The organism is Asanoa siamensis, from assembly GCF_016862555.1.
Taxonomy (GTDB): Bacteria; Actinomycetota; Actinomycetes; order Mycobacteriales; family Micromonosporaceae; genus Asanoa; species Asanoa siamensis.
This window is the reverse complement of record NZ_BONE01000017.1, coordinates 57,672-113,188: the sequence shown is the minus strand read 5'-3', so window position 1 is coordinate 113,188 and position 55,517 is coordinate 57,672. Positions and strand designations below refer to the sequence as shown.

Sequence of the window (55,517 nt, the reverse complement as noted above, 5' to 3'; positions counted from 1 at the left end):
CCGGGAACGGTCTACCTCGACAACCGGGGGTACCTGCCCTCCGACGGCGGCTACGGATGCTGCGGCGCCTACGGCCACACGTCCACCTCACTGGAGTACAACGTCGCTGACTTCGCGCTGGCTTCCTACGCCCGCGCGCTCGGTGACACGGCCGTGCACTCCCGCTTCGCCGAGCGCGCCCAGGCCTGGCAGCATCTCCTGCACCCCGACAGCGGCTTCGTCCAACCGCGGACGGCCGACGGCACCTGGAAGCCCGGCTTCGACCCGGTCGACAACGACTTCGTCGACTGGGCCGAGGGCAACTCCTGGCGATACACGCTGATGGTGCCGTTCAACGCACGCGGGCTCATTCGCGCCAAGGGCGGCAACGCGGCGATGACCGCGTACCTGGACGCCCACTTCACCCGCCTCAACGATGTCGACGGTCCGCACGCCTGGATGGGCAACGAACCGTCATTCGGGACGCCGTGGCTCTACAACTGGGCAGGCGCGCCACACAAAACACAGGCCCTGGTGCATCGAATCCGCACCGAGCTGTTCCGCGACGCGCCCGACGGGTTGCCCGGCAACGACGACCTCGGATCCCTGTCCGCCTGGTACGTGTTCGCCGCGCTGGGCATCTATCCGGCCGTCCCCGGCACCGCAGACCTCACCGTCGCGGCGCCCATCTTCACCCGCGCCGACATCCGGCTGCCCAGCGGCCGAACGCTGACCCTGGACGCCCCGAACGCGGCCGGCCGGCCCTACATCCAGTCGATGACCGTCGACCAGGCGAACTGGAACCGAACTTCGCTGCCGCCGTCGCTGCTCACCGACGGCGGCACCATCCGCTTCAGTCTTGCCGCCTCCCCATCCCTCGAATGGGCGTCGTCGCCGGATGCCGCGCCCCCGTCCTACGGAACGAATGCCGTCGCCGCGGCCGACAACCACGGCATCTCCGCCGATCGAACCGAGGGACAGTCCGACTACGACGGCTGGGGTTCCGGGTACTCCCGGTCCGCCCTCGCCGGCGCCGGAGTCGTGCCGGGCAACCGGTTCGCCGCCGGGGGAGTGAGCTATGTCTGGCCCAACACCCGTCCCGGCCAACCCGACAACGTCGTCGCCGCCGGACAACGGCTGACTGTGGCCAGCCCCGCTGGCGCTACCCGCCTCGGCCTGCTCGGCAGCGCCGAAGGACAGCCCGCCGGTGCCGCCGGAACGCTGACCGTCCACTACGCCGACGGTTCCACGACCCCGGCCGAGGTCGGGTTCTCGGACTGGACACTGGCGGGCGGGACTGCGACGGCGCGCTCCGACAATGTCGTCGCCGCACGGATGCCCTATCGCAACGACTTCTGGGGACAACCGCACGACGGGCCGACGTACCTGTTCTCGACCGCGGTGCCGGTCGATCCAGCCCGGGCCGTGGTCGCGGTGACGCTTCCCCGCCCAGCCGTCGGGCGACTGCACGTGTTCGCGGTCGGCTTCGGGGGGCACCGTGACAACGCCGGCATCAGCGACGACGGCTACGTCGGCGGTGGCGACTTCGACGGCACCGGCACCAGCTACTCCCGTCAGGCCCTGGCCACGGCCGGCCTGCACCCCGGCGCCCCCGTTGTCCACGGCGGCGTCACCTACCGATGGCCCGCCACCGTGCCGGGGCAAGGTGACAACCTGGTGGCCGCTGGACAGACGATCCCCGTCGCGCCAGGCTCTGGCGCCACGAAGCTCGGCTTGCTCGGAGCGGCCGATCGCGGTGGGACGACCGGCGTGGCGACGCTGGACTACACCGACGGCACGCGGCAATCGGTCCCGCTCGGCTTCACCGACTGGACCCGCGCGCACGGCCAGCAGCCGATCGGGTACGGCAACACCGTGGCGGCGCAGTTGCCATATCGGAACTTCACTCTGTGGGGTGGGGGCCGTGATCCGCTCGCGACCTATGTGTTCGCCGCAACGATTCCCACAACGCCGGGCAAGACACTCCGATCTGTCACCCTGCCGGCAGCATCGTCCGGTGGTCGCATGCACATCTTCGCGGTCGGCACGGGGTGAAACGCCCGTAGCTCGGTCGGTGACGCGCTGGGGGAGTGGTCCTGCGGGACCAACGCGCGGCCGTTGACGGGACTGGCCGCCGAGCCGACTGGCTCGGCGGCCAGAAAAATGCCACCGTCGAGTTGGGGCTCGTCGAGTCAGTAGGCGCAGGTCCTGATCGACCAGATCGGGTCCCATCTCACCGGATCGCGCCGGCCACCCGCGTACTGGCCGATGACGTTGCCCGCACTGTCGTAGAAGTAAACTCCCCGAGTGCTGTGATTGTGAGCTTCCCAGTACCCGCTGAAACCCCGCAAATCAAAAACATCGCAGCCACCGAACCAGTAGATGTAGTACGCGCCGCCATGGCGTTGTACGGTGCAGAAGCTGTTGCCGCTGCAGTTGTTGTGTACGTAGTTGTTGGCTTCCGTCGCACCATCAGTTGCTCGGTAGACGGAGCACTGACCACCAGCTCGTGGCTTTACTTGTGGTCCCGCCCAGTTGGGCGTCCACCCACCTGGACTCCGCCAACATTCGCCGGTAACGATGATGTCGGCCGTCGCAGGCGGATCTGCGCGCTCAGCTGCCTCCGCGCGGACCGAGACCAACGCGGACAGCAGCACCGTAATGGCTGCCACAAAAACCAGTCTGCGCCCAACAGTGCGAGCGTTCCAGACTCCTATGCGAGACACTGGTCCTCCGTTTCGCTATCTACGTTGAAGTCTTCCAAGGCTATCTTTGATAGCCTTCTATTCAGTTTCATCGCGAAATCGCAGGGCGGGCATTGGCGCTCGTGAGCTCATCTCTTGCGCGCAAAGTCATGACGCGTCTGCCTGCTGTCGATCTGGTGGCGCGGGCGCCCGTCGAGGTCGATCCGGTCCGGGCGGGGTGAGAATGGCGATCGTCCCGACCCGGGCGCGGAGGACTTACTCCCGCCCGGTCGCGCGGGACGGTTCGCGGTAGATGGCGTAGCCGCCCGTGCCGCGGTGTTTGGCCTCGTACATGGCGAGGTCTGCACGAGCCACGAGCTCGGCGGGTTCGTCTCCGGCCGTGCCGCGCAGCGCGACGCCGACGCTGACGCCGACACGTAGCCAATGGTCGGACACGCGCATCGGCTCGGCCAAGGCGTGCACGATGCGCCGTGCGACGGCGGCCGCGTCCGTTGGTCCGTCGACCCGGGACAGCATTACCGCGAACTCGTCGCCGCCGAAGCGGGACGCCGTGTCGCCCGCGCGGAGTTGCGCCGTGATGCGGTCGGCGGTAAGCGTGAGCAGCTCGTCGCCCGCGGCATGCCCCAGGGAGTCGTTGATGTCCTTGAACCGATCCAGGTCCAGGAACAGCACCGCCAGCGACCGGCCGTCCGCGTCCGCGATCGCGAGCTGCTTCGACAACTGCTCCAGAAACAGGCCCCGACTCGCCAGTCCCGTCAGCGGGTCGTGGTGCGCCTGGCGCATGCGTACCAGCGTGTTCGCGTCCGTCAGCGCCAGGCTCACGTTCTCCGCGAACGCGCTCAGCGTCTGTTCGTCGGCGGTGGTGTACCTGCGGTCCCTGTCGCAGGACGCGACGACCAAGGCACCCGTCAGAACACCGCTGTCGTGTACGGGGGCCGCCATCGACGCGTGCACCGTGGTCGGGCCGAGCAGCCTGAGCATCCGGGACTGGAGCTCCTCGCCGTGCCGGACCGCCACCCCGTCGGTGACCATCGCCTCGCCCGCCGGCGACGCGGCCGTGAGGTCGATGACGGGGCGGTCGGCCGGGTCGACGGGCCGGGTGCCCGCGGCGGCCGCCAGCCGGGCCCGGCCCGAGTCGGGCTCGTCGAGCACCCACAGCAGACCGATCTCGTCGCCGACCAGGTCGCGGGCGCCGTGGGTGATGGTGTCGAGGATGTGTTGGAGGTCCTCGCGGTGGGAGATCGCGCGCTGGATCGCGGACAGGTGCTCCAGCAGCCGCTGTCGCTCCTGCAGCGACTCACGGATGGCGTGCTCGGCGACCAGCGTCCGCAGCATCGTCAGGGTCAGCTCCAGCACCCGGGCCATCCCGCGGACCAGATTCTGCTCCTCGACCTGGAACGGCGCGCCCCAACGGGCCAGCACCAGGTGTCCCGGGTGGCTGCCGGCCCAGGACGCGGTGACGACGGGACAGTCGCCCAGCCCTGGAACGTACAATATGGATCGTCTCTCGAGGGTCATCGCGACGATCTCGTCGTGCGGCACGGCGCCGGGCGGGAAACCGATCGACGCCACCACCTTCCCGTCGATGACCGCGGCGGCGACCTCCGCCTCCAGCGCCTGGGCCGAGCGCTCGACCGCGTTCTGGACGGCGGTCGCCTCGTCGGGGGAGGAGGACACCACGGCCAGCAGCTCCACGAGCTGCTGGATGTAGAGCGACTCGGCGGACTCGGGCACGTCAGCTCAATGCCAGCACGGCGAGCGTCTGGTTGTGGAAACCGTCGATCCCGTGGTTGCGGGCGATCTCGCCGTACGTGTAGAAGCCGGCGAACGGCATCGTGCCGGCCCAGCGCTGCAGGCGGTCGCACTCGCGGCGGATGCCGTCGTCGCCGAGCACGGCGCGCAGGGCGGCACAGCTGAACGTGAGCATGCCGATCGGCTCGTTGCCCTCCAGCCGACCGAGCGTGTCCCGGCAGACCCGGTCCACCGAGTCCAGAATGGACTCCTCGTCGCCGGTCATCACCCACGTCAGGCCGCCAGGGTCGATCGCACCGCCCCCGCCGATGGTCCGGCTCTCGAGGTCGACCTCCGTCGAGAGGTTGCGGGCCTCGACCCCGCTGCGCCGCTGCACCCCGATGGGACGCGGCAACGCGAAGGCGGTGAACTCCGACGGGTCCGTGTACGCCTCCGGCGGTGCGTCCAGCCGTTCCAGGTAGACGTCGAGCGCCGGCCGGTCGTCGAGGGTCAGCACCCGCCCGTCGGCGGCGCGGGTCACGATCATCGGCTGGCCGACGGTGCGCCACCCGTGGCCGACCCCCACCGCGATCGGCGCCTCGGATGCGATGGCCACGCCGATCACCGCGTCGGTGAGCACCCGCCCGTCCTTGAAGAGGTACGCCCGGCTCATCCGCCAGCCGTCGGCCGCGGCGCCGCCGAACAGCGGCGTGCCCGCGCCCAGCGCGCGGTAGCAGCCGCGGACGATGCTCTCCTGGTCGCGGACCAGACCGTCGGTGAGCAGCATGAGCACCCGGTGCGGCTGCGTGACCTCGCGCATGCAGGCCGCGACCTCGTACCCCGCTTCGGCCTGTCGACCGGAGACGTGCTCGGCGGCGTGGATGACGATCTCCAGCCCGGCGCCCCCGAGCGCGGCCACGGTGACCGTGCCGTCGGCGGGGCCGCCGACGCCGATCTCCCCGTGCGTGGTGCACCCGATGACGGGCACCCCCGGGGCGGCCTGCGCGACGCCGGCCAGGACGGCCTCCGTGTCATGGGTGATGGCCGCGAACACGATCAACAGCTTCGGGTCGGGTCCCGTCCGCGCCGCGCTCACGGCATCGGCCGCCGCCACGCGGGAGTCGGTCACCGCGCTGCGCCCGACACCCAGCCAGCGCCGGTTATGAACCTCTTCGCCCAAGATTCGCACCTCACCGCCCGTTTGAAGGCTTTCGGGTAGGCATCGGTTCCTGGTTAACACCGTACTACCAGGCATTTCACCACTAGTCCGGCGCGGATCCGCCCGGCCCCGCTTCCCGCCGTAGGACTGACCTCGTTGTCCCACGTCTGGTACAACCGTGTCTGATCTGCCAGTCGCCGTTCGTGGAGTCTCCGACCGCGGCCCACGGGGGCCGACCGACGCCGAAGGAGCAGTCGTGACCGAGTACCTCATCTACTTCAATCAGCAATGGGTCGGCGACCACCCCGAGGAGTGGTTCCGCGGGCGCGGGCCGCTCGCCAAGGCGGTCGTCGAGGAGATGAAGACCGCCGGCGTGTACGTCTTCGCGGGGGGTCTCGAGGAGGAGGACGGTCCGGTCTACAGCGCCGACGCCACCAGCGGCACCGTGCTGATCAGCGACGGACCCTACGTCGAAACCAAGGAGTTCCTGGGCGGGTTCGCCGTGGTCGACGTGGCGGACGACGAGGCCGCCAAGAAGTGGGCGGGCAAGGTCGCGGAGGCCTGCGGGTGGCCGCAGGAGGTGCGCCGCTTCAAGCCGGCATTCTCGGCGTAACGACCCGACGGAGCGTCGCGCAGGCAGAGCCGGGGGTCTGCCTGCGCGCTCGCCACCCCGTGAACCCGTCTAGGGACGACTGGTGATCTCGCGGCGCTCCTCGCGCGGCTCGACCGGCGGGTGGCCGGGGGAGACCGGGGCCTCGGCAGGCCGTTCGAGGGGCACGAAGAAGCCCTTCAGGGCCGGCCCCAACGCCCCCAGGCGGTTCATCTTCTTCGGGACCACCCAGCCCGCGTAGTCGAGGCCGCCGTCTACCAAGGGCTGGTGGACCTCGACGAAGCCGCCGTCCGGGAGGCGGCGGATGATGCCTGTTTCGACGCCGTGGGCCAGCACCTCGCGGTCGTGTTGCTGCAGGCCCAGGCAGATGCGATAGGTCGCCCACCAGGCCAGCGGCGGCGCGATCAGCAGGCCGATCCGGCCCGCCCAGGTCAGCGCGTTCAGGCTGATCTGGAACTTGTCGGCGATGACGTCGTTGCCGCCGGAGAGGGTCAGCACCAGGAAGAACGTCACCGCCATCGCGCCCAGGGCCGTGCGGGCCGGGACGTCGCGCGGGCGCTGCAGCAGGTTGTGCGGCGCCGTGTCCCTGTGCAGTCTCGCCTCCAGGAACGGGTACGCCATCGGCAACGTCGTCAGCAGGCCCGGCAGGACGACCGCGGGCCAGAACATCGGTGGGATGACGTAACCGTCGCCGAACGGGAGGGTGATCTCCCACGCCGGCATCAGGCGGATCGCGCCGTCGAGCATCATCACGTACCAGTCCGGTTGGGACGCCGCCGAGACGACCGCTGACTCGTACGGGCCGAACAGCCAGATGGGGTTGATCTGCAGCGCGCCGGCCAGCAGCGTGATCACGCCGGCGACCGCCACGAAGAAACCCGCCTGCTTGATCGCGTAGCGCGGGAACATCCGCTCACCGACCACATTGGAGTTCGTACGCCCGGGTCCTGGCCATTGGGTGTGCTTCTGCTTGAAGACCAGTCCTACGTGGACCGATATCAGCGCCACCAGCGCGGCGGGGATCAGCAGCACGTGCAGGATGAAGAAGCGGCCGATGATGAGGTCGCCGGGGAACTCGCCGCCGAACAGCGACGACGTCACCCACGTGCCGATCACCGGGATCGACAGCAGGATGCCCGAGGCGATGCGCAGACCGGTGCCGGACAGGGCGTCGTCGGGGAGCGAGTAGCCGGTGAAGCCCGCCAGGAAACCGATCCAGAACAGCAGCGAGCCGATGACCCAGTTGAGCTCCCGCGGCTTGCGGAACGCGCCCGTGAAGAAGATGCGCAGCATGTGCACGACGATCGCGGCCAGGAACAGCAGCGCCGCCCAGTGGTGCATCTGGCGCATGACGAGGCCGCCGCGCACGTCGAAGGACAGGTCCAGCGACGAGGCGTACGCCGCGGACATGTGCACGCCACGCAGCGAGGTGTAGCTGCCGTCGTAGACGACCTCGCGCATCGACGGGTCGAAGAACAACGTCAGGAACGTGCCCGTCAGCAGCAGCACGATGAACGAGAACAGCGCGATCTCGCCCAGCAGGAACGACCAGTGGTCCGGGAAGACCTTGTTGAGCAGCCCGCGCAGCGGCGTCGCGACACCGAGCCGGTCCTCGACCTCCCGGCCCGCCCGAGCCGGCAGGGACGCTAGAGACTTCGTGCGACGCCGCGCCAAAGGACTCACCTCGGACCGTCTACTACGCGCTGTCGTTGGCGAGTCGACTCTACTACAAGCTGTCGTTTTGGTGGAGGTCCAGCGCCACGAAAGAATGGGTCGATGCGCGTCGTGACGGACGAGGAGCGTCGGGCCCGGTTGGGTGTGCGGCACGCTCTCGCGGGGTCGGCCCGGGTGGGCTCTGCGGAGGAGGCCGCCCGCGCGGTGGTGTGTCTACACGCGACCGAGCCGCCGAGCGTGCACCTGTCGTGCTGGGCGCGCGTCGACGGCGTCACCGTCGACGACGTCGAGCGGGCGCTCTACGACACGCGCGCGCTCGTCCGGCAGCAGTCGATGCGCGAGACCCTGTTCGTCTTTCCGCGCGACCTGGTGCCGGCGGTCTGGGGCAGCGCGGCGGCGCGGGTGGCCGCGGTGCACCGCAAACGACTCCTCAAGGACCTCGAACGATGGGGAGGGTACGGCGCCGGCTGGCTCGCGACGGCGGAGGAGGCGGTGCTGGCCCGGCTGGCCGACGGCGTGCCGCGGTCGTCGAAGCAGGTGCGCGAGGAGGTCCCCGAGGCCGGCGGCGTCATCGTCCAGGCTCCGGACAAGGCGTGGGGCGGACCGGTCGCCATCGCCCCGAAGATCCTCACCCAACTGAGCCTGGACGGCGCGGTGGCGCGGGCCGGCAACGCCGGTGCCTGGCACACGAGCCGTCCGACCTGGACGACGACGGACGCGTGGTGGAGACAGGCCGTGCCCGCGGCGTACGCGTCGCGCGAAGGCTACGCCGAGGTGGTGGTCCGGTGGCTCTGGTCGTACGGACCGGGCACCGTCGAGGACATCGCCTGGTGGCTCGGCGCCACCAAGGCCGTGGTGCGGACGGCACTCGACGACCTCGGCGCGCGGCAGGTGTCCTTCGAGGACGGATCGGCCGGCTGGCTGCGCGCGGACGACCTCGAACCCGTCGCCGCGCCAGAGCCCTGGGTCGCGCTCCTGCCGTTGCTCGACCCGACCGTCATGGGCTGGAGGGGACGCGCCTTCTACCTCGGCCCGCACACACCCCACCTGTTCGACAGCGCGGGCAACGCGGGCACCACCGTCTGGGTCGACGGGCGGGTGGTCGGTGTGTGGGTGCAGGATCCCGGCGGTGTGGTGCGCTTGCGTCTGCTCGAGGACGTCCCCCGCAGGGCCCACGAGGCGTTGGCGGCCGAAGCGCGGCGGCTCACCGAGTGGTTGGACGGCCAGCGGGTCTTCACCGTCTACCCGTCGCCGGCGATGCAGCCCGCCTTCGAGGGCCGCGGCGGGGTCAGCCGGGGACGATGACCAGGCGGCGGCCCCGTAGGTCGGTGCGGGTCCAAGCCTCGGCGATGGCACTCAACGGCATCGTGACGACGGGGATGGTGAGCGCACCTGCCCGGACCCACTCGACGACCTGCTGGTAGGCGGCGGCCATCCCGGAGGCGGCGTTGCGCCCGGCGCCGTAGATCTCGAGGCCGGAGGTGCGCAGGGCGTCGGCGCTGAGCCGGATGTCGGGCCCGGCGGACTCGCCGACCTGCACGAGCCGGGTCGGCTTGGCCAGGGTGAAGCTGTCCGGGACGAGGGCACGGGCGAGCAGCGCGGTCGGGCGGCCCCAGAGGTAGTCGACGACGACGTCGTATCCCTCACCCGCGTGTGCGCGGAAGGCCTGGATCAACCGCTCGTCGTCGACGTCGGTGTTGACGACCGCGTCGGCGCCGACCTCCTCGAGCGCGACCGGGTCGCGTCCGGTGGCCACGACGCGACCGGCGCCGAGCAGCCGCGCGACCTGGACGGCGAGCCGGCCGGCGACGCCGGTGGCGCCCTGGACCAGCACCGTCTCGCCGGCGGTGAGGCCACCGGCGGTGCGCATCGTCATGGCGGTGATCGCCGACGACAGCGCCGCGGCGGTCGGCGCCGCGATCTCCTCGGGGATCGGGACGGTGTATGCCGCCGGGACGACCACGTGCTCGGCCAGCGCGCCGTGCGGTGGTCGCAGGCCGCCGAAGCCCACCGTGCTGCCGTCGGCGAGGTGGCCGATGCCGTCGAAGCAGGGGATCGCCGGGAGCGCGGCCTGGAACTCGGCCGCGGTGTAGTGCGTGCCGGCCACGATCGCGCGGTCGACGTTCTCCACGGCGACCGCGGCCACCGTCACCCGCACCTCGCCGTCGCCCGGCCGCGGATCGGGGACCTCGCGGAGCGCGGGGATGCCGCCGGGCCGGTCGACCACCGCTGCCTTCATGTCCGACTCCGTCTCTAACACTGTAAGAGAGATACGGTGTGTGTCTAACACCGTTCGAGTCGTGGCGCAAGGAGTTGTGTGGTGCCGCTCAACCGCGATCAGGTGCTGCGCGAGGCGATGCGACTGGTCGACGACGAGGGGCTGGACGCGCTGAGCCTGCGTACCCTCGCCGCCCGCCTGGGCGTGCAGGCGCCGACGCTGTACTGGCACGTCAAGAACAAGGCCGCGCTGGTGGACGCGCTCGCCGACGCGATCATGGACGAGGCGATCGGGGCGGCGCCCGCATCCGACGGCGGCGACGCCCGGGAGTGGCTGCTCGCCGCGCTCGGGCAGTTGCGGGTCGCGCTGCTGCGGCATCGGGACGGCGCGCGGGTCGTCGCCGGCGCCCGCTACTCGATGCGCCGGGGCGACTTCTCGGAACTGGCCATGGCCACGCTCGTCGCGCACGGCGTCGACCTGCACCACGCCCGCCTGCTCGTGCTGGCCGGCGAGCGCTACACGGTGGGCTGGGTGCTCGAGGAGCAGTCACCCGCCCCAGACCCGCCCGACATCGACGTCGACGCGCTGCGGGCCCGGTTTCCGGTGGTCACGCGCGGGATCACCGAGTACTTCAGCGCCGGCCGTACCGCCGACGATCTTTTCCGGGACGCGGCCCGGCTGGTCCTGCACCTGCCGGACGAGACGCGGTAGTTTTCGGCCGGCGCTAAGCTAGTCCACCGCGAGTTCGCCGAGGGGCGACCAGTCGTCCTGGGGCACCGTGCAGTTGATGATCTTCGGGGTGGCCGCGAGGTAGGCCGGCAGGGTCTTGCGCGCCTGCGCGAAGTGGTCCGAACCGACGTGGGCGGCGCCGGCGGCGTCGTCGCGGAACGCCTCGACCAGCACGTACTCGGTCGGGTCGTCGAGGCTGCGGGACCAGTCGAACCAGAGGCAGCCGGGCTCGGCGCGGGTCGCCTCCGTGAAGTCGCGGGAGATCGCCGGCCACTGCTCGGCGTGCTCGGGCTTGACCCGGAACTTGGCGGTAATGAAGATCATCGGAACCCTCCTGTCGACCGGTCCGCCCATTCTCTCCGCGGCGGGCCGAAGCGAGTGTCGCAGAATGATCCGCCGGCGTCGCGCGGGCTCACTGCTCCGGTGTCTTGGGCAACCAGAGCCGGACCGCCGCCAGCACGCACACCACCCCGGCGACCGTGATCGCCGACTTCGCCGCATCGGAGAGGTCGTCCAGGAAGGGGAAGGCGCGCGAGGAGGCGATCGCCGCGAGGGCGAACAGCAGCAGGAGGACGGCAAGCGCGCGCCGCAGCATCATGGCCGCCATTGAACCACGGCATTCCAGGTCACGGCGTACGCGAGCGGCTTGCGGCGGCGCCGTCCGGGGTAATGGTTCGGACGTCCGACCCGTGCCGCCCACCTCGAGAGGGACCGCTATGACACGCCGTACCGTTGCCGTCCTGGCGGTCCTCGCCCTCTCCGCCCTGGCGGGATGCACGAATACGCCGGCGACACCGGCCTCGTCGAGCCCCGCGACGTCCGGCAGCCCCACCCAATCGCCGGCGGCCGAGGTGCCGCGCACGATCCCCGCGTCGGCGTTCTTCGAGATGCCCCGCGACCGCGCGCGGGGCGGGCGGGAACCGGCCTCGGGATCCCAGCTTCCGCTGAAGGTGTGCGACGACGTGCTCGCACCCGGTCCGGGCGTGCTCGCGAGCGCGGTGATGATGCAGGCCTACAAGGGCCCGCAGGACCCACCGGAGTCCATCCCGTCCGGGGTGCTCTACCAGACCATCAGGACGTACGAGGGAGAAAACGCGGCCGCCTTCCTGGACCGGGTACGCGGGGGCCTGGCGGACTGCACGTCCTACCAGGACGGTGGGGTCACCCTGAAGGTGAAGACGGCGCCCCTGTCCGGCGCCGGCGACGAGGCGTTGACCATCGACCGTTCGCAGCCGCAACTCGACCTGCCGGGCAACCCGGTCGGCGGCGAGCAGACCAACCGCGTCGTGGTCGTCCGCATGGGCGCGGTGGTGACGATCCTGGACGACACCGAGTACGAACGCAGCAGCAGCGACCCGGCCGTCGTCCAGGTGTTCGTCGACGAGGCCACGAAGGCCATCCGGTCCTGGCTGGGCTAGCCGCGACGGTTCAGCAGAACCAGCCGTCCTGGACCCAGCCGCGGCGGTTGATGTGACCGTAGGCGAAGCCGTAGACGTAACCGCCGCTGCGAGGGCCTTCGACGAGGAACGTCTGTCCTTGGTAGAGGGTGCCCATCCACGCGCCGTTCGGTGTCGTCCGGACGAACAGGTCCTGGGCGCACACGGTCTCCCGCACGCCGACCGTGCCGTTGTCGGCGGCCGCCGGCGTGCCGGTCAGGGCGACCGTCGCCACCACCGTGACCAGCGCCGCCGCGCAGCCGTGCCACGTCACCACGAGTCGTACCCACCGATGCACTCGACCCGCAGGTAGCCCCAGTCGTTGGGCCCGAAGTCGAAGCTCGCCGCCCAGCCGTTGTAGACCGGATGCGCCCCGGGCGTGTGGCCGATCTTGTTGCCGGCAGCCAGCACCCGTTTGAGACCCACCGGCCCGCCGGCCGAGTCGTAGTTGGCGTAGAAGCTCGCGGACTGGCAGACGGTGACGGCATGGCGCGGCACGACAGGATCGGCCTGGGCCGGCGTCGTGGCCGTGAGCACGAGCGCGCCACCGGCGGCCAGCGCGAAAGCGGTGCGGGCGAGGCTTCGCAACGGGTCACTCCTTCGCGGGTCGGATCTCCCGAACAAGAGATTATTCGGCTTCGATCTCTTCCGCATCCGGAGCGGGCGCGGCGTCTAGGGGGTCGGGCCGAAGATGGCCGCCTGGACGTCGGCGTAGAACGTCGCCGGGTCGCCGGCCAGGGCCGCCTTGACGTTGGCGGTGACGGCGTCGCCGATGATCTCCAGCTTGCCGGCTTCGAGGCCGTCGAGGGCCAGGGCCACGACCTCGGCCGGGGGGAGCTTCGGGATGTCGTACGCGGCCATCATGTCGGTGTCGGCGACCGCCAGGGCCAGCGCGGTGACCTGGGTCTTCTGGGCGGCGAGCTCCATGCGTACGCCGTTGGTGAGCGACCATTCCGCCGCCTTCGCCGCCGCGTAGCCGTTGCTGTCGGGCGCGTAGACGTACCAGGAGAGTGCCGAGATGACGTTGAGGATGGCGCCGCCGGCGAGGCGCGGGGCAAAGGCCCGGGTGACGTGGAGCGTGCCCCAGAAATGCGTGTCGAACTCGCGGCGGACGTTGTCCAGGCTGTCGCCGAGGAGGGGAGCGGGCGTCGAGATGCCCGCGTTGTTGATCAGGATGTCCAGGTCGCCGACCCGGGCCGCCGCCGCCTCGATCGAGGCCGCGTCGGTGACGTCCAGGTGGAGCGGGGTGACGCCGGGGGTGTCGATGAGCTCGGGACGACGGCCGGTGGCGTAGACGGTGCTCGCGCCGCGGGCGACGAGCGCCTCGACGAAGGCCTTGCCCAGACCGCGGTTGGCGCCGGTGACGAGGGCTTTTGCTCCGGTGATCTGCATGGGGGCTACGCTAAAACCTGACGTTGACGTCAGCGGCAAGGGGCGAGACGGGGGTCACACATGCGGATCGGAGACGTGGCGGCGCTGGCCGCGGTGAGCGTCCGGGCGCTCCGCTACTACGAGGAGCAGGGCCTGCTGGCCTCCAGTCGCAGCCCGAGCGGGCAGCGGCACTACGCGCAGGGCGCGGTCGAGCGGGTCAAGCTGATCCAGTCGCTGTACGGCGCGGGGCTCTCCAGCAGGACGATCGCCGACCTGCTGCCCTGCGTCGACGCCCAGGTCAGCACGCCGGAGTCGCGGGCGCTGCTGGCCGCCGAGCGCGACCGCATCGACCGGCAGATCGCGGAGTTGACCCGCACGCGGGCCAAGCTCGACGCCATCATCGAGCAGACCTCGCGGCCGAACCCGCACTGCGACTACACGACCGAACCGGGCCGCGTGGAGGCGAGCACCTGAGATGAACCTGGGGCGCGTAGGAATCTGGAGTCCCGAGCTGCGGTTCGGGCCGGCGGAGGCGTCCGCCGAGGCCGCGGCCGAACTCGACGAGGCCGGCTTCCGGGCGATCTGGCTGCCCGGCTTCGGGCGTAACAGCGACCTGTTCCAGGTGTCGGAGAACCATTTGCGCAGCACCACGCGGGCCGTCGTGATCACGGCGGTGCTGGGCATCTTCGGGGCCAGCCCCGCGGAGTCGGCCGCGAACCACGTGCGCCTGCGCGGGGCGTACGACGGACGCTTCGTGCTCGGTCTGGGCTGGAGTTCCGCCGAGACGGCGCGGAAGGTCGGCGGCCGCACCGTGCTCAGACCGGTCCAGGACGTCGCCGAGTACCTCGACGCCCTCGACGGGCAGGTGCCGCCGGGGGAGCGGCTGCTCGCCGCGCTCGGCCCGCGGATGGCCCGCCTCGGAGCCGAGCGCACCCTGGGCATCCACCCGTTCCTGGTCACCCCCGAGTACGCGGCGTCGATCCGCCCGATCATCGGCGACCGGGCGCTGCTCGCACCGCACGTCCCGGTGGTCTTCTCCCGCGACCCGCGCGAGGTCCGGGCGCGCGCCCGCGACCTCATGGCCCCGTTCTTCGGCATGCCGACCTACGGCGGCAACCTGCTGCGGCAGGGGTTCACCGAGGACGACCTCACCCACGGGGGAACCGACCGCCTCGTCGACGCGCTGACCGCCTGGGGCGACGCGGACAGCATCGCCGCACGGCTGCGAGCACACCTGGACGCCGGCGCGGACCACGTCGCGGTGCAGATCCTCGGCGGCGGGCCCGGCTATCCCCGCGCGGAATGGCGCGAGCTCGCCGCCCTCACCGAACGACTGGCCTAGGTTCTGGCTGGGAGCGGGTGGCCGACTACGCGCTGGACCGGGCGCTGCGCCACGCGCGGTCGGTCTGACCCGCGCTCAGGCGGTGCTCGACGCGCCGGACGGCGGCGTACAGCTGCGGTTGACGATCGCGGTGTGCGGCGGCGTTCGGCGAGTCCGGCCCGTGTCGGTTCAGCATGTCCGCGAGGCGCTCGTCGAAGGTCATCATCCGACCGTTGGGGCCGATCGTCTGGTCGGCGTAGAGAAGCGCGTCCGAGACCGGCGACTCCTCGCGCGGAAACTCGGTCAGGGCCTCGTCGAGCCCGCGGACCCGCGCGACGGACAGCGCCGCGGAATGGTGCGCGACGAGTGCGGCGATCCGCAGCGGCCACCCGATCCGGCGCAGGTGGCGGGCACCGTCGAGGGGATGGAAGCCGGAGTCGCGCAGCCGGGCGGCGTACCCGATGTCGTGCAACCAGGGCGCCGCGAGCAGGACGTCACCCTCACCATCCGGGCCCACGGTGTCCAGCAGCTCCTCGGCCCGGCTGTGCGATCGCGCTCGACCTCAGCCGGCGCCGCCCCGAGCTGGTCGGCGCGCTCGCGATGATGGAGGGCCATCTGCGGCCCCTGCCGGACTGGGCGACGGTCGAGGTGTTCCGGCCCATCCGCGAGCCCGGCGTCGGGGAACGCCTGGTGCTCGAGGAGAACTTCCTCCTCGACGCGCTGCTGCCGGCGGCGATCCCGGGCGTGGATCTGTCCGAGTACCGCCGGCCGTACCCCGATCCGGCGTCGCGCCGGCCGCTGCTGCAGTGGGCGCGCCAGATCCCGGTCGCCGGTCATCCGTCCGATGTGGTCGAACTGCTGGTCGCGGGCCCCTTTCCCGCTGGTTGGCGGAGCCAGGAGTCGTCTAGCTCCAGGCGCACGCGTCCTCGGAGGCCGGCGTTCGTCGCGTCATCACCAAACGTTCACCGCCGATAAAGGCCCGCAGCGCTTGTCGATGGGCAAGCATGGAGTCATGGGTGACGAGCGCGTCATGGTGTTCGGGCCGGCGCCGCAACTGACGATCACCGTCGAGCAGCCCGCCGACCACGTCGAGATCCATGTCCACCCGGGTGGGCAGGGCGTCTGGCAGGCCCGCATGCTCGTCAACCTCGGGGTCGACGTGGTGTTCTGCACCGCGCTCGGCGGCGAGCTCGGCCGGGTCCTGCGGCCGCTGCTCGAGGCCGAGGGCGTCGAGCTGCTGGTCGTGGAGCGGGAGACCGGCAGCGGGGGCTACGTCCACGACCGGCGCGACGGGCACCGCGACGAGATCGCCGACGTGCCCGGGCACCCGCTGAGCCGGCACGAGATGGACGAGATCTACGACGCCGCGCTGGCCGCCGGGCTGCGTACGCCGGTCAGCCTCCTCTCCGGGCCGCCGGACGCCTCGATAGTCTCCGCCGACCTGTACCGGCGACTCGCGACCGACCTCGGCACGCACGGCGGCCAGGTGGTGGCCGACCTGTCGGGTGACTATCTGACCGCCGTCCTGGCCGGCGGGCCGGCGTTCGTCAAGGTCAGCCATCAGGAGCTGCTCGACGACGGGCGGGCCGCCGACGAGTCGGACGAGGCACTGCTCGCGGCGATGCGGTCGCTGTGCGCCGACGGTGCGCGGTCCGTCCTGGTCAGCCGGGCGGACGAGGGCGCGCTGGCGTTGCTCGACGGCAAACCGTACGAGGTGGACACGCCGCGGATGGAAGCCGTGGACCCGCGCGGTGCCGGGGACTCGATGACCGCGGGGGTCGCGGCCGTGCTGACCCGCGGCGGGGACCTGGAGACGGCGGTACGCACGGGTGCGGCCGCCGGCGCCCTCAACGTGACGCGCCATGGTCTCGGCACCGGTCGCGCCGACGCGGTCACGACGCTCGCCGAGCGCATCACGCTTCGCGCGTTGTAGCGGGACGGCGCAGCCAGCTCATAAATCGTCCATATCATCATTTGGTGGACCAAGACGGACGCGTCTCCGGGCGGCGCATCGTCGCGCGGGAGATCACCGATGCCTTCCGCCCACGGCGGGAGATGCCCGCCGTGGTGCCGCTGCGGCAAGCGATCATGACGGGGATCGGTCCGCTCCTCCTCGCGCTGATCGTCGGGGTCGGCTTCATCGCCGCCTTCGTCATCGCTCTCCACGATCCGAAGCCCGACGACGTCCCGGTCGCCGTGGTACGCGGGGACCAGCCCGCGGAGGCGCTCCTCGCCGCCGTCCGGGGTCAGGGCCGGCAGCTCGAGGCCATCGCCTTCGACGACGCGGCCGCCGCCGATCGGGCCCTGCGCCGGCAGGACGTCTACGCCGTGCTCGCCACCTCGACGACCGGGGCGGGGCTGACGTTGACCACGGCCAGTGCCGCCGGCCCGGCCGCCACCGCCGTCATCACGGGGTTCGTCACCGTGGCCGCGCGACGCGCCGGCACGCCACTCGCGGTGGTCGACGCCGTACCCGTCGATCCCGACGACCCGCGCGGAGTCGTGCCGTTCTATCTGGCCCTGGGTCTGGTCATCGGCGGCTACTTCGGCGGGATCTCGCTCAGCCTGGCGCTGGGCACGGTGCCGCGCAACCTGCCCCGGGCCGCCCTGCGCATCGGCGGGCTCGCGCTGCACGCTGTGTTGCTCTCGCTCGGCGGAACCCTCATCGTCGGGCCGGGCGCCGACATCTGGCACCAGAACCTCGCGGGGCTCTTCGGTGCGGGGGCGCTGCTGGCCTTCACCGCGGCACTGTTCGCCTCCGCCGTCCAGGCGTGGCTCGCCCGGGTCGGCACCACGCTGATCATTCTGGTGGTGGTGGTGCTGGGCAATCCCGGCTCCGGCGGCATCTACCCGGCCGAGTTCCTGCCCGGCTTCTTCCGGGGCATCCACGACTGGGACCTGCCCGGCCTCGGCTCGGATCTCGTCCGGTCGGTCGTGTACTTCCCGGCCGGCACGGCCGGCTGGCCCGCGGGCAAGCTGGCGATCTGGTGCGTCGGGAGCGTCGTCCTGCTGCTGGGCGCCATGCTCGTGCTAGGCCGCCCGGTGCGGAGTCCGGGCGGGTGGCGGCGAGCGCACTGAGCTGAACGCGGCGCGGGGCCGCCCGGGTGCGGTCAGCAGGAATCCGTTGTCCGCGCGCCCGGGAACCTGAACACCAGGCGGAGGTCGTCCGTCTTCGGCACCACGATCGCCTGGCCGTGGTCCGGCCAACGCGTGGGCAGGAAGAGATACTGCCCGCCGGCCTGGACGATCAGGTGCATCTCGTCGTAGCGGAAGACGGTGTCCTCTCCCTCGCCCTGGCAGCGGGTCTCCCGCGCTCCCGCCGAGGCGAGGTTCAGCCGTGTGCTCGAGTAGAGCGCGGCTTCCGGCCAGTCCGGCAGGCTCTGGACGACCTGGTTCCCGCGGCGTGTCCCCACGGCGGCGGACCAGTCGCCGGCCGCCCAGAAGAGGCCGACACTGACGAGGAGGAAGACAGCCGCCCACTCCGCGGCCAGCAGGGCCGGTGGCTCGGGTGACCGGCGGCCGCCGGCGCGCCGGTCGCGCTGGTCGCGCCACCAGCGCAGGGTGCGGGAGGCGAGCAGCAACAGGACCACGCCGACCGCCAGGGCGATGCCGGGCAGCGCCAGGTACCGCAGCAGTGCGTGCGGCGCGAGCAGACCAGTGACCGCGACGGCCAGCAGCGCGGTGCCGAGCAGGGCCGCCCCGGCCGCGACGGCGGGGGCGGCGGCGCGCCGCCGGGCGGGGGTGATCCGCGGCGCGAGCAGCCGGTATCCCCACAGGACGACCAGCCCCATCCCGGCGACCGCGGTGAGCGGCACGAACAGGCCGTCGGCGCTGCGTACCAGATAGTCCTGTGTGGTCAGTCCGAAGACGGTGTAGTCGACGCCGAACGTGCCGAAGAACCAGAAGGCGTGCAGGAGCCCGAAGTAGTACATCAGCGCGGTGAGCAGGGTGGCCGGCCCGAGGACGGAGCCGGCCACCCTGAGGACGGTCGCGGGCGTGGACGGGCCGGGCTGCGCCTGCCGCCGGGTCACGGCGTCGCCGTGGCCGAGGGCACCTCACTCGGCCCGGGTGAAGGGACCTCGTCGCACCACAGCTCGACGACGAGGGTGATGGTGCCGCCGCGCGGGACGTAGAGGACCGGGATCGACCAGCCCTGCCCGGTGTCCTCCGCCGTGGTGCCGGGCACGTTGCGGACGTGGGTCGTGCAGCCCGTACGCCCGTCCGGGTCGAGACTGCCGTCCGCGGTGACGGCCAGGCTGATGCACTGGTCGCCACCACAGGCGGCGGCGATGAGCTGTCGGAGCTGTCGCTGCGCGTCGGAGAGCTCGCGCCCCAGCAACTCGTCGGTGGGCAGCGGGATGCGCAGCGGCGAGCCCGCGGCGCCGGGCCCCTTCGAGCCTTGCGGACGCCCGCCCGGCGCCGGCCCACCCGGCGCCTCGACGCGGGGCGACCGTGGCGCGGAAGCCGCCGTCGTGGGGGAGCCGGACGCGGCGGGCTCGGGCCCGCCCGACGACATGCCGCCACACGCGGCGAGGAGCAGGAAGACCGCCGGGAACGTCAACCCGGCACCGATTCTCGCGTACGAGGGCATGACCCACCCCTTCCGGAAGCGTGCACCATGCGGACGGCGCGGGGCCGAGCGCTGATACACCACCGCCGGTGGAAAGGGCGGGACGCAGGTCGGTTATGCGGCGGTCGCGGGGGTCTGGCGGGAGCCGTGGATGTCGACGAGGCCGTCGACGCCGCGGAGGAAGGTTTCGCAGATCGTCGCCGGGTCGAAGAGGCAGCCCGCCGCCATCGCGCCGTCGCGGAGCATGACGAAGTGCTGGGCTGCCTGGGCCGCCTTCGTCTCCTCGATGGTCGTCATCAGCGTGCTGATCGTGTCGAGGAACCACTGCCGGTGGGTCAGGACCGCCTGGTGCACCGGGTGCGCGGGATCTGGGTATTCCGCCACCGCGTTCAGGAAGGCGCAGCCGCGGAAACCGGGTGACTGGATGCTCTCCGCGATCCCCGCCGCCACTGCCCGGACGGCCGCGCTCGCCGAGGGGGCCGCGGCGACCGCCGCGTCGACCTGGCCGCGGATGCCCTGGTCGACCGTCTGCAGGTAGGCGAGGACCAGGTCCTCCTTGCCCGGGAAGTGCCGGTAGAACGTGGCCCGGGTCACTTTCGCCTCGGCGATGATCCGGTCGACGCCGATCGCGTGGATCCCCTCCGCGTAGAAGATGCCGGTCGCCGTGGTGAGCAGCCGCAGGCGCGCCTCGGAGGGCCGGGTCTCGTTGCGAACCATGCACCCAGCGTAGCAGATAGAACGTTCCGTCTTGACAAATCGCCTCGCCGTGGGTCACCGTTGCGGCAAGACAGAACGTTCGTTCTTTCGCCAGTACCACCGAAGGGATCACCATGACCACCGTTGTCGCAGAGGGCACCTCGACGACGGCAGCCGCGCTGCGCCGGCTGTACTTCGCCCGTTTCGCGTTCGCCGTCGTCTGGGCCGCCGTGACGTTCGCGGTCGCCGACAGCCTCAGTCCGCTGGCTGTCGCGCTCTTCGTGCTCTACCCGCTGGTCGACGTGGCCGCCGCGGTCGTCGACCTGCGCGCGTCGCGCACGACCACCCTGCTCCGCGTCAACATCGCGGTCAGCCTCCTCGCCGCGGTCGGCCTGGCCTTCGCCGGCGCATCCGGCATCCCGGCCGTCCTACGGGTGTGGGGCGCCTGGGCGATCGTCGCCGGCCTCGTCCAACTGATCGTGGCCCTCACCCGCCGCGGCATGGGCGGCCAGTGGCCAATGATCATCAGCGGCGGCCTCTCCGTGCTCGCGGGCGGCGCGTTCGTCGCCGGCGCGGCCGCGGCCGATCCGGCCCTGACCAACGCGATCGGATACGCCATCCCGGGCGCCATCTTCTTCCTCATCGCCGCCATCCGCCTGGGCCGCGCGGCGAAGGGCGACTGACGTGACGTACGACGTCATCGTCCTCGGGGCGGGACCGGTCGGCGAGAACGTCGCCGACCGGGTGGTGCGGGGCGGGCTGACCGCCGCCGTCGTCGAGCGGGAGCTCGTCGGTGGCGAGTGCTCCTACTGGGCCTGCATGCCGACGAAGGCGTTGCTGCGCAGTGCGGCGGCCCTGCAGGCGGCGCGCGCCGTGCCGGGCGCCCGCGAAGCCGTCACGGGCGACCTGGACGCCGCGGCCGTCCTACGCCGTCGCGACGCGTTCGCGGCGCACTGGACCGACCAGAAACAGGCGTCCTGGCTCGAATCGGCCGGGATCGCGCTGCACCGGGGCCACGGCCGGATCGCCGCCGACCGCGTCGTCGAGGTGGACGGCGGCCGGACCACCCTGACCGCCCGGCACGCGGTCGTCGTGGCGACCGGCAGCGGCGCGCTGGTCCCGCCCCGGTTCCGCGCGGCGGCGCCGTGGACGAGTCGGGAAGCGGCCGCCGCACAGAAGGTCCCCGGCCGGCTCGCCGTCATCGGCGGCGGCGTGGTCGCGACCGAGATGGCGACCGCGTTCACGAGCCTCGGCGCCGCCGTGACGCTGCTCGCGCGCGGCCCCCTGCTGTCGCGGGCGGAGCCGTTCGCCGGTGAGCGGGTCACGACGTCCCTGCGGGAGGCGGGCGCCACCGTACGGACCGGCGTCGAGGTCGCCTCGGTGACCCGGGACAGCGACGGCACGGTCCACCTCACCCTCACCGACGGCGAGCGGATCGAAGCCGACGAACTGCTGGTCGCCGTCGGCCGCACGCCGAACACCGCGGACATCGGCCTGGACCGGATCGGCCGCGAGCCCGGCGGCTGGCTTCCGGTCGACGACACGTTCCGGGTCACAGACGGAGGTGGTTGGCTCTACGCCGCCGGCGACGTCACCGGGCGCGCGCTGCTGACCCATCAGGGCAAGTACCAGGCGCGCGCTGTGGGCGACGTGATCGTGGCGCGGGCGAAAGGCGAGGCCGTCGAGGACGCCCCGTGGGGCCGGCACGTGGCCACGGCCGACGCGCGGGCCGTGCCGCAGGTCGTCTTCACGGACCCCGAGGTCGCCTCGGTCGGGCTGACCGCGGCCGAGGCCGCGGCGGCCGGGATCCGCACCCGGGTCGTCGACTATGACCTCGGCGCCGTCGCGGGAGCCGCGCTGCACGCCGACGGCTACGCGGGACACGCCCGGATGGTCGTCGACGAGGACCGGCAGGTGCTGGTCGGCTGCACGCTGGTGGGCCCGGACGTCGCGGAACTGCTGCACGCCGCGACGGTCGCGGTGGTCGGCGAGGTGCCGCTGCAGCGCCTGTGGCACGCCGTGCCCGCGTACCCGACCGTCAGCGAGATCTGGCTGCGCCTGCTCGAAGCGTACGGCCGATGATCTGTCGCATTTGTGGTTAAAGTCGGAAAACTACCGTGAGGGGAACGGCATCATGCCTACCAAGATCTCGTTGATCATCGACAATCCCGCGAACCCGGAGGCGTTCGAGCAGGCGTACGCGAAGGTGCGGCAGGCGGCCGAGCAACTCCCGAAGCTCCAGCGGCTCGAGTCGGCCAAGGTATGGCCGAAGGAGGACGGCACGCCGACGCCCGCGTACCGGACGCTGGACCTCTACTTCGCCAGCTACGAGGACGCCTCGGCCGCGGTCACCACACCCGCCGCCGCCGCGCTGTTCGGCGGCCTGACGGGCACCCAGGTGACGTTCATGGGCCTCTTCTCGGACATGGAGGAGTAGCAGCGTCCACAGTGGGCGCGGACCTCCGGCGTTGCGAAGCCGTATCGGTCGTGCGGTCGGGGCTGCGCGCGGGCACCGACCATCGGCACGCTCGTCCTATGACCACATGGCTGTGCCACCACCGCCAGAGACTCGCCGCGATGTGTTCCGTCGCCCTCGTCGCGCTGCTCGCGGGGTGCGGCGTAACCGACGAGCCGGCATCCGCGCCCACGACCGCCGCCACCTCGGCCGCGCCGGCACCGCAGGAGAAGCCCGGCCCGGGCGACCACGACCTGACGCTGCCCTGGGACGGCAAGCAGCGCGAATACCTCCTGCACGCACCCCCCGGTCACACGCCTGACAAGCCGGTGCCGCTGGTGCTGGCGTTCCACCCCTATCCCGGCACCGGCAAAGGCGTTCGGGTCACCGCGGGGCTCGACGCGCTGGCCGACGAGCACGGCTTCCTGGTCGCCTACCCCAACGGCATCATGAGCGGCTTCAACGCACTGGTCTGCTGCGGCAACGAGGACGACGTCGGCTTCGTCGGCGCGCTGGTCGAGCACCTGACGAAGAACTGGGGCGGCGACCCCGACCGCGTCTACGCGACCGGCATCTCCAACGGCGCCGACCTGTCGTTCCGGCTCGCGGTGGATCTGCCGGGCGTGTTCGCGGCCGTCGCGCCGGTCAGCGGTGGGTTCGGGGGCACGCGAGCGGCGGACCCGGCGTACGCGCCCAAGGAACCGGTCTCGGTGTTGACCTTCGTCGGCGGCAAGGACCGTTTCATCGGCGACTTCGAGAACGGCATCAAGAACTGGCAGACCCGATCGGCCTGTACGCCGGGCGCGGCGACGCCGGTCAAGGGTGGCAAGGGAATCACCCGCACCGTCGCCCCGTGCGGCAACGGCAGCGAGTTCGTGACCTACCGCCTGCCGGAGCAGGGCCACAGCTGGCCGGGAGCGACCCAGGGTGGGCTCGCCGGACCCGACGCCGGCATCAACGCCTCGGAGCTGATCTGGGAGTTCTTCCAGGCCCATCCCCGGAAGTCCTGAACGGCCGTCGGTTCAGCGCAGTGACCACTTCTGGTTGTCGGCGCCCGTGCACTGCCAGATCTGCAGCGGCGCGCCGTTCGTGGTCTTCAGGTCGACCACGTCAACGCAGCGGTCGGCCGGGAGGCTGACCAGGTCGTGCGACGGGTTCAGGTTGAACCGCTGTGACGCGCGGCCGTCGCAGGTGGACAGCCGCACCCGCGCGCCGTCCGCTGTGGAACCACCGGCGACGTCGAGGCACATGCCGAGCGCGCGGACCGTGCGGTCCGAGCCGAGGGTCCAGCGCTGGCCCGGCAGGTCGCGGCAGTCGGTGATCTGGATCTGCTGACCCGCGCTGGCCGTTCCGGACGGGACGGTGATGCAGCGGTTGCTGCCGTGCCCGACGATCGGGCGGCCGGCGGCGGGTGGCGCGGCCGTCTTCGTCGGTGAGGGCGGCGGCGCCTCCCCGCCGCCCGGCACCGCTGTCACCGGGACCCGGCTCGGCGTCCCGGGCGCGGACGGCGTGGGCTTGCCACTGGTCGGCCGACCCGGTGTGCCACTGGGCCGCGACGAAGGTCTCGAGGACACCGACGCCAGTGGACCGGTGGCCGCGGCCTCGTCCAGCCCCGGGTCCGCGACCGGCGGGCCGGAGGTGGGCGCCCCGCCGCCGGCATCGCCGAACCCGACCAGCGGCACACCGGCCAGCGCGCCGACCACCAGGACAGCGGCCACCACCCCGATCAGCAGGCGGCGTCGCGGGCGGCCGGGCTGCAGGGGCACCCCGGCCGAAACGTCCGGCGGAGCAGGCATCCGGCCCGCGACCGGTCCTGTGTCGGGCGAAACAGTGTCCAGCACTTCGATCGGGCGGCCCGGCGTCGCGATGGAGGTCGAGCGCGCGTACGGCGACCGCCCCTCCACAGCCGCGTACAGCGTGGCGCCGAGCGACCACAGGTCCGCGGCCGGCCCGGTGTGGCCGTCCATCGCCCGTTCCGGGGCGAGATAGGCCGGCGACCCGAGCACCATGCCGGTACGCGTGACGGTCGGATCGCCCGGCACCGTCGCCAGGCCGAAGTCGGTGAGCACGATCCGCCCGTCGTCGGCGAGCAGCACGTTCGCCGGCTTGACGTCGCGGTGCAGCACGCCCGCCCGGTGCGCGGCGCGCAGGGCCGCCAGCACCGACAGGCCGATCTCGGCCACCCGGGCCGGCGCCAACGGCCCCTCGGCGGCGAGCACCGCGTGCAGCGAGCGGGAGTGCACGAGCTCCATGACGATCCACGGGTCGTCGCCGGTGTGCAGCACGTCGAAGACGCGGACCACGTTGACCTGGTTGAGCCGGGCGATCGCCCGCGCCTCCCGCATCGAGCGCTCCCGCATCTCGCGGCGCTCGTCGTCGGTGAGCCCGGCCGGGGGCACGATCTCCTTGAGGGCCACGTCGCGCCGCAGCGTCTCGTCGCGCGCCAGCCAGACCCGCCCCATTCCGCCCTGTCCGAGCGGTTCGACGAGCCGGTAGCGGTCAGCGATCAACGGTCGAGGGGCGTCGGACACGGTGGGGACCGTACCGGCGGCAATTGAACTCGTCGTATTACTTGGCAGTAAATGGATCCAGCGTCGCGAACATCACAGCCGCGGCTCCCCCGGGCGGGGGAGCGGCCTGGCTCGCGGAGGTGAGGTCCGGTGCGATCCGCCCACCTAGCGTCGGTCGCATGGCGCTCGCTGGAACCGTTCCGAAGACCCGGAGCCACGTCTGGGCGGTCGTACGGCTGACCCGACCCTGGTTCTGGCCCCTGGGGTGGGGAGGGGCCGCGTTCGGTGCGGTCCTCGCCACCGGCGACTGGCTGCCCGCACCCGGCACCCTGCCGGCGACCGTCGCCGTCGGCCTCGTGCTCGGCCCGCTCGTGTGGGGCTCCGTGTTCGCGCTCAACGACCTGCACGACCTGCCCAGCGACCGGCGCAACCCGCGCAAGTCGGCCGCGCCGCTCGTCACCGGTGAGCTGACCCCCGCGGACCTGCGTCGCCTGGCGGCGTGGTGCGCCGTCGCCGCCGTCGTGGCCGCCGCCGTCGCGGGTCCCGTCGTGGTGGTGGGCACCGCGGTCGTGCTCCTGCTGAGCTGGCTCTACAGCGCCCCACCGGTCCGGCTCAAGGCCCGCCCCGGCATGGACGTGGCGGTCAACGCCCTCGCCGTCGGGGTGTTCGGCCCGCTCGGCGGATGGTCGCTGCACCGCCCCGTCCTCGACTACCCGCCGCTGCTGGTGCTGCTCGGCCTGCTCGTCGCGGCCGCCCTCTACCTGCCCACCACGGTCATCGACCGCGACGCCGACCGGGCCGCCGGCTACGCGACCACGGCCGTGCGCTGGAGCGCCTCGGCGTGCTACCGGGCCGGGCTCGTCACCTGGACCCTCGCCAACGTGGTCTGGCTGGTCTGCTGCCACCTCGACGTGTTCCTGACCCGCGACTCGTGGCTGGTCCAGACGGTCGCGGCCCCCTTGCTGGTCGCGGTCTACGCGGCCCTGACCCGCCGGCCCTCGATCCCGCGGCTCGCGGTCGTCGCGCTCGCCTTCGCCGTGCCCGCGACGGACTTCCTCCTCGCCGGCACCGTCCGATGAGGAGCGTGGGGCGGCGTGCCCCCGTGCGCACGCCGCCCACCCCGTGCTACGCCGGGTCGCGGTCGAACCGCGACGTCGACCACACGTAGCCGAGCACCGCGAGGCCGACGCACCACCCGACGGCGAGCCAGCCGTTGTGGCCGATCTGCGCGCCGAGCAGCAGCCCGCGCAGGGTCTCGATGGCCGGCGTGAACGGCTGGTACTCGGCGATCGGCTGGAACCAGCCCGGCATCGCGTGCAGCGGCACGAAGGCGCTGGACAGCAGCGGCAGCAGGATCAGCGGCATCGCGTTGTTGCTGGCCGCCTCCGCGTTCGGGCTGACCAGGCCCATGCCGACCGCGATCCAGGTCAGGGCGAGCGCGAACAGCGCGAGCAGGCCGAGTGCGGCCAGCCAGTCCAGGACGCCGGCGTCCGTCGACCGGAAGCCGATGGCCACCGCGACCGCGCCGACCAGCACCACGCTCAGCACCGACTGCAGGACGCTGCCGACGACGTGACCGACGAGCACCGAGCCGCGGTGGATCGCCATCGTGCGGAAGCGGGCGATGATGCCCTCCGTCATGTCGTTGGAGACGGAGACCGCGGTGCCGATCACGGTGCTGCCGATGGTCATCAGCAGCAGGCCCGGCACGACGTACGCGAGGTAGTCGGACCGGTCGCCGCCGCCGATGCCGGACCCCAGCGCGTCACCGAGGATGTAGACGAACAGCAGCAACAGCATGATCGGCGTGAGCAGCAGGTTGAGCGTCAGGGAGGGATACCGCCGCGCGTGCAGGAGGTTGCGACGCAGCATCGTGGACGAGTCGCGGGCGGTCAGGGCGACAGTGCTCATCGGACGGACTCCAAGGGCCGGCGCGGACTGGTCAGGGCGAAGAACACGTCGTCGAGGTCGGGGGTGTGCACGGTCAGCTCGTCGGCCTCGATCGCGTTCGCGTCGAGCAGGTCGAGGACCGCGCGGAGGTCGCGCTGGCCGCCGTCGCTGGGCACCCGCAGCGCCAGCGCCTCGTCGTCCCGGCTGGCCCGGCCCAGGGCGCGGGCGGCGGCCCGGTACGCGTCCGGGTCGGTGAACCGGAGCCGGACGTGGCCGCCGGGGACGAGCCGCTTGAGCTCCGACGCCGTGCCCTCGGCCGCGATCCGGCCGTCGTGGAGCACCGCGATCCGGTCGGCCAGCTCGTCGGCCTCCTCCAGGTACTGGGTGGTGAGGAAGACGGTGGCGCCGTCCGCGACCAGCTCCCGGATGATGACCCACATGTCGTGCCGGCTGCGCGGGTCGAGGCCGGTGGTGGGCTCGTCGAGGAAGATGACCCGCGGGTTGCCGACCAGCGTCATCGCGAGGTCGAGGCGGCGCTTCATGCCGCCGGAGTAGGTCGAGGCGGGCCTGCGCGCCGCGTCGACCAGGTCGAACCGCTCGATCAGCCGGGCGGCGGTGCGCCTGCCCTCCACCTTGGACAGATGGTGCAGGTCGGCCATCAGCAGCATGTTCTCCTCGCCGGTGATCAGGTTGTCGACGGCGGAGAACTGGCCGGTGACGCCGATCGCGGCGCGGACGGCCTGGGGCGCGGTGGCGAGGTCGTGGCCGCCGACGCGGATCGCGCCGGAGGCCGGGTCGGGGGAGATCAGCGTGGTGAGGATCTTGACGGCGGTGGTCTTGCCGGCGCCGTTCGGACCGAGCAGGGAGAAGATCGTTCCCTCGGGCACGGACAGGTCGACGCCGTCGAGCACGACCTTGTCCCCATAGGACTTTCGCAACCCGTGCGCCGCGATGGCCGGATCGTTCATCGGTGTGCTCCTCGAAGACTGTGGGCGGTGATGTCGCCGTACGCCGTGGTGGCGTGGATCTGGAGGTCGGCGGGGCCGTTGCCGGTGTTCGTCAGCGCGTTGTCGATCCGGCCGAAGCTCGTGCCGGCGTCCAGGGAGGCCGCGACGCCCGGCGTGGCGCCGACGGCGATGTGGCCGGCCTGGGTGCGCAGCACGACCCGGCCCCGCCCGGCCTCGGCGATCCGGATGTCGCCCTTGGCCGTGCTGATCTCGGCGGGGCCGTGGAGGCGGCGGACCGACACGTCGCCGGCGAGCGCGGTGAGCCGGACGCCCGCGGCCTCGTCGATCTCGATCGTGCCGTTCGCGCCGTCGAACGCGACCTCCCTGAACCGGCCCGTGGCGCGGAACTCGGCGCTGGCCGCCTTCGCCTCGACGGCCGACCCGGTGGGCAGGTGGACGGTCACCGCCACGGACCCGGACGGGCCGAAGTACTGGTTCTTCACCGCGGTCGTGACGCGCAGGACGCCGTCGGCGTAGGCGACGTTGGTCTGCTCCGCCGTCCGCACGTCGCGGTCCGCGGCGGCGTCCACGGGTGCGACCTCGACGACGGTGTCGGTCCGGTCGGTGGCCACGAGGTCGACGCGCCCCGCGGGGATGTCGAGGACGGCGGAGATCGGGCTGGGTGTCTCGTACGTGTGCATCGTGCTGGTCTCTCCTGGGGTCAGGGCAGGGCGAGCTCGTAGAGGCGAGTGCGCCGGGAGGGGTGGAAGCCGAGGTCCGCGCGCTGGGCGAGCAGGTCGGGGTCGTCCTCGGCGGTGACTGTCGCGATCTCGTCGACGTGCGGGTGGAGCTGGCGCACCCGCTGGATCAGGGCGGCGCTGACCCAGGCGCCGAGCGCGTGTCCGCGATGGCCGGGCCGCACCGTGGGTCCGTGCAGCGCGGCGCGGGGGAGGGTGTCGACGACGGCGACCGCGTACGCCGCGAGCTCGTCGCCCGCGTTCGCGGCGACGAGGACGGATCCGCCGAGGGATCCGTAGGTCAGGTCGTACCCGGGGTGCTCGGCGTCGACCAGCTCACCCAGCCAGGCGCCGTGCACCTCGCAGTAGGTGAGCAGGTCGTGACGCCGGGCCACGGTGAGCCGGAAGCCGTGCCGCACGCAGAACGCCTCGCCGGGCGTGCCCGGGACGACGTCCGCCACCAGGCGCGGCCCGGTGGTCCGCTCCCGCACCGCGGCCAGGAGGCGGGAGCCGACTCCGCGCCTGCGCCAGGCCGGCGCCACGTGCAGGCTCAGCTCCGGGGCCCCCGGCCCGAGCGCGAGCGGCGGATCGGGCCCCAGGGAGAACTCCGGGCGCAGGCTGATGACGCCCGCCGCGGCGCCGTCCGGCGTGACGGCCAGCCAGCGTTCGGCGCCCGGCACCGCCACGATGTCGATCAACGTTTCGGTCATGGCACTCACGATCGCCGCGCCCGTCGGCCGGAACAACGGGAGATCTCGAACCGCCGGTTAAGCCACCGGTTATCGTTCGAGGTCCGTTGATCAGGAGGGGGACGACCGCGTGGAGCTGCGCGACATCGAGATCTTCCTGACTCTGGCCGAAGAGCTTCATTTCGGGCGTACGGCCGAGCGCCTCCGGGTCTCCCAGGCGAGGGTCAGCCAGTCGATCAAGCTGCAGGAGCGCCGCATCGGCGGGGCGCTGTTCGAGCGCACCAGCCGTAGCGTCCGGCTCACCCCGCTCGGGGAGCGGCTGCGCGACCGGCTGGCGACGGGTTACGGCGAGATCATGGCCGGCGTGGACGAGGCCTCCGCCGCCGCGCGCGGGCAGGTCGGCACGCTGACCGTCGGCACCTTCGACACCTACCACCACGGGCTGGCGCCGACCCTGGACCTGTTCCGCCAGCGGCACCCACAGTGCGAGCTGCGGATGCGCGAGATCCTCCCGGTGGACCCGTTCGGCGCGTTGCGCGCGGGTCGCGTCGACGTCGGGCTGCTCTGGCTGCCGGTCCGGGAGCCGGACCTGGTCGTAGGCCCGGAGCTGTTCAACGAGAAGACGGTGCTCGCGGTCGCCAAGGACCATCCGCTGGCCGCGCGCGACCACGTCGAGCTGGAGGATCTCGGCGACCACCCGGTCGTGCAGGTGGACGGGCCGATCCCGGAGTACGTCTGGGAGGCGCACACGCCGTCGGTGACGCCGAGCGGGCGCCCCGTGCCGCGCGGCATCGCGATCGGCACCGTCGAGGAGGCGCTGACCGCGGTCGGCGCGGGCGGCGTCGTGTCACCGATCGGCGCGTACACGGCCGCCTCCCGCGTGCGCCGTGACGTGACCTTCCTGCCGATCACGGACTCGCACACGATGCGGTACGCCCTGGTCTGGCGCGCCGGCGCCGAGACGTCCCTGGTCCGCGCGTTCGTGCAGGCGTCCCGCGACGCGGCCGGCTGACAATTCCCCCGAACAGGTTGCGGAGGAATCGTGTCGCACAAACTGTGCGACTTTGTCCGGCAGCCGGTGCGAGCCTCTTGATCCGGAGGGTGACCGGACGGTGACTGGAGGCGGTGTGCAGGGGTGCGCGGATGTCGGCACGGGTTTCGGATCGGTCGGGGAGCGGCTGCTCCAGGTCGCCTACGGCTCGGAGGAACGGGCGCAGCGGTTCTACGAGACGCAGATGCTCGACCGGCTCAACCCCACGATGCGGGAGTTCATCGCGCGCCAGGAGATGATGTTCGTGGCCACCGCCGACGGTGAGGGCAACTGCGACGCCACCTTCCGCGCCGGGCCGACCGGGTTCGTCGCGGTCCTCAACGACCGGCAGGTGGCCTGGCTGGAGTACCGGGGCAACGGCGTCCTGGCCAGCCTCGGGAACATCTTCACCAACCCGCACGCCGCGCTGCTCTTCGTGGACTTCCAGGACTCGATCGGCCTGCACGTCAACGGCCGGGCGGCGATCGTCGAGAACGACGACCTGCCGCTGCCCGGGCCGTCGCCGCAGCGGTGGGTGCGCGTCGACGTCGACGAGGCCTACATCCACTGCCGCAAGCACATCCCGCACCTGGTCAAGGCGGAACCCGCAGCGGTACGCCCCAGGGGCGGGGACTACTTCCACGTCGCACAGGAACCCACGCCCGCCGTCGAGGCCGCGCCGCCCGCACGCCGGCGGTGGTGGCACCGGCGCTCCGCGGTAGCCCACGACGCGCCGTAGACGCGAGGTATTCGGCGGGGCATTCGCGCGGCGCCGGAGCATAATCGGGACATGGGGACTGATCGATGGGTTCCGGCCAAGGCGGCGATTCCCGTGATCGGTGGCTCGCTGGCCTACATGCACGACCCGCTCACGCTGATGCGTCAGCTCCACCAGCGTCACGGGCCGGTCGCGCCCGTCCGGATGCCCGGCCCCGGGCCGGCCGCCTTCATCCTCGGCCCCGACGCCTGCGGCGCCGTGCTGCGCAACGCCGACAAGGCGTTCGTCAACGGCTGGGAGCTGCTCGTCGGCCCGTTCTTCCATCGTGGACTGATGCTGCTCGACGGCGCCGAGCACCGCCAGCACCGGCGGATCATGCAGCAGGCGTTCAGCCGCGAGCGGCTCGCCGCCTACACCGCCGCCCTGCACCCCGCGGTCGCCGCGGAGCTGGACACCTGGCGGGCCGGCGAGCGCTTCCCCGCGTACCCGTCGCTCAAGCGGTTGACCTTGAACCTCGCCACGCAGATCTTCATGGGCGGCCACCGGATCGCCGACCCCGTCGAGCTGGACCGGGTCAACCAGGCCTTTATCGACTGCGTGCAGGCCGCTGGCGCCATGCTGCGGGTCGCGGTGCCCGGCAACAGGTGGCACCGCGCGACGCGCGGGCGGGCGACCCTGGAGCGGTTCCTCACCGCGCAGCTCCCGGCGGCCCGCGCGGCCGGCGGCGACGACCTGTTCTCCGTGCTCACCCGGGTCGAGGACGAGGACGGCACCCGCTTCGGCGACGCGGACGTCGTCAACCACATGATCTTTTTGCTGATGGCCGGGCACGAGACCACGACCTCGACCGTGTCGACCGCGATGTACCACCTGGGCCGCCACCCCGACTGGCAGGAGCGGGTCCGCGCGGAGGTCGCGGAGCTCGGCCCCGACCCGACCGTCGAGGAGCTCGGCGCGCTGCCCGACCTCGACCTGGTGATCAGGGAGTGCCAGCGCCTGGTGGCACCCGTCCCGGTGCTGGCGCGGCGGGTGGTCACCGACACCGAGGTCGCCGGCCGGCGCGTGCCGGCGGGCACCCGGGCCATGGTCTGCCTGCAGCTCTCGCACTACCTGCCCGAGCTCTGGACCCGGCCCGAGACGTTCGATCCCGAGAGGTTCTCACCGCGGCGGGCCGAGGACCGCTCGCACCGGTACGCGTGGGCGCCGTTCGGCGGGGGAGTGCACACCTGCCTGGGCATGACGTTCTCCAACCTCGAGGTGCGGACGGTGCTGGCCCAGCTGCTGCGGCGGTTCCGGTGGACGGTACCGGCGCACTACGTGCCACCGATGAGCAACGTGTCCCTCCCGTACCCGAAGGACGGTCTGCCGATCGATCTGATGAGTTCCGGCGCCCGCGCCCGTCATACCTGGTGAAGGGACATGACGGAACGGGAGGATCATGCGATGGGTACGGAGACACGGCTGGACGACCTCGACGAGCCGGCCTTCTCGGGGCTGGCGGAGCGGCACCGGCGGGAGCTGCACGTGCACTGCTACCGGATGCTCGGGTCGTTCGAGGACGCCGAGGACACCGTGCAGGAGACGTTCCTGCGCGCCTGGCGCCGGCGGGAGACCTTCGAGGGGCGCTCGACGTTCCGGGCCTGGCTCTACCGGATCGCCACCAACGCCTGCCTGGACCTGCTCGCGAAGAAGCGCCCGGAGCCCGCGAGCGGGGGTGAGGTGCGGTGGCTGCAGCCGTACCCGGACCGCCTGCTCGACGAGCTGCCCGCGGGGGACGCCGACGAGCCGGAGACCGTCGCGGTCGCGCGGGAGACGATCGAGCTGGCGTACGTCGTCGCGGTGCAGCACCTCGCGCCGCGGCCGCGGGCCGCGCTGATCCTGCGGGACGTGCTCGGCTGGCCGGCGAAGGACGTCGCGGAGCTCCTCGGCGACTCCGTCAACTCGGTGAACAGCGCCCTGCAGCGGGCCCGCGCCGGCATGCGGGAGCACCTGCCCGCGCAGCGGCAGGACTGGACGGGCGGTGCGGACGACGCCGGCGCGCGCGACCTGGTCCGCCGCTACACCGAGGCGAGCGTGGCCACCGACATCGACGGGCTCGCCGCCCTGCTCCGCGAGGACGTCCGCTGCTCGATGCCGCCGACGCCGGGCCTGCACGTCGGGCGCGCCGCGGTCGTCAAGGACTGGGTCGAGAGCGGCTTCGGGGAGATGACGCACCTGCGCGCCGTGCCCACCTCGGTGAACCGCCAGCCCGCGGTGGCCTACTACCACCGCCGCCAGGGGGAGGGCGTCTACCTGCCGCTGACGATCGACGTGTTGCGGGTGACGGGCGGCGCGGTCGCCGAGATCGTCACGTTCCACGCCGACCGGTTCGCGAGCCTCGGGCTGCCCGAGAGCGTGCCGGCATGACCGGGGCCGGATCCGTCGCGGGCCGGACCGGACACGCCCGCCGTCTCGCCGTCACCGGACTGGTGGCCACCATCGCGGCGATGGCGGTCACCACCGCCGCCGCCGCGCTCGCCCGGGCCGCCGGCGCCGACTTCGAGGTCCCGGACGGCGGCGAGACGATCCCGCTGGGCGGGGTGACGGTCGTGACCGGCTTCTTCTCGTTCGTGGGCGTCGGCATCGCCGCGGCGCTCCTGCGCTGGAGCGCCCGCCCCGCCGCGCGGTTCACCTGGACGGCGGTGACGCTGACCGCGGTCTCGTTGATCCCGCCCGTCGTCTCCGGGGCGAACACGGCGACCGTCGCCACCCTGATCGGGCTGCACCTCGTCGCCGCGGCGGTCATGATCCCCGCGTTGGCGCGGAGCCTTCGCGCCCGGACCGGCTGAGGGGCGGGCCGGTGCTCGCCCGGGCGGTGAGCACCGGCGTGAGCAGCGTGGCGTCGGACGCGGGGGCGCCCGCGAGCTTCGCCATCAGGAGGGTCACCGCCTGCCGGCCGATCTCCTCCGCCGGGATCGAGACCGAGGAGAGGGCCGGCCGGGTGCGGGCGGCCAGCTCGTCGGGGCAGATCGCGATCACCGACACGTCGTCCGGGACCCGGCGGCCCATCGACGGCAGCAGCGTCATCACGTGTTCGACGGCCGCCTCGTTGTGGACCACGAGACCGGTGGTGTCCGGGTGCGACCCGAACAGCTCGCGCAGCGTCGACGCCACCGACTCCCGGTCCTCCTCGCACGGGCGGGCCATGCCCTCGACGCCGAGGGTCGCGACCGCCGCGCGGAAGCCGGCCCGCGTCCGGTGGGCGAAGCCCGTGCCGCGCGTGTAGACCACCGCCGGTGCGCCCAGCAGCGCGAGACGCCGATGGCCCAGCGCGACCAGTTCCTCCACGCACCGCGCACCGGCACCGTGGAAGTCGAGGTCGACACAGGTCAACCCGCGGGCGTCTGCTGGGAATCCGATGAGGACACTCGGCCGGCCCAACTCGCGCAGCACCGGCACGCGCGGGTCGGACAGCTCGACGTCCATCACCACCACACCGTCCACCAGGGAGCTGTGCGCGACCCGGCGCAGGCCCGCGGGGCCCTCGTCGGCCGTCATCACCAGCACGTCGTGGTCGTGACCGCGGGCGCCGGTGACCACCGCCGTCATGAGCTGCATCAGGACCGGCAGGTGCATGCCCGTCCGCAGCGGCAGGACCAGCGCGATCACGTTGGCCCGCCGGCTGGCCAGCGCGCGGGCGCCCGCGTTGGGCTGGAAGCCGAGCGTCGCGATGCTGGCCAGCACCCGTTCGCGGGTGGCCGTCGAGATCGCCCGCTTGGCCGACAGCACGTACGACACCGTGCTCACGGCCACGCCCGCGTGCCGGGCGACGTCGGTGATCGTCACCAGGTCGGGGCGCTTGGGCTCCGCCGCCGTCACCGGACGAACTCGATCGCGGCGACCCGGGTCCCGGCGGCACCCAGCGCCAGATAGACGTCGTGCGCTCCGGGGACGGCCGCCAGCGGCGCGCTGACCTCGGCCCAGTCGCCGGGCGGCGCCGAGAGCGAGGCGGCCACCGGCCCGGAGAACGGATCGTCCAGCCGCACGGTCAGCCGGGTGCCCTCGCCCGCGGCGACGAGGACGACGACCCGCCGGGCCGACGCGTCGATCGGGACGTCGTGGAACGCCAGCCAGGCGCCGGCAGCCAGGGCCCGCACCGCGTCGCCCCGGGCGGGGGTAGCCGCGACGATCGCCGTGCCCGACGACGCGTCCCGGTCGACCGCCCGCAGCACCGTCCGCGGTGGGCCGGACGGGCCACCGTGCACCCGGAGCGTCGCGACCGCAGCTGCTTCCACACAGGACGGTCCGACCCAGACGGTGTGGTCGGCGTCAGCGACGACCAGCCGGGCCGCCGCGGGGTCCCAGGTCGCCAGGTCGTCGGCCCGCAGCGTGATCGTCACGGTCTCGGACTCGCCCGGCGCGAGCCGGACCCGCCGGAACCCGCGCAGCCGGCGCAACGGCTGCTTCACCCGCGAGCCACGCCGCGCCGTGTAGAGCTGCACGACCTCCTCGCCCGGCCGGTCGGACACGTTCCGCACGTCGACGCTCACGTCCACCTGCCCACCGGGTGGGACGACGGCCGGGCAGCGCAGGTCGCCGTAGGCGAACCGGGCATAGCCGCGGCCGTGCCCGAACGGCCAGAGCGGCACACCGCGGAAGTACTGGTAGGTGGCGTCGGCCGCGATGATGTCGTAGTCGAGCAGGTCCGGCAGTTCGCTCCCGTCGGCGTACCACGTCTGCGGCAGGCGACCGACCGGCTCGACGGGCACGCCGTCCGCCGTCGCGCCCAGCAGCACGTCGGCGAGGGCCGCGCCGAACTCCTGCCCGCCGTGCGCCGACCAGAGCACGGCGGGCAGGTGCGTGCGCGCCCAGCCGACCGCGTACGGGTAGCCGCTCACGAGCAGCAGCGCGGTGCGCGGGTTGGCCGCGTGCACCGCCCGGAGCAGCGCCTCCTGCGCCGGCGGCAGCGCGAGGTCGGCGCGGTCCTGGGTCTCCCGCCCGCCGACCATCGGGTGGCTGCCGAGCGCCACGAGCACGACGTCCGCGGCCCGGGCGGCGGCGACCGCCTCCTCGACGCCGTCGCCGACCAGCGTCACCCGGAACGGCGTGGCGCCGGCGGCGGTGGGCGCGTCGGCCCGGAGCACACCGTCGGCGCCGACCGCGACATAGCGGTCGGCCGCGAGCGACCGCAGCACGACGCCGTCGGCGTGGGCGGTCGCCGCGAACGTCTCCCGCACCACCCACTCGCCCGGTCCGGGACGGTCGTCGACGAGCAGACCGTCCTCGTCGGCGCGCACGTAGCGCCCGTTGGCCCGCAGCGTCAGCGCGCCGCCGCCCCAGTCGAGCACGTCGAACGACGCCGCCGCGCCGACCGCCAACCGCAGCGGCCCCGCCTCGGACGTGCACACCACCCCTGACGAGGTGGACAGCGTCACGCGGTCGGCGCCCTCGACGAAGCGCACGGCGTCGGCACCGAGCCGCTGCGCCAGGCCCGCGACGGCGGTGACCGCGTACGGCAGCGAACCGCTGTACCAGTCGAGCAGCACCGTGTCGCCGAGCGGACCGACCACCGCGACCGACTGCCCGGCCCGCAGCGGCAGCAGCCCGTCGTTCTGCAGCAGCACGACGGCCCGCCGCGCAGCCTCCCGGGCGAGCTCCTGGTGTGCGGGACAGTTGACGACGTCGGTGGTGATCGCGGCGTACGGGTTGGCCGACGGCGGGTCGAACTCGCCGAGCGCCAGCCGGATCCCGAGCACCCGCCGGACCGCCCGGTCGATGTCGGCCGGCTCCAGCAGGCCGCGCGCGAGGGCCGCCGTGAGCAGGCGGATCGTGCGCGCGGAGTCGGCCCCGTCCTCGGTGAAACAGTCGACACCGGCACGCAGCGCGGCGGCGAAACCGTCGACGTGGTCGGCGTGGACGCCCTGCTCCCCGGCGAGGTTGCTGGCCGCCCCCGCGTCGCCGACCACGAGCACGTCGTCGGCCGTCCAGCCGCGCACCGTCGACAGCAGCGGGCTCACGTGCGCCGGCCTGCCGTTGACCAGGTTGTACGACGCCATCACCGCGCGCACGGCGCCCGACTCGATCGGCCCCCGGAACGCGGGTAGCTCGTACTCGTGCAGGACCCGGGGTGGCAGGTCGCTGGAGGTCAGATGCCGCTCGGTCTCGTTGTTGTAGCCGAGGAAGTGCTTCAGCGTCGGCACGGTGCGCAGGTAGGTCGGGTGGTCGCCGCGCAGACCGGACGCGTACGCGGTGCCCAGCACGCCGGTCAGCCACGGGTCCTCGGAGTAGCCCTCCTCGTTGCGGCCCCAGCGCGGATCGCGCAGCGGGTTGACCACCGGGGCCCAGACGTTGAGCCCGACGGACGGGTCCTTGCGGTGCAGCCCGCGGACCTCGTCGCCGACCGCCGCGCCGACCCGGCGCACCAGGTCCGGGTCCCAGGTCGCGCCGAGGCCGACGGCTTGAGGGAAGACGGTCGCCGGCCCGAGCCAGGCCACGCCGTGCAGGGCCTCGGTCCCGGTGCGGAACGCGGCGATGTCCAGCCGCGGGATCGCCGGCTGGTGCTGGTGCAGCAAGGCGACCTTCTCGGCCAGGGTGAGCCGGGCGACGAGGTCGGCCAGCCGTGCCGTCGGCGGCAGGTCCGGGTCCCGGAACGTGCCGCGTGCGTCCGTCATGAGCGTGCTCTCCTCCCGGGGCCTGCCGCGCAGGCCTCGTATCGGGTGGTCGAAGCGCTTCGACGATCGTTATGAAATGACTCCGTCGGCCCGGACACATGTAAATGTCTCGACGGAGTAATCCGAGGTTGGCAGCGTCGACGCGCGCCGTCAAGAGCTAGGGGAGCGCACCGGCCTCGAGGCGGCCGAGAGCGAGCGCCGCGCCGCCCAGCGCGACCGCGTGGGGCTCGACCGTGGACGCCGCCACGACGACGTGCCTGTCGTCGAGCCTGGCGGTCGCCGCGGGCACCAACCACGGCGCCAGCGGGGTGAGCGCGCCGCCGAGCAGCACGACCGAAGGGTCGAGCACGTCGGCCAGCGCCCGAACGGCGTCACCCAGGCGGGCGCCGGCCGCCGCCAACGCCGCGACCGCGATCGCGTCACCCGTCCGCGCCAGGGTCACGAGACGCTCGACGCCGGCGCCCCAGTCCGCGGGCGTCTCGTCGGTGGGGAGCGCCGCGCGGAACAGAGCCGGCAGCCCGAGGCTGAGGTCGAGGCAGCCGCGCCGGCCGCAGTCGCACCGGGGACCGTCGGGGTCGACCGTCAGGTGGCCGATCGAGCCGGCGAGCCCGCGGGCGCCGCGCAGGGGCCGGCCGCCGGCGATGATGCCCGCGGTGACGCCGGCACCACCGCGCAGGTGCACCAGGTCGTCGCTGCCGGCGTGTGAACCCTCGCGCTGTTCGGCCAGCGCGGCCAGGTCCGCGGCGCGCGCGACGACGACCTCGAACGACGGGTCGTGCAGGCTGCGGTTGACCTGCGCGCCCAGGCCGTCGTGTGCGGCGTCGGCCGTGCCCAAGGTGAGCCCGAGCACCGTGCGCCCCTGCCCGGTCACCTTGCCGACCGCGCGGGCCGCCAGCGCGGCGACCGCGGCCACGGTGCGCCCGGCCGGCGCCGACGGCGCGGGCGCCGCCCGGCGCCAGGTCAGCAGGCGACCACCGGCGAAGTCGACGGCGACCGCGGTGAGGTGGTCGGGGCCGACCTCGATGCCGATCGCCGCGTACGGCATGCCTTCCAGCGTCAGCATCGTGGCCGGCCGCCCGATCCGGCTGCCCACGAGCCCCGACTCGCGCAGCAGCCGGCGCGCGATGAGGTCGGTGACGAGGCTCGAGACGGTCGCCTTGTTGAGTCCCGTCGCCGCCGCGATGTCGGCCCGTGAGCACGGGGCGTGGGCGCGCACGTGCCGGAGCACGAGGGCCAGGTTGGTCACCCGGACGTCGGCCAGGTCGGTCGGCCGGGTGGCCGAGGGCAGGCCGATCACGCGCGCTCCAGGGTCATGGTGTCAGTGTGCCGCACCGGTCGGCGGGGCCGGAATCGTCTCTTGTGGTGGATCTGACCGTCCGATACTTTGTTTGGCTATAAGCCAAACTAAATGCGGAGGGGCGCCGTGACGGTTGGAACGGGCGCGGACGGCAGCCGGCGGGCCTTCCTGAGGCTGGTCGGATACGGCGTCACCGCGGCCGCCGGAGGGGGACTCCTGGCCGGCTGCGGCGACAAGGCCGCCGAGGGCGGCGCCACCCAGAAGCTGGACGCGCTCTCCGGCGTCCTGCCCGAGGCCGGTCCACTGCCGGCGGGCATCCCGACGCCGGACATCGTCAGCACCCGGCCGGTCGCCGACGGCTACACGCGCTTCCCCGCGTCGCTGGTCGACGCCGTGGCGCAGCAGCCCGGCGCGGGCGGCAAGCCCATCACCGCGATGACGCCCGCCTGGGGGCCGGCACCGCCCAGCGGGGCCGACAACAGCTACCTGACGGCCGTCAACGCCAAGCTCGGCACACCGGTGGAGTTCAGTGTCCAGGACGGCAACACCTACGCCGAGAAGCTGGGCGCGACCCTGAGCGCGCGCGACGTCCCGGACCTGCTCTGCGTGCCCGGCTGGGAGGTCGCCAAGCTGGCCCGCTTCGGCGACGCCGTACAGGCGCTGTTCGAGGACCTGACCCCGTTCCTGCAGGGCGGCTCCGTCAAGGCCTACCCGATGCTGGCCACCCTGCCGGCCGGCGCCTGGCGCAACGCCTGCTGGAACGGCCGGTTGATTGCCGTGCCGAACCCGACCGACAACCCGTTCCCGTACGTGCTCTTCTACCGCAAGGACCTGCTGGGCCAGGCGCCGCCGGCCTCGATCGAGGAGTTGCACGCCGTCGGCAAGGAGGTCACCGACGAGCGCAAGGGCGTCTGGGCCTTCGACGACATGTTCGCGATGGTGCAGATGTTCCACAAGGCACCCGGCAGCAAGGACGGCTGGCGGCTGCGGCCCGACGGGACGCCCGAGTTCAAGTACGAGACCCAGGAGTTCCGGCAGGCCGCCGAGTTCATGGCGAAGATCTACGCCGACGGCCTGGTGCACCCCGACGTCGTCGCCAGCCGGGGCGCCGACGCCAAGCAGTTGCTGCAGAGCGGGAAGATCCTGTTCAAGCAGGACGGCATGGGGATGTGGCAGCCGATGCAGGCCGAGCAGCAGAACGTCACGCCCGGCTTCGACGTGGCGCCGGTGCCGCTGTTCGCCGCCGGCGGAGGTGCGCCGCTCGCCTGGGGCGACGACGAGCCGATCTCCTACACGTTCGTCAAGAAGGGCCTCGGCAAGGAACGCGTCGAGGAGATCCTGCGGGTGGTCAACTGGTGCTCGGCGCCGTTCGGCACCAACGAATACAACCTGCGCGAGTTCGGCGCCGAGGGCAGACAGCACCGGCGCGGGCCCGACGGGCCGGTCAAGACCGACCTCGGCTTCAAGGAGATCCAGAACCAGTACTTCTTCATCAGCGGCCGCAGCCCGGTCGTGCAACCGACGCCACAGACACCCAAATACGTGCCCGACATGCTGGCGTACGCGAACGCCACCGTCGCCAACCTCGAGAAGGACCCCTGGGACGGCCTGAAGTTCGAGATGCCGGCGAAGTACAAGGCCGGCCTGGTGCCCTCCGCCGACCAGATCAACGACATCCTCCGCGGCCGGCGCCCACTGTCCGAACTGGACGCGGTCGTCAAGGAGTGGCGGGCCAACGGCGGCGACGAGGCCCGGGAGATGCTCGGCAAGGCGCTGACCGACGCCGGCCGATGACGGGCGGCCGCCGGGCCCGGCGCCGCGTGCCCCTGCGGGCGCGGCTGCGCCGGGACTGGCCGCTGCTGGTGATGGTCCTGCCGGGCGCGCTGCTGTTGCTGGTCTTCCACTACGTGCCGGTTCTCGGCAACGTCGTCGCGTTCCAGGACTACAACCCCTACCGCGGCGACAGCGCCCTGCAGGCGTTGCTCGGCAGCCCGTTCATCGGCCTCGACAACTTCCGTGCGCTGTTCGCCACGCCGGCCTTCTGGGACGCGCTCCGGAACACCCTGTCGATCACCGCGTTCCAGCTCGTGTTCTTCTTCCCGCTGCCGATCGCGCTCGCACTCGTCCTCGACAGCATCATGTCCAGGCGGGTGCGCACGTTCGTGCAGACGGTGGTCTACCTGCCGCACTTCTTCAGCTGGGTGCTGGTCGTCACGTTCTTCGTGCAGATGCTCGGCGGTGCGGGCCTACTCGCCCAGGAACTGCGCCAGGCCGGCATCGACCCGCCGGAGATCATGACCAACCCGGACACGTTCATCCTGCTGGTCACCGCCGAGGTGGTCTGGAAGGACGTCGGCTGGGGCACGATCGTCTTCCTCGCCGCACTGTCCACGATAGACCCACACCTCTACGAGGCCGCCGCGGCCGACGGTGCCGGGCGGTGGCGGCGGTTGTGGCACGTCACGCTGCCCGGCCTGCGCCCGGTCATCGTGCTGCTGCTGATCCTGCGGCTCGGTGACGCGCTGTCGGTCGGCTTCGAGCAGTTCCTGCTGCAGCGCGAGGCGGTGGGCCGGCAGGCCGCCGAGGTGCTCGACACGTTCGTCTACTACCACGCGATCACCACCGGCGACTACGGCTTCGGCGCCGCCGCCGGTCTCTTCAAGGCGGCCGTCGGGCTCGTGCTCATCCTGCTCGCCAACAAGGTCGCCCACCTGTTCGGGGAGCGGGGGGTGTACGCGCGCTCATGACGAGACCTGTCTGGGAGGAGCCGCCCAGCGTCGCCGGCCAGGTGGCCAAGGGGTCGATGCTGACCGCGGTGGTGCTGGTCGTCCTCGTGCCCCTCTGGGTCGCGCTGGTCACCAGCCTGTCCTCGCGCGAGACCATCAACGCCGCCGGCGGCCTCGTGCTGGTGCCCCGGGGGATCGACGTGTCCGCGTACCGGATCATCTTCTCCGGCGGCCAGATCAGCCAGGCGTTGTGGGTCAGCGTGCTGGTGACCGTGGCCGGCAGCGCGGTGAGCCTGCTGGTCACCGTCCTGGCCGCGTACGGCCTGTCCCGTCCCGGCTCCGTCGGCCACCGCGGCCTGCTCTTCCTCTTCCTGCTGACGTTCCTCGTCCACCCCGGGCTCGTGCCCAGCTATCTCGTGGTGACCGGGGTCGGCCTCAAGGACAGCCTCTGGGCGCTGATCCTGCCCAGCGCCCTGAACGTCTTCAACTTCGTCGTCGTGCGGGCCTTCTTCCAGAACCTGCCCACCGAACTGTTCGACAGCGCCCGCGTCGACGGGGCGGGGGAGTTCCGGATCCTCTGGCGGATCGTCCTGCCGCTGTCCAAGGCGGTCGTCGCCGTCGTCGGCCTCTTCTACGCGGTCGGCTACTGGAACGTCTGGTTCTCCGCGCTGCTCTACATCGACGACAACGAGAAGTTCCCGATCCAGCGCGTGCTGCAGACGTTCATCCTGGCCGGACAGACGCCGCAGACCTCCGGCACCGCGGTCGGCACGGCGCTGCCGCCGACGCTGGCCATCAAGATGGCCGTGGTCGTCGTGACCGTGGCACCCATCGCCGCCGTCTATCCCTTCGTGCAACGGCACTTCACGCGCGGCGTGATCCTCGGCGCCGTCAAGGGCTGAGCCGATGTTCTACGGCGGCGACTACAACCCCGAGCAGTGGCCCGAGGAGGTGTGGCGCGAGGACGTGGCCCTCATGCGGGCCGCCGGCGTCACGCTGGTCACCGTCGGTGTCTTCGCCTGGTCGGTGCTGGAGCCCGCGCCGGGCCGGTACGCCTTCGGCTGGCTCGATACGGTCCTCGATGGACTCGCGGACGCCGGCATCCGCGTCGCGCTGGCCACCCCCACCGCCGCGCCGCCACCGTGGTTCAGCCGGCTGCACCCGGAGACCCTGCCGGTCGGACCGGACGGCGTGCGGCGCGCCCACGGCAGCCGCGACACCTACTGCGCCAGCGCTCCGGCGTACCGCGCCGCGGCCCGGCGGCTGGCCGGGGCGCTGGCGGACCGCTACCGCCGCCATCCCGCCCTCGCGATGTGGCGCGTGCACAACGAGTACGGCACGACCTGCCACTGCGACCTGACCGCCGTGGCCTTCCGCGGCTGGCTGCGCCGCCACTACGGCAGCCTGGACGCGCTCAACGACGCGTGGACCACGACGTTCTGGAGTCAGCGGTACGGCGACTGGGCCGAGATCCAGCCGCCCCGGGCCACGCAGTACCTCGCCAACCCCACCCAGGTGCTGGACTTCCGCCGGTTCACCTCCGACGAGCTCCTCGACGCCTACCGCGAGCAGCGCGACGTGCTCCGCGCGGCGGCGCCCGGCGTGCCGGTGACCACGAATTTCGTCCTCGGTGACTGGGTGCCCGTCGACCACCTCCGCTGGGCCCGCGAGGTCGACCTGGTGGCCGTCGACCACTACCCGGCCGAGTCCGGGCCGGCGGCCGAGGAGGAGGCGGCCTTCCTCGCGGACCTCGCCCGCGGCTGGGCGCTGGACGGGACGGGTCGCCCGGACTGGCTGCTGATGGAGACCGCGCCCAACCTCATCCACACGCGCGACCGGATGCACGCCAAGGAACCGGGCCGGATGACCCGGCACGCGCTCGCGGCGGTGGCGCGCGGCTCCCGCGGCGCGATGTTCTTCCAGTGGCGGGCGTCCCGCGGCGGTGCCGAGGTCTTCCATTCCGCCGTGGTGCCGCACGCCGGTGCCGACACCCGCGTCCATCGCGAGGCGGCGGCCCTCGGCGCGACCCTGGCCAGGACGGCCGAGATGCTCTCCGCGCCGGTCGAGGCCCGGGTCGCCGTAGGGTTCCACGAGCCGTCGCAGTGGGCGCTGGCCGCGACCGTGCTGCCCGCGCGCGCGGTCGACCACCGCGCCGAGGCCCGGCACGCCCACCGGGCGCTGGCCCGCGCGGGCCTCACCTGTGACGTCGTCGGTGGCCTGGACGGCCTCGCCCGGTACGCGCTGCTCGTGCTGCCGTGCTGGTACCTGCTCACCGACGAGCAGGCCGCGGCCCTGGCGGGCTGGGTGAGCGGCGGCGGCCACCTGGTCGCGACCTACCTGACGGGTGTCGCGGACGACCGGGCCCGGGTCCGCACCGGCGGCTACCCCGGTGCGCTGCGCGACCTGCTGGGCGTGCGCGTCGAGGAGTTCCGGCCGCCGGCCGGCAACGCGGACCGGCCCCTGACCGACGGCGCGCGCGGCAGCGTCTGGAGCGAACTCGTCCACCTCGCCGGCGCGGAGGCGACCCTCCGGTACGCGGACGGCCCACCCGCCGTCACCCGCCACCCGGTCGGGTCGGGGGAGGCCTGGTACGTCTCCACCCGGCTCGACGACGACGCGTACGCCACCCTGCTCGCCACGGTCGCGACGCGCGCGGGTGTCGCCCCGGTCCGGCCGCGGCCACCGGCCGGAGTGGAGCTGGTCCACCGCGCGGCGGCCGGCCGACGCTGGCTCGTCGCGATCAACCACGGCGACCGCCTCTACGACCTGCGGGCCGACGGGCTGGACCTGCTCACCGGCGCGCCCGTCACGCCCGCCGACCCGCTGCGCCCGGGTGCCACCCTGGTCGTCCGGTGCGCCACGGGCTCAGGTCCGCGGCCACGTCCAGGCGACCCGGACGATCGTCAGCAGCAGCACGACCTGGACGACGATCCCGACGATGTAGTAGACCCAGCTCTCACCGACGAGCGTGGCCGCCGCCGTCACCGCGTAGAACAGGCCCACCACGATGTTGGTGACCCGGCTGACCGTGGCCCGGGCGACGAGTGAGACCACGACCATCAGCGCGGGGACCGCGACGTAGAGGGTGGTGAGCAGCAGGAAGGTCTGGTCGACCGCGAAACCGGTGCTCGACACCGTGCCGGCGAGCACGCCGTCGATCACGTCCGCGCGGTAGAAGCCGAAGATGTCGACGTACGCGAACACGAACAGCGTGGCGGTCCACAGGCCACAGAGCACGAGCTTGACGTCGATCCTGGTGTCGGTGAAGGCCTTCGTCACTGGTGGCGCCCCTTCCGAGGGAGTCGGGCCTCCAGTCTGGGCGGGGCCGGCGGCCCCGCGCCCGAGCCGCACGACCAACGCTCACCTGGCCGATGGGCCAGGCCCACGGCGGGTCCTTCGGCCGGCCCGCCGAGGACGGTCCGATGGCTACTGTGACTCTCGTGTCGAACGCCGCGTCCTCGTTGCGGGCCACGGTGCGGCGATCGGGCCGGTACGACCGGGCCCTCGCCGCGACCGTCCTGGCCGGCGTCGCGCTCGAGGTGGTGCTCCGCGACGACCTGGTCTGGCCACCGGTCGCCGCCGTGTTCGGCTGCGGGCTCGCGCTCGCCACCCTGGTCCGCCGGACCTACCCCGTGGCGGCGGTGGCCGTCGCGTTCGGTGGGTTCGCCCTGCTCGACGTGGCCACGGTCGTCGCCGGCGTCGCGCCCATGGCGCTGCACAGCGGTTGGGTGGTGCTGGTGCTCACCTGGTCGCTCCTGCGCCGGCGGGCCGGCCGCGACGCGGTGATCGGGCTCGTGGTGGTGGCCGGCGCGGTCGCCGTCATCGTCGCCGTCGACTTCCCGGGCATCGCGGAGACGATCGCCGGGACCGCCGTCGTCGCGCTCACCGCGGCGCTCGGCGCGGCCGTCCGCTACCGCGCCGTAGCGCGTGCGCAGCTCGTCGAGCGGGCCAGGTCGCGGGAGCGCGAGCAGCTCGCCCGGGAGCTGCACGACACCGTCGCCCATCACGTCTCCGCGATCGCGATCCAGGCGCAGGCGGGGCTGGTCCTCGCCCGGTCGTCGTCGCTGCCCGGGGCGACCGAGGCGCTGGAGACCATCAACCGCGAGGCGGCCCGCACGCTCGCCGAGATGCGCGCGATGGTCACCGCGCTGCGCGACCCCGGGCAACAGCCGGCCACCGCCCCGCGGCGCCGGATCGCCGACCTCGCCCGGCTCGCGACCGACGGCACCGCCGCACCGCGCGTCGGCGTGCGGCTGCACGGCGACCTGACGAACCTGCCGCCGGCAGTGGAAGGCGCCGTCTACCGCGTGACCCAGGAGTCCATCACCAATGCCCGGCGGCACGCGCGGCAGGCGACCCGGGTCGAGGTCGAGGTGACCGGCGACGCGACCGACGTGCGGCTCACGGTCCGCGACGACGGTGCCCGCGGCACGCCCGCCGACCACCAGCCCGGGTTCGGCCTCGTCGGGATGACCGAGCGCGTCACCCTGCTCGGCGGCACCCTCACGGCCGGCCCGGATCCGGACCGCGGCTGGAGCGTACGTGCCGTCCTGCCCCGCGGCAGCGCGCCGTCGTGACGATCCGGGTGCTCGTCGCCGACGACCAGGGCATCGTCCGGGCGGGACTGACGACGATCCTCGACATCCAGCCCGGCATCGCGGTGGTGGGGCAGGCGGCCGACGGCCGCGAGGCGGTCGCGCTCGCCCGCCGGCTGCGCCCGGACGTGTGCCTGTTCGACATCCGCATGCCCGTGCTGGACGGCATCGCGGCCACCCGGCTGGTCGCCGGGCCGGACGTCGCCGACCCGATCGCCGTCGTCGTGATCACCACGTTCGACACCGACGAGTACGTCTACGGCGCCCTGCGTGCGGGTGCCCGCGGCTTCCTCCTCAAGGGAGCCGAACCCGACGAGCTGGTCCGGGCGATCCACACCGCCGTGCGGGGCGACGCGCTGATCGACCCGGCGGTCACCGCCCGGCTGCTCGCGACGTTCGCGAAGACGAGCCCGGGCGGCGCCCCGGCCCAACCCGTCGACCCGCTGACCGACCGGGAGGAGGACGTGCTGGGCCGGGTGGCCCGCGGCAGGACCAACGCCGAGATCGGCCGGGAGCTGCACATCAGCCTGAGCACGGTGAAGTTCCATCTCGCCGGCCTCATGACGAAGCTCGGCGCCCGCAACCGGGTGGAGCTCGCCATGTGGGCCTATCGCACGGGCCGCGTGCGGTGACGTCGGTCATCGGCCGGCGCACTGCCCCGCGGTAGGGCCCCGGACCGTGTTCGGTTGGGCCTCGTCGCCCGGCGCGGGGCGGTTGCCGGCGCAGGAGAGGGGGCCGTCGATCGTGTTCGCCGCGACGACCACCGGCCGGCTGCCGGTGTTGCCCGCCACCGTGACCGGGCCGGCGACCCTGACCGCGTCGAGGCGCACCCCGGACGTGTTGCCGGTGAGCGAGACCGGGCCGCCGACCCGCCCGCCGGCGATCCGCACGGGACCGGTGGCGCCCGAGACCGTCACCGGACCGGACACCGCGACGGCGGAGAGAGCGACCTGGTCGGGACGGGCCGCGGAGATCGGGCCGGAGACGCTGCCGCCCGACGCGACCAGCGACGCGCCGCCCCGGACCGTGACGGGACCGGCGACGTCGGCCGCCAGCAGGCAGGTCCGGCCCTCGCCGACCACCAGCGGCCCGCGGTGCGTCCCGGTGATCGTGGTGGTGCACTGCGCACCGGGCTGTCCCGGGTGGTAGCTGGACCGGCCCGAGCCGACCTCGAAGACGGCGCGACCGTCCTCGACGCCGACGAAGACGGCCCCGCCGTCGGTCCGGTAGGACCGGCCGGCCTCGAGCGGCAGCGCCACGCGGGCCGTCACGTTGACGGGCACGTCGAGGTCGAGCCGCACCCCGCCGCCGACGCGCCGCCAGTCCACCGTCACCGGACCACGCTGGGTGTGCACGGTGCCGGCCGCCCGGGCCAGGCCGGTGGCCGGCGGCACGATGTCGACCGTCGCCGCACCCGGCGTCGCCGTGCGGACACCCAGCAGGGTCTGCTGCACGTCCACCGCGGCCTGCGCGCCCCATCCGTGTGACTGGCTGAAGTTGCTGCCCGGGTCGAGCGTCCACGCCTCCCAGGTGAACGTGCCGCCGCGCGCCAGGATGTCGGCCCAACCCAGGTCGGTCTCGTCGGTCAGCAGATCGAGCACGGCGTCCGGGCGGCCGCCGTCGCTGAGCGCCTGCAGCAGCCAGTGCGCGGTCATCGGACCCTGCCGCATGCCCAACGACGCGAGATACCCGGCCAGCGCGGGGTGGTCGGCCGGCGGCGCGACACCGTGAGCGATCGCGTACGAGGTCGAGTGCTGGCCCGCATGCGCGCTCTGCTCGCCGGTGGGCAGCAGCCCGTCGACGTACACGCCGTCCGCGCGCCGGAGCTTGCCGTTCATCGCCGCCACGAGAGCCCCGGCGCGACTGTCGTACATGGACACCTCTGCGGCCGGCCGGTCGAGCAGCCGGGCCATCCACGCCGTGGTGCGCAGCACGTCGACGCCCTGCGCGTTGATGGTCGTCCGGGCCGCGGCCGACATGTCGTAGCCGAACCTGCCCGGCTCGGGCCAGTCGACGATGCCGTACTGGTAGGGCCCGCTGCCGCCGGCGAGCTCGGTCACCAGACCCGCGGTCGGCCCCTCCGCCGGGATGTGCCGCAACACGTAGTCGGCGGTGTCGCGGATGGCCGGGTAGGCCTCCTCGACCAGCGAACGGTCACCGGTCTCCGTGTAGTAGCGCCACACCCAGTCGACGAACATCAGCGAGTAGTCGGGGATGTCCCGCTTGCCGTCGCCGTTGGGATAGACCGCGTTGTAGCGACCGAGATCGTCGCCCGTGGTCCAGAACCGCTTCGCGGATCGCAGGAACTCGCGGATGGCCTGCCGCGTCGCGGCCCGCTCGCCGAAAGCGCCCATCGTCGCGTACGAGATGTCGGCGGCGTCACCGAGGAACTGGCCCTTCTCCCGGGTGGGCGTGTCGACGAAGGCCTCCTGCACGGAGTAGATCGCCGACCGCTTCAGCATCTCCCACACGGCGTCGAGCGTCGCGTCCGAGCTGCGGAACGTGCCCTCCCGGCCGGGCGGCACCTCCGCGTGCACGACGACGGCGGACACGTCGTCGAGGGTGATGTCCTCGCCGGCACCCGGGATCTCGAGATAGCGGAAGCCGAGGTGGGTGAACGCCCAGAACCACTGCGCGCCGTCCTGCTGCGTGTACGGGTAGCTCATGTTCGTGCCCTGCGACATCAGCGTCGACGCGTCGACCCGGCCCGTGCCGGTCAGGGTGTAGCCGGCCCGGATGTCGACCGTGCGGCCGGCGATTCCGTCGTCGAACCGGACCGCGGGTCGGGCCGGGATGACGACGCCGAAGTCGGCCACGACGGTGCCGTCGTCGGCCCTGGTCAGTGCCACGGGCGCCGCGACCGTCTCGACCAGCCGGGTCTCCTGCCCGATCAGATGGGTGTACGGCGCGACCGGGCGGGCGCCGACGACCTCCGCCGCTGTCCAGGGCGCGGCGCTGTCGTCGTACCCGGCTGTCGTCCAGCCGGTCACCTCCGTGCGCGCGTCCTGCCGCTCGATCCGGTCGCCCTCCCCGTTGCGGCGCGGCGAGCCGTTGGGGAACTGCGTGTCGCGGGTGACCCGCCAGGAGCCGTCGGTCGCGACGACCTCGCGGGACCCGTCGGCGTGCTCGACGACGAGCTTCAGCAGCAGGCCGCGGGCGCCGGCCGGCCGGCCCTGCCCGCTGCCGTACCAGTGGTAGCGCACGCCGAGGGTCAGCGGACCACCCGCGGTCACCAGGTCGGTGACGTCGGCGGCCTGGTAGTAGTCCTCGCCGGGGTAGCCGAACGAGGTGCCCCGGTCCGCCCGCCGGCCGTTGACGAAGAGCTCGTAGGTGTGATCGGCGGCGGTGTAGGCGCGGGCCCGGACGACGGGACTCGCGCCGACGGCCACCTCCGTGCGGGCCAGCGTGTAGTCGTCGGCGTCGTCGGTGGTGCGCCGGATCCAGGCCGCTCCCTCCCAGTCGCTGTCGGCGATGCCCGTCTCGAAGGCGCCGCGGCCGGCCGGCGACTCCTGCCCCGACCGGTCCCAGGTGCGGACGGTCCAGCTGTAGGCCGTGCCGGACCGCAGCGCGGGCCCGCCGTAGCCGACGGAGGACTGTTGGCTGGACGCGACCTTGCCCGAGTCCCAGACGCGGGCGCCGCCCCGGCCTGTGACGGTGAGGCGGTACGCGGTCTGCACCTCCGCGGGGTCGCGGTCGCGCGGCAGCCACCCGAACCGCGGCGTGCCCTCGACGTCGAGCGGACGCACGCGGTCGTTGACCAGCAGCCCCGCGGGTGCGTCCGGACGGTGTCCGTCGGCCGCGACGGCTGGTGGCGCGCCGGCCAGCACGGCGCCGGCGACCAGGACGGCGGCGGCGATCACGGCGGTGCGGGGAGAGGTGGCCGAAAGGTGTGACACGTTCTCGCTCCTCCTTGGCGGGTGGTCAACCGCGCGGGACGCGCGCCCAGTCGGTGTCCGAGGCGAGGTAGAAGCCCGGGTACGACGGCTGGTTGTACGTCGTCTGCTGCCGCGCCACCTCGACCCGGTACTGGGGGTCGTGCATCAGCGTGTAGAGCTTGTGGCCGGTCACCTCGGTGCTCAGGTGGATCCGGATCGCCGAACTGTCCACAGTGCGCACCAGCAGCTCCTCGCGCCAGTCGCCCAGGACGTCGGCCACCAGGCTCGGGTTGCCCTTCGTGCCGTTGTTGGTGCGCGTGCCCTCGGCGGTCAACAGCACGCCGCGCCGCCGGTCGTCGATCGTCGGGGTCGCGTCGCCGGCCCCGTCGACGATCTGCGTGGTCAGGTCGGCGGCCCACCGGATGCTCTGGTTGGTGCCCGGGATGGGGAGGGGCACACCTGACCGGTCGCGGTGTGCACGCCGAGGGCCGCGGACCCGCCGGGCATGCTCGCCCACGACTCGATGCCGCGCACGTCCGGCAGCACGTCCCCGATCATCCCGCGCCCGGTGTCGCGGCCCGAGTACGCGCCGAACAGCACCTCGCCGGTGCGCGCGTCCCGCATCGCCATGCCGTACGGCGCGGAGGTGGCGCCCTCGTGCACGGTGAAGACCTCCAGGCCCGGGCGGTCCGGGTCGATGTCGGTGACGTGCATGGCGTCGCCGTGCCCGAGCCGGACGCGCTGCCCCGGCGCGGCGCTGCCCTCGGGCAGCACACCGAACGACGAGTACAGCAGGCTGCCGTCGTCGTCGACGGTGGCCGCGCCGTACACGATCTCCTGGCGCCCGTCGCCGTCCACGTCCGCCGCACTGAGCGAGTGGAACCCCTGCGTGGTCAGCGAGCCGAACTCCGGGTCGGTGCCGTCGCGCCCGTGCGGCGCGTCGTTGAACGGGTTGGTCATCGGCGTCCAGCCGCTGTCCACGTACCAGTCCTCGACGAGCCGGCGGCCGTCCCACCGGTACGCGACCATGGTGGAGCGGGTGTAGTAGCCGCGGGCGAGGACCGCGGACGGCCGGCGACCGTCGAGATAGGCCACGCCCGCCAGGAACCGGTCGACCCGGTTGCCCGGCTCGATCCGCGCCATCGCGTAGTCGCCCCACATCAGCCCGTCGTCGTGGCGCCCCGGCTTGTAGCGGATCGTCTCGAGTTCCCGGCCGGTCGCGCCCTCGAAGACGGTGAGGTACTCCGGGCCGTCGAGGATGAAGCCCTCGAAGGCCCGCAGGACGTTGCGGGCGCTGCGGGACGGCGCGTAGACGTCCATGAAATGGTCCACCAGCGCCGATGCGTCCGCCCGGCTGAGCGGATAGGTGTAGGCGGGCGCGATGCCGAACGCTTCCTCCAATGTGGCCGGCCAGTTCCCGGCCACGACCTCGGGGTGCCGGTGCCAACCCTGGAACATCTCGACGAGGTGGTCGTAGTAGCCCGCGGCGCTGAGCCGGTAGTCGTCGGTGTGGGCGAAGCCGGCCCGCACGTCGGCGCGTGGCATCGTGATGAAGCGCTGCGAGGCGACCGCGCCGTCGCGGCCGTACCGGATGGTCTTCGTGCCGGGCGCGGTCTTGAGCATGATCTCCGCGCGGCCGTCACCGTCGAAGTCGTAGACCAGGAACTGCGTGTAGTGCGCGCCCGCGCGGATGTTGACGCCCAGGTCGATGCGGTGTCGCAGCGTGCCGTCGAGTTCGTAGGTGTCGATGTAGACCGGTCCGGTCCAGCCGACCTGGGAGACGTCCTTGGAGTTCGACGGGTCCCACTTGACGACGTACTCGTACTGGCCGTCACCGTCCACGTCGCCCACGCTCATGTCGTTCGCCGCGTAGGTGTAGGTCTCGCCGGCCGGGGTGACGCCGTCGGCCGGCTTGCGCAAGGGCAGGTCGTCGTGCCCGGCCGACTAGGGCGAGACGGCCGCGCCGCGGTCGATCTCCCTGCCGCGGACGACGGCCGCGACCCGGTACGACGCGGACGCGGTCGCATCGCGGTCGAGGTAGTTGGTGCTGTCGGTGACGGTCGCGACCCGCCGGCCGTCGCGGTACACGTGGAAGTCGGCTCCGGTCAGCCCGGTGGCCGACGACCCGGACGCCTCGTGCCGCAGCAGCCGCCAGCTCAGGAAGACTCCCTCGGCGGTGGGCACGGCGACGAGGCCGCGGTCGAGGCGCTCCAGCCGGATGCCGGCCCGATCGCCGGAAGCACCGGCCGGCGCCGGTCCGCCGAGGACCAGCGTCACGGCGCAGGCCGCGGCCGCGCCGGCGCGCAGCAGGGTGGGACGGGTACTCATCGCACGGTCTCCTCTCGGCTCAGGCGGCGTCGATCTCGGCCTGCAACTCCTTGATGAAGGCGGCGGCGGCCTGCTGCGGGGTCTGTCGTTCGAAGAGCACCCCTTCGGTGTTGCGCTTGAGGATGGCCTCGATGCCGCTGGCGCCGTTCGGCGTGACCCGCGGCGCCGGGCCGACCTTGATCGCACCCAGGTACTCCGCCGCCGCCTTGTCGGCGTCGGTGAGCTTCGGTGTGATCGCCGACCGGACCTTGGTGTTCGCCGGCACGCCACGGTCGGTGAGGAGGATGTCGCCCGCCTCCGTGGTGTTGGCGAGGAAGTTGACGAAGAGCGCCGCCTCGGCCGGGTGCTGCGACCGCGCCGAGATCGACCAGAACATGGAGGGCTTGTAGTAGGCGCCGGGGGAGCCGGCCCGCGCCTCGCTCGGCTGCCGCAGCAGCTTGAGGCTCTGCCCGCTGGCCGCCGTCAACGAGGTGAGCTGGGTGTTCCACCAGGTGCCGAAGACCGAGGTGTTGGTGGCCGTGCCGGACTGGTCGAGGGCCGCACCGGCCCGCTCGATCGTGACCGACGGCGGCGGCGTGATGCCCTGCCTGGTCAGGTCGAGCAGGTACTGCCAGAAGCTGGCCAGCACCTCTGGCGGGATCGCGACGTCGCCCTTGTCGTCGTAGAGGGACGCGCCCGCCTGCCGCGCCCAGATGTTGACGCCACCCGTGTCGAAGCCCCAGGACTGCACGCCGGTGACCTTGCCGCCGCTGGCCTTGGAGATCTGGGCGCCGATCGTCTTCAGGTCGTCCCAGGTCCAGGTGGCGTCGTCGGGCAGGGCGACCTTGTACTGCGCGAGCAGGTCGGTGTTGACCACGATGGCGTACGCGGCCAGGCCGGTCGGCACCGCGTACTGCTTGCCACCGACCTTGCCGGTGTCCAGCGCGCTGGGCTCGAAGTCCGCCGTGCTCAGGTGCTTGGCGGCCGTGCCGAGGTCGAGCAGGGCCCCACGTTCGGCGTACGAGGAGAGGTAGAGCTCGTCCATCTGGATGATGTCGGGCGCGTCGTTGGCGGCGACCGTGGTGGCGAGGCTGTCCCAGTAGCCGTTCCACTCCTTGAACTCGCCCTTGACGGTGATGGTCGGGTTCGCCTTGGTGAACAGGTCGATCACCTGCTGCGTGCGCTTGTGCCGGGCGTCCGAGCCCCACCAGGTGAAGCGCAGGGTGACCGGCTCGGCGGAGATCTCGCCGCCGGCGTCGCCGCCACCGCTTCCGCAGGCGGCCAGGGCCGCTCCGGCGCCGACGCCGAGGGCCAGGGTGAGCACGGAGCGCCTGCTCATGCCGTCGTTCATGAGAATGTCCTTCCGTGTGGGGTGCGGGGGTGGGTCCTACTTGATGCCGGTGGTGGCGATGCCCTTGACCAGGTACCGCTGGCCGACGAGGAACGCGAGGAAGATCGGCAGCAGCGAGACCACGCTCATGGCGAACATGGCGCCCCACGAGGTGGCGACCGTGGAGTCCACGAAGGAGCGCAGCGCGACCGGGACCGTGTACATCTCGGGGTCGGTCAGGTAGATGAGCTGGCTGAAGAAGTCGTTCCAGGTCCAGATGAACGTGAAGATCGTCGTGGTCGCGAGCGCCGGGACCATCAGCGGCAGGATCACCCGCAGGAAGATGCGGGGGTGGCCCGCGCCGTCGATGCGGGCGGCCTCGTCGAGCTCCCGGGGCAGCCCGCGGATGAACTGGACCATGAGGAACACGAAGAACGCGTCGGTGGCGAGCAGCTTCGGCACGATCAGCGGCAGGAACGTGTTGATCCAGTCGAGCTCGGAGAACAGGATGTACTGCGGCACGATGATCACGTGGATCGGCAGCATGATGGTGCCGAGCATGGTGGCGAAGAACAGCTTCCGGCCCGTGAAGTCCAGCCTCGCGAACGCGTACGCCGCCATCGAGCAGGAGACCAGGTTGCCGATGACGCAGCCCAGCACGACGATCGCCGAGTTGACGAGGTAGTGGCCGAACGGCGAGGCGAGCGCGGTCCACCCGTCGCCGTAGTTGCTCAATTGGACGCTGTCCGGGACGAGCCCCGGTGACCGGAAGATCTCGTTGTTCGGCCGCAGTGAGCTGACCACCATCCAGATCACCGGGTAGAGCATGACCAGCCCCAGCAGGATCAGGCCGGTGTGCTTGGCGGCCGAGCGGGACGCCCGGGGAAGGTCAGTCATCGTAGAAGACCCAACGCTTGGCCACCCAGAAGTTGAGCGCGGTGAAGGCGGCGATGATCAGCAGGAGCAGCCAGGCCAGCGCCGACGCGTACCCCATGTCGAAGTTGTTGAATCCGCGCTGGTAGAGGTAGAGCGTGTAGAACAACGTGGAGTCCGACGGCCCGCCGGTGCCGCCCGAGACCACGAAGGCCTGGGTGAACGCCTGGAAGGCGTGGATGATCTGCAGCACGAGGTTGAAGAAGATGATCGGCGAGAGCAGCGGCACGGTGATCCGGCGGAACTGCGTCCACCGGCTCGCCCCGTCGACGGCGGCCGCTTCGTAGTACATGACCGGGATCTGCCGCAGGCCGGCCAGGAAGATGACCATCGGCGCGCCGAAGGTCCACACGTTCAGCACGATCAGCGTGGACAGCGCGGTGCGCGGGTCCGATATCCAGCCACGGCCCTCGACGCCGAACAGGCCGAGCACCTGGTTGAGCAACCCTTCGGCGCCGAAGACCTGTCGCCACAGCACGGCGATGGCGACGCTGGAGCCGAGCAGCGAGGGCAGGTAGAACGCGGAGCGGTAGAACGCCAGGCCGCGCAGTCCGCGGTCCAGCAGCATGGCGAGCCCCAGCGCCGCGGCCAGTTGCAGCGGCACGGACACGCAGACGTAGCTGAAGGTG

The 55,517-nt window shown here is 72.6% G+C and carries 55 protein-coding genes and 1 pseudogene (2 of these 56 cut by a window edge); 26 read left to right on the top strand and 30 right to left on the bottom strand.

What is annotated here, in order from left to right:
• Positions 1–2,034 carry the 3' portion of a GH92 family glycosyl hydrolase gene (locus tag Asi02nite_RS12950; protein WP_203712825.1) on the top strand. Its footprint begins 1,296 nt before the window's first position, so only the last 2,034 of its 3,330 coding nucleotides appear in the window; its start codon lies off the left edge, out of view; it ends in the stop codon at positions 2,032–2,034.
• Between the two features lie 137 nt (positions 2,035–2,171).
• On the opposite strand, the gene Asi02nite_RS12945 is transcribed toward Asi02nite_RS12950, so the two are convergent.
• From Asi02nite_RS12945 to Asi02nite_RS12935, 3 genes are all read right to left on the bottom strand, one after another.
• Entirely contained in the window at positions 2,172–2,651 is a 480-nt protein-coding gene (locus tag Asi02nite_RS12945) for a hypothetical protein (protein ID WP_203712818.1), read from the bottom strand.
• Between the two features lie 288 nt (positions 2,652–2,939).
• Positions 2,940–4,418 (bottom strand): sensor domain-containing diguanylate cyclase, encoded by a 1,479-nt coding sequence (locus Asi02nite_RS12940; RefSeq protein WP_203712817.1) that lies wholly within the window; start codon positions 4,416–4,418, stop codon positions 2,940–2,942.
• Between the two features lies 1 nt (position 4,419).
• A complete protein-coding gene (locus tag Asi02nite_RS12935; RefSeq protein WP_203712816.1) occupies positions 4,420–5,595 on the bottom strand; it encodes an FIST signal transduction protein in 1,176 nt (391 codons plus the stop codon).
• A gap of 235 nt (positions 5,596–5,830) precedes the next feature.
• On the opposite strand from Asi02nite_RS12935, the gene Asi02nite_RS12930 reads away from it, so the two are divergent.
• Positions 5,831–6,187: a YciI family protein gene (locus Asi02nite_RS12930; protein WP_203712815.1), complete on the top strand. Its 357-nt coding sequence runs from the start codon at positions 5,831–5,833 to the stop codon at positions 6,185–6,187.
• A 69-nt stretch (positions 6,188–6,256) separates the two neighbouring features.
• Here the strand turns inward: Asi02nite_RS12930 and qcrB are convergent, their stop codons facing one another.
• A complete protein-coding gene (gene qcrB, locus Asi02nite_RS12925) occupies positions 6,257–7,858 on the bottom strand; it encodes a cytochrome bc1 complex cytochrome b subunit (protein ID WP_203712814.1) in 1,602 nt (533 codons plus the stop codon).
• 102 nt (positions 7,859–7,960) lie between these two features.
• Here qcrB and Asi02nite_RS12920 point away from each other — a divergent pair, with 102 nt between their 5' ends.
• Complete coding sequence (locus tag Asi02nite_RS12920; RefSeq protein ID WP_203712813.1) at positions 7,961–9,163, top strand: winged helix DNA-binding domain-containing protein; 1,203 nt, start codon at positions 7,961–7,963, stop codon at positions 9,161–9,163.
• On the opposite strand, the gene Asi02nite_RS12915 is transcribed toward Asi02nite_RS12920, so the two are convergent.
• Positions 9,147–10,097, bottom strand: a complete 951-nt coding sequence (locus Asi02nite_RS12915; RefSeq protein WP_203712812.1) for a quinone oxidoreductase family protein — start codon at positions 10,095–10,097, stop codon at positions 9,147–9,149. The genes Asi02nite_RS12920 and Asi02nite_RS12915 overlap by 17 nt on opposite strands.
• 81 nt (positions 10,098–10,178) lie before the next feature.
• Between Asi02nite_RS12915 and Asi02nite_RS12910 the strand changes: the two genes are divergently transcribed.
• Entirely contained in the window at positions 10,179–10,787 is a 609-nt protein-coding gene (locus tag Asi02nite_RS12910; protein ID WP_203712811.1) for a TetR family transcriptional regulator, read from the top strand.
• Positions 10,788–10,805: 18 nt separating this feature from the next.
• Here Asi02nite_RS12910 and Asi02nite_RS12905 read toward each other — a convergent pair whose 3' ends face one another.
• Together Asi02nite_RS12905 and Asi02nite_RS12900 are read right to left on the bottom strand one after the other, a co-directional pair.
• Positions 10,806–11,129 carry a putative quinol monooxygenase gene (locus tag Asi02nite_RS12905; RefSeq protein WP_203712810.1) on the bottom strand — a complete coding sequence of 108 codons (324 nt, stop codon included), beginning with the start codon at positions 11,127–11,129 and terminating at the stop codon, positions 10,806–10,808.
• An 88-nt stretch (positions 11,130–11,217) separates the two neighbouring features.
• A complete protein-coding gene (locus tag Asi02nite_RS12900; protein ID WP_203712809.1) occupies positions 11,218–11,403 on the bottom strand; it encodes a hypothetical protein in 186 nt (61 codons plus the stop codon).
• Positions 11,404–11,521: 118 nt separating this feature from the next.
• Here Asi02nite_RS12900 and Asi02nite_RS12895 point away from each other — a divergent pair, with 118 nt between their 5' ends.
• On the top strand, positions 11,522–12,223 hold the full coding sequence (locus Asi02nite_RS12895; RefSeq protein WP_203712808.1) for a hypothetical protein: 702 nt from the start codon (positions 11,522–11,524) through the stop codon (positions 12,221–12,223).
• 10 nt (positions 12,224–12,233) lie between these two features.
• On the opposite strand, the gene Asi02nite_RS12890 is transcribed toward Asi02nite_RS12895, so the two are convergent.
• The 3 genes from Asi02nite_RS12890 to Asi02nite_RS12880 form a co-directional block, all read right to left on the bottom strand.
• The gene (locus tag Asi02nite_RS12890; protein WP_203712807.1) at positions 12,234–12,518 is read right to left on the bottom strand and encodes a hypothetical protein; all 285 of its coding nucleotides are present in this window, start codon (positions 12,516–12,518) and stop codon (positions 12,234–12,236) included.
• A complete protein-coding gene (locus Asi02nite_RS12885; protein ID WP_239126678.1) occupies positions 12,512–12,829 on the bottom strand; it encodes a hypothetical protein in 318 nt (105 codons plus the stop codon). The genes Asi02nite_RS12890 and Asi02nite_RS12885 overlap by 7 nt, the downstream gene beginning before the upstream one ends.
• Positions 12,830–12,913: 84 nt before the next feature.
• Positions 12,914–13,633: an SDR family oxidoreductase gene (locus Asi02nite_RS12880; protein ID WP_203712806.1), complete on the bottom strand. Its 720-nt coding sequence runs from the start codon at positions 13,631–13,633 to the stop codon at positions 12,914–12,916.
• 60 nt (positions 13,634–13,693) lie between these two features.
• Here Asi02nite_RS12880 and Asi02nite_RS12875 point away from each other — a divergent pair, with 60 nt between their 5' ends.
• On the top strand, positions 13,694–14,086 hold the full coding sequence (locus Asi02nite_RS12875; protein ID WP_203712804.1) for a MerR family transcriptional regulator: 393 nt from the start codon (positions 13,694–13,696) through the stop codon (positions 14,084–14,086).
• Between the two features lies 1 nt (position 14,087).
• Positions 14,088–14,954, top strand: coding sequence for a TIGR03620 family F420-dependent LLM class oxidoreductase (locus Asi02nite_RS12870; RefSeq protein ID WP_203712802.1), 867 nt, complete (start codon positions 14,088–14,090; stop codon positions 14,952–14,954).
• 25 nt (positions 14,955–14,979) lie between these two features.
• Here Asi02nite_RS12870 and Asi02nite_RS12865 read toward each other — a convergent pair whose 3' ends face one another.
• Positions 14,980–15,450: an HD domain-containing protein gene (locus Asi02nite_RS12865; protein WP_203712800.1), complete on the bottom strand. Its 471-nt coding sequence runs from the start codon at positions 15,448–15,450 to the stop codon at positions 14,980–14,982.
• 83 nt (positions 15,451–15,533) lie between these two features.
• On the opposite strand from Asi02nite_RS12865, the gene Asi02nite_RS12860 reads away from it, so the two are divergent.
• Genes Asi02nite_RS12860 through Asi02nite_RS12850 form a run of 3 tightly spaced genes read left to right on the top strand, consistent with a single transcriptional unit; the run spans position 15,534 to position 18,011 of the window.
• Positions 15,534–15,908 carry a hypothetical protein gene (locus Asi02nite_RS12860; protein ID WP_203712798.1) on the top strand — a complete coding sequence of 125 codons (375 nt, stop codon included), beginning with the start codon at positions 15,534–15,536 and terminating at the stop codon, positions 15,906–15,908.
• A gap of 37 nt (positions 15,909–15,945) precedes the next feature.
• On the top strand, positions 15,946–16,866 hold the full coding sequence (locus Asi02nite_RS12855) for a 1-phosphofructokinase family hexose kinase (protein ID WP_239126677.1): 921 nt from the start codon (positions 15,946–15,948) through the stop codon (positions 16,864–16,866).
• Between the two features lie 44 nt (positions 16,867–16,910).
• A complete protein-coding gene (locus Asi02nite_RS12850) occupies positions 16,911–18,011 on the top strand; it encodes an ABC-2 transporter permease (RefSeq protein ID WP_203712796.1) in 1,101 nt (366 codons plus the stop codon).
• Positions 18,012–18,043: 32 nt separating this feature from the next.
• Here the strand turns inward: Asi02nite_RS12850 and Asi02nite_RS12845 are convergent, their stop codons facing one another.
• The 3 genes from Asi02nite_RS12845 to Asi02nite_RS12835 form a co-directional block, all read right to left on the bottom strand.
• Positions 18,044–18,964, bottom strand: a complete 921-nt coding sequence (locus Asi02nite_RS12845; protein ID WP_203712794.1) for a hypothetical protein — start codon at positions 18,962–18,964, stop codon at positions 18,044–18,046.
• A complete protein-coding gene (locus Asi02nite_RS12840) occupies positions 18,961–19,524 on the bottom strand; it encodes a hypothetical protein (RefSeq protein WP_203712793.1) in 564 nt (187 codons plus the stop codon). Before Asi02nite_RS12840 ends, Asi02nite_RS12845 begins: the two co-directional genes overlap by 4 nt.
• A 93-nt stretch (positions 19,525–19,617) precedes the next feature.
• Positions 19,618–20,220, bottom strand: coding sequence for a TetR/AcrR family transcriptional regulator (locus Asi02nite_RS12835; RefSeq protein ID WP_203712791.1), 603 nt, complete (start codon positions 20,218–20,220; stop codon positions 19,618–19,620).
• 113 nt (positions 20,221–20,333) lie between these two features.
• Here Asi02nite_RS12835 and Asi02nite_RS12830 point away from each other — a divergent pair, with 113 nt between their 5' ends.
• The 4 genes from Asi02nite_RS12830 to Asi02nite_RS12815 all read left to right on the top strand — a co-directional run bounded on the left by Asi02nite_RS12830 (position 20,334) and on the right by Asi02nite_RS12815 (position 23,664).
• The gene (locus Asi02nite_RS12830; protein ID WP_203712789.1) at positions 20,334–20,882 is read left to right on the top strand and encodes a hypothetical protein; all 549 of its coding nucleotides are present in this window, start codon (positions 20,334–20,336) and stop codon (positions 20,880–20,882) included.
• 1 nt (position 20,883) lies between these two features.
• Entirely contained in the window at positions 20,884–22,281 is a 1,398-nt protein-coding gene (locus Asi02nite_RS12825; RefSeq protein ID WP_203712787.1) for a dihydrolipoyl dehydrogenase family protein, read from the top strand.
• A gap of 52 nt (positions 22,282–22,333) precedes the next feature.
• Complete coding sequence (locus Asi02nite_RS12820; RefSeq protein ID WP_203712785.1) at positions 22,334–22,636, top strand: hypothetical protein; 303 nt, start codon at positions 22,334–22,336, stop codon at positions 22,634–22,636.
• 98 nt (positions 22,637–22,734) lie between these two features.
• The gene (locus Asi02nite_RS12815; protein WP_239126676.1) at positions 22,735–23,664 is read left to right on the top strand and encodes a CE1 family esterase; all 930 of its coding nucleotides are present in this window, start codon (positions 22,735–22,737) and stop codon (positions 23,662–23,664) included.
• Between the two features lie 12 nt (positions 23,665–23,676).
• On the opposite strand, the gene Asi02nite_RS42305 is transcribed toward Asi02nite_RS12815, so the two are convergent.
• The gene (locus tag Asi02nite_RS42305; protein WP_203712783.1) at positions 23,677–25,185 is read right to left on the bottom strand and encodes a serine/threonine protein kinase; all 1,509 of its coding nucleotides are present in this window, start codon (positions 25,183–25,185) and stop codon (positions 23,677–23,679) included.
• A 158-nt stretch (positions 25,186–25,343) separates the two neighbouring features.
• Between Asi02nite_RS42305 and Asi02nite_RS12805 the strand changes: the two genes are divergently transcribed.
• On the top strand, positions 25,344–26,243 hold the full coding sequence (locus Asi02nite_RS12805; protein WP_203712781.1) for a UbiA family prenyltransferase: 900 nt from the start codon (positions 25,344–25,346) through the stop codon (positions 26,241–26,243).
• Positions 26,244–26,289: 46 nt separating this feature from the next.
• On the opposite strand, the gene Asi02nite_RS12800 is transcribed toward Asi02nite_RS12805, so the two are convergent.
• From Asi02nite_RS12800 to Asi02nite_RS12785, 4 genes are read right to left on the bottom strand one after another with little or no spacing between them, the layout of a single operon-like run.
• Entirely contained in the window at positions 26,290–27,075 is a 786-nt protein-coding gene (locus tag Asi02nite_RS12800; RefSeq protein ID WP_203712779.1) for an ABC transporter permease, read from the bottom strand.
• Positions 27,072–28,022, bottom strand: coding sequence for an ATP-binding cassette domain-containing protein (locus Asi02nite_RS12795; RefSeq protein ID WP_203712777.1), 951 nt, complete (start codon positions 28,020–28,022; stop codon positions 27,072–27,074). Before Asi02nite_RS12795 ends, Asi02nite_RS12800 begins: the two co-directional genes overlap by 4 nt.
• On the bottom strand, positions 28,019–28,702 hold the full coding sequence (locus tag Asi02nite_RS12790; RefSeq protein ID WP_203712776.1) for a DUF4097 family beta strand repeat-containing protein: 684 nt from the start codon (positions 28,700–28,702) through the stop codon (positions 28,019–28,021). The genes Asi02nite_RS12795 and Asi02nite_RS12790 overlap by 4 nt, the downstream gene beginning before the upstream one ends.
• A 20-nt stretch (positions 28,703–28,722) precedes the next feature.
• Complete coding sequence (locus Asi02nite_RS12785; RefSeq protein WP_203712775.1) at positions 28,723–29,448, bottom strand: GNAT family N-acetyltransferase; 726 nt, start codon at positions 29,446–29,448, stop codon at positions 28,723–28,725.
• A 109-nt stretch (positions 29,449–29,557) separates the two neighbouring features.
• Here Asi02nite_RS12785 and Asi02nite_RS12780 point away from each other — a divergent pair, with 109 nt between their 5' ends.
• The 5 genes from Asi02nite_RS12780 (at position 29,558) to Asi02nite_RS12760 (ending at position 34,003) form a co-directional block, all read left to right on the top strand.
• Positions 29,558–30,439 carry a LysR family transcriptional regulator gene (locus Asi02nite_RS12780; RefSeq protein WP_203712774.1) on the top strand — a complete coding sequence of 294 codons (882 nt, stop codon included), beginning with the start codon at positions 29,558–29,560 and terminating at the stop codon, positions 30,437–30,439.
• Between the two features lie 100 nt (positions 30,440–30,539).
• Positions 30,540–31,196 carry a pyridoxamine 5'-phosphate oxidase family protein gene (locus Asi02nite_RS12775; protein WP_239126675.1) on the top strand — a complete coding sequence of 219 codons (657 nt, stop codon included), beginning with the start codon at positions 30,540–30,542 and terminating at the stop codon, positions 31,194–31,196.
• Between the two features lie 51 nt (positions 31,197–31,247).
• The gene (locus tag Asi02nite_RS12770; protein WP_203712773.1) at positions 31,248–32,588 is read left to right on the top strand and encodes a cytochrome P450; all 1,341 of its coding nucleotides are present in this window, start codon (positions 31,248–31,250) and stop codon (positions 32,586–32,588) included.
• Between the two features lie 30 nt (positions 32,589–32,618).
• Positions 32,619–33,581 carry an RNA polymerase subunit sigma-70 gene (locus tag Asi02nite_RS12765; RefSeq protein WP_203712772.1) on the top strand — a complete coding sequence of 321 codons (963 nt, stop codon included), beginning with the start codon at positions 32,619–32,621 and terminating at the stop codon, positions 33,579–33,581.
• Positions 33,578–34,003, top strand: a complete 426-nt coding sequence (locus Asi02nite_RS12760; RefSeq protein WP_203712771.1) for a DUF6069 family protein — start codon at positions 33,578–33,580, stop codon at positions 34,001–34,003. The genes Asi02nite_RS12765 and Asi02nite_RS12760 overlap by 4 nt, the downstream gene beginning before the upstream one ends.
• Here the strand turns inward: Asi02nite_RS12760 and Asi02nite_RS12755 are convergent.
• The 3 genes from Asi02nite_RS12755 to Asi02nite_RS12745 form a co-directional block, all read right to left on the bottom strand.
• Positions 33,957–35,033, bottom strand: coding sequence for a LacI family DNA-binding transcriptional regulator (locus Asi02nite_RS12755; RefSeq protein WP_239126674.1), 1,077 nt, complete (start codon positions 35,031–35,033; stop codon positions 33,957–33,959). The two genes, Asi02nite_RS12760 and Asi02nite_RS12755, sit on opposite strands and share 47 nt — an antisense overlap.
• Positions 35,030–37,825 carry a glycoside hydrolase family 3 protein gene (locus tag Asi02nite_RS12750; RefSeq protein ID WP_203712770.1) on the bottom strand — a complete coding sequence of 932 codons (2,796 nt, stop codon included), beginning with the start codon at positions 37,823–37,825 and terminating at the stop codon, positions 35,030–35,032. Before Asi02nite_RS12750 ends, Asi02nite_RS12755 begins: the two co-directional genes overlap by 4 nt.
• Positions 37,826–37,982: 157 nt before the next feature.
• On the bottom strand, positions 37,983–39,122 hold the full coding sequence (locus Asi02nite_RS12745; RefSeq protein WP_239126673.1) for an ROK family transcriptional regulator: 1,140 nt from the start codon (positions 39,120–39,122) through the stop codon (positions 37,983–37,985).
• A gap of 126 nt (positions 39,123–39,248) precedes the next feature.
• On the opposite strand from Asi02nite_RS12745, the gene Asi02nite_RS12740 reads away from it, so the two are divergent.
• From Asi02nite_RS12740 to Asi02nite_RS12725, 4 genes are read left to right on the top strand one after another with little or no spacing between them, the layout of a single operon-like run.
• Entirely contained in the window at positions 39,249–40,916 is a 1,668-nt protein-coding gene (locus tag Asi02nite_RS12740; RefSeq protein WP_239126672.1) for an extracellular solute-binding protein, read from the top strand.
• On the top strand, positions 40,913–41,869 hold the full coding sequence (locus tag Asi02nite_RS12735) for an ABC transporter permease (RefSeq protein ID WP_203712767.1): 957 nt from the start codon (positions 40,913–40,915) through the stop codon (positions 41,867–41,869). The genes Asi02nite_RS12740 and Asi02nite_RS12735 overlap by 4 nt, the downstream gene beginning before the upstream one ends.
• Positions 41,866–42,750: a carbohydrate ABC transporter permease gene (locus Asi02nite_RS12730; RefSeq protein ID WP_203712765.1), complete on the top strand. Its 885-nt coding sequence runs from the start codon at positions 41,866–41,868 to the stop codon at positions 42,748–42,750. Before Asi02nite_RS12735 ends, Asi02nite_RS12730 begins: the two co-directional genes overlap by 4 nt.
• Before the next feature lie 4 nt (positions 42,751–42,754).
• Positions 42,755–44,896: a beta-galactosidase gene (locus Asi02nite_RS12725; protein ID WP_203712763.1), complete on the top strand. Its 2,142-nt coding sequence runs from the start codon at positions 42,755–42,757 to the stop codon at positions 44,894–44,896.
• Here Asi02nite_RS12725 and Asi02nite_RS41540 read toward each other — a convergent pair.
• Positions 44,783–45,052: pseudogene (locus Asi02nite_RS41540) on the bottom strand (DUF6326 family protein); the annotation flags it as partial. The gene Asi02nite_RS12725 and the pseudogene Asi02nite_RS41540 overlap by 114 nt on opposite strands.
• 218 nt (positions 45,053–45,270) lie before the next feature.
• On the opposite strand from Asi02nite_RS41540, the gene Asi02nite_RS12720 reads away from it, so the two are divergent.
• Both Asi02nite_RS12720 and Asi02nite_RS12715 read left to right on the top strand, forming a co-directional pair.
• Positions 45,271–46,425, top strand: coding sequence for a sensor histidine kinase (locus tag Asi02nite_RS12720; protein WP_203712761.1), 1,155 nt, complete (start codon positions 45,271–45,273; stop codon positions 46,423–46,425).
• Positions 46,422–47,075, top strand: a complete 654-nt coding sequence (locus Asi02nite_RS12715) for a response regulator (protein WP_203712759.1) — start codon at positions 46,422–46,424, stop codon at positions 47,073–47,075. Before Asi02nite_RS12720 ends, Asi02nite_RS12715 begins: the two co-directional genes overlap by 4 nt.
• A gap of 6 nt (positions 47,076–47,081) precedes the next feature.
• Here Asi02nite_RS12715 and Asi02nite_RS12710 read toward each other — a convergent pair whose 3' ends face one another.
• The 7 genes in view from Asi02nite_RS12710 to Asi02nite_RS12680 are tightly spaced (at most 36 nt apart) and all read right to left on the bottom strand, a layout consistent with a single transcriptional unit that may run on beyond the window.
• Entirely contained in the window at positions 47,082–50,339 is a 3,258-nt protein-coding gene (locus Asi02nite_RS12710) for a family 78 glycoside hydrolase catalytic domain (protein WP_203712757.1), read from the bottom strand.
• A gap of 25 nt (positions 50,340–50,364) precedes the next feature.
• A complete protein-coding gene (locus Asi02nite_RS12705; RefSeq protein ID WP_203712755.1) occupies positions 50,365–50,775 on the bottom strand; it encodes a rhamnogalacturonan lyase family protein in 411 nt (136 codons plus the stop codon).
• Positions 50,721–52,238 carry a rhamnogalacturonan lyase family protein gene (locus tag Asi02nite_RS12700; RefSeq protein ID WP_203712753.1) on the bottom strand — a complete coding sequence of 506 codons (1,518 nt, stop codon included), beginning with the start codon at positions 52,236–52,238 and terminating at the stop codon, positions 50,721–50,723. The genes Asi02nite_RS12705 and Asi02nite_RS12700 overlap by 55 nt, the downstream gene beginning before the upstream one ends.
• A gap of 24 nt (positions 52,239–52,262) precedes the next feature.
• Positions 52,263–52,646: a rhamnogalacturonan endolyase family protein gene (locus Asi02nite_RS12695; protein ID WP_203712751.1), complete on the bottom strand. Its 384-nt coding sequence runs from the start codon at positions 52,644–52,646 to the stop codon at positions 52,263–52,265.
• A 19-nt stretch (positions 52,647–52,665) separates the two neighbouring features.
• Complete coding sequence (locus Asi02nite_RS12690; RefSeq protein WP_203712750.1) at positions 52,666–53,976, bottom strand: ABC transporter substrate-binding protein; 1,311 nt, start codon at positions 53,974–53,976, stop codon at positions 52,666–52,668.
• Positions 53,977–54,012: 36 nt separating this feature from the next.
• Complete coding sequence (locus Asi02nite_RS12685; protein ID WP_203712749.1) at positions 54,013–54,852, bottom strand: carbohydrate ABC transporter permease; 840 nt, start codon at positions 54,850–54,852, stop codon at positions 54,013–54,015.
• Positions 54,845–55,517: the 3' portion of a carbohydrate ABC transporter permease gene (locus Asi02nite_RS12680; RefSeq protein WP_203712748.1), read on the bottom strand. 224 nt of this gene lie beyond the right edge of the window; the window shows 673 of its 897 coding nt (coding positions 225–897); its start codon lies beyond the right edge, outside the window; the stop codon is at positions 54,845–54,847. The genes Asi02nite_RS12685 and Asi02nite_RS12680 overlap by 8 nt, the downstream gene beginning before the upstream one ends.

Excerpts from the sequence above, each read along its gene's own strand:
- Asi02nite_RS12920 (WP_203712813.1), top strand. The coding sequence starts at position 7,961 with ATGCGCGTCGTGACGGACGAGGAGCGTCGGGCCCGGTTGGGTGTGCGG.
- Asi02nite_RS12915 (WP_203712812.1), bottom strand. The coding sequence starts at position 10,097 with ATGAAGGCAGCGGTGGTCGACCGGCCCGGCGGCATCCCCGCGCTCCGC.
- Asi02nite_RS12905 (WP_203712810.1), bottom strand. The coding sequence starts at position 11,129 with ATGATCTTCATTACCGCCAAGTTCCGGGTCAAGCCCGAGCACGCCGAG.
- Asi02nite_RS12900 (WP_203712809.1), bottom strand. The coding sequence starts at position 11,403 with ATGATGCTGCGGCGCGCGCTTGCCGTCCTCCTGCTGCTGTTCGCCCTC.
- Asi02nite_RS12895 (WP_203712808.1), top strand. The coding sequence starts at position 11,522 with ATGACACGCCGTACCGTTGCCGTCCTGGCGGTCCTCGCCCTCTCCGCC.
- Asi02nite_RS12880 (WP_203712806.1), bottom strand. The coding sequence starts at position 13,633 with ATGCAGATCACCGGAGCAAAAGCCCTCGTCACCGGCGCCAACCGCGGT.
- Asi02nite_RS12875 (WP_203712804.1), top strand. The coding sequence starts at position 13,694 with ATGCGGATCGGAGACGTGGCGGCGCTGGCCGCGGTGAGCGTCCGGGCG.
- Asi02nite_RS12870 (WP_203712802.1), top strand. The coding sequence starts at position 14,088 with ATGAACCTGGGGCGCGTAGGAATCTGGAGTCCCGAGCTGCGGTTCGGG.
- Asi02nite_RS12860 (WP_203712798.1), top strand. The coding sequence starts at position 15,534 with ATGATGGAGGGCCATCTGCGGCCCCTGCCGGACTGGGCGACGGTCGAG.
- Asi02nite_RS12855 (WP_239126677.1), top strand. The coding sequence starts at position 15,946 with ATGGGTGACGAGCGCGTCATGGTGTTCGGGCCGGCGCCGCAACTGACG.
- Asi02nite_RS12840 (WP_203712793.1), bottom strand. The coding sequence starts at position 19,524 with ATGCCCTCGTACGCGAGAATCGGTGCCGGGTTGACGTTCCCGGCGGTC.
- Asi02nite_RS12835 (WP_203712791.1), bottom strand. The coding sequence starts at position 20,220 with ATGGTTCGCAACGAGACCCGGCCCTCCGAGGCGCGCCTGCGGCTGCTC.
- Asi02nite_RS12830 (WP_203712789.1), top strand. The coding sequence starts at position 20,334 with ATGACCACCGTTGTCGCAGAGGGCACCTCGACGACGGCAGCCGCGCTG.
- Asi02nite_RS12820 (WP_203712785.1), top strand. The coding sequence starts at position 22,334 with ATGCCTACCAAGATCTCGTTGATCATCGACAATCCCGCGAACCCGGAG.
- Asi02nite_RS12815 (WP_239126676.1), top strand. The coding sequence starts at position 22,735 with ATGACCACATGGCTGTGCCACCACCGCCAGAGACTCGCCGCGATGTGT.
- Asi02nite_RS12805 (WP_203712781.1), top strand. The coding sequence starts at position 25,344 with ATGGCGCTCGCTGGAACCGTTCCGAAGACCCGGAGCCACGTCTGGGCG.
- Asi02nite_RS12800 (WP_203712779.1), bottom strand. The coding sequence starts at position 27,075 with ATGAGCACTGTCGCCCTGACCGCCCGCGACTCGTCCACGATGCTGCGT.
- Asi02nite_RS12795 (WP_203712777.1), bottom strand. The coding sequence starts at position 28,022 with ATGAACGATCCGGCCATCGCGGCGCACGGGTTGCGAAAGTCCTATGGG.
- Asi02nite_RS12790 (WP_203712776.1), bottom strand. The coding sequence starts at position 28,702 with ATGCACACGTACGAGACACCCAGCCCGATCTCCGCCGTCCTCGACATC.
- Asi02nite_RS12785 (WP_203712775.1), bottom strand. The coding sequence starts at position 29,448 with ATGACCGAAACGTTGATCGACATCGTGGCGGTGCCGGGCGCCGAACGC.
- Asi02nite_RS12770 (WP_203712773.1), top strand. The coding sequence starts at position 31,248 with ATGGGGACTGATCGATGGGTTCCGGCCAAGGCGGCGATTCCCGTGATC.
- Asi02nite_RS12765 (WP_203712772.1), top strand. The coding sequence starts at position 32,619 with ATGGGTACGGAGACACGGCTGGACGACCTCGACGAGCCGGCCTTCTCG.
- Asi02nite_RS12760 (WP_203712771.1), top strand. The coding sequence starts at position 33,578 with ATGACCGGGGCCGGATCCGTCGCGGGCCGGACCGGACACGCCCGCCGT.
- Asi02nite_RS12750 (WP_203712770.1), bottom strand. The coding sequence starts at position 37,825 with ATGACGGACGCACGCGGCACGTTCCGGGACCCGGACCTGCCGCCGACG.
- Asi02nite_RS12735 (WP_203712767.1), top strand. The coding sequence starts at position 40,913 with ATGACGGGCGGCCGCCGGGCCCGGCGCCGCGTGCCCCTGCGGGCGCGG.
- Asi02nite_RS12730 (WP_203712765.1), top strand. The coding sequence starts at position 41,866 with ATGACGAGACCTGTCTGGGAGGAGCCGCCCAGCGTCGCCGGCCAGGTG.
- Asi02nite_RS12725 (WP_203712763.1), top strand. The coding sequence starts at position 42,755 with ATGTTCTACGGCGGCGACTACAACCCCGAGCAGTGGCCCGAGGAGGTG.
- Asi02nite_RS12720 (WP_203712761.1), top strand. The coding sequence starts at position 45,271 with ATGGCTACTGTGACTCTCGTGTCGAACGCCGCGTCCTCGTTGCGGGCC.
- Asi02nite_RS12695 (WP_203712751.1), bottom strand. The coding sequence starts at position 52,646 with ATGAGTACCCGTCCCACCCTGCTGCGCGCCGGCGCGGCCGCGGCCTGC.
- Asi02nite_RS12690 (WP_203712750.1), bottom strand. The coding sequence starts at position 53,976 with ATGAACGACGGCATGAGCAGGCGCTCCGTGCTCACCCTGGCCCTCGGC.
- Asi02nite_RS12685 (WP_203712749.1), bottom strand. The coding sequence starts at position 54,852 with ATGACTGACCTTCCCCGGGCGTCCCGCTCGGCCGCCAAGCACACCGGC.